Origin of the sequence: Streptomyces sp. NPDC091281, assembly GCF_044757425.1 — a bacterium.
GTDB lineage: Bacteria > Actinomycetota > Actinomycetes > Streptomycetales > Streptomycetaceae > Streptomyces.
Genome location: NZ_JBIVUY010000020.1, coordinates 57,194 through 110,009, shown reverse-complemented (window position 1 = coordinate 110,009; position 52,816 = coordinate 57,194). Strand labels below are relative to the sequence as shown.

The 52,816-nt window shown below is 73.1% G+C and carries 45 protein-coding genes and 1 riboswitch (1 of these 46 only partly in view); of the genes, 13 read left to right on the top strand and 32 right to left on the bottom strand.

The annotated features are described in order from the left end of the window. Window positions 1-219: 219 nt before the first annotated feature. From ACIQPQ_RS36385 to ACIQPQ_RS36335, 11 genes are all read right to left on the bottom strand, one after another. On the bottom strand, window positions 220-1,920 hold the full coding sequence (locus ACIQPQ_RS36385) for a proline--tRNA ligase (RefSeq protein ID WP_401312927.1): 1,701 nt from the start codon (window positions 1,918-1,920) through the stop codon (window positions 220-222). A gap of 120 nt (window positions 1,921-2,040) precedes the next feature. Then, window positions 2,041-2,574: a GNAT family N-acetyltransferase gene (locus ACIQPQ_RS36380; RefSeq protein ID WP_401312925.1), complete on the bottom strand. Its 534-nt coding sequence runs from the start codon at window positions 2,572-2,574 to the stop codon at window positions 2,041-2,043. Window positions 2,575-2,672: 98 nt separating this feature from the next. Beyond that, complete coding sequence (locus tag ACIQPQ_RS36375; protein WP_401312922.1) at window positions 2,673-3,521, bottom strand: GNAT family N-acetyltransferase; 849 nt, start codon at window positions 3,519-3,521, stop codon at window positions 2,673-2,675. A 595-nt stretch (window positions 3,522-4,116) separates the two neighbouring features. Next, on the bottom strand, window positions 4,117-5,274 hold the full coding sequence (ispG, locus tag ACIQPQ_RS36370; RefSeq protein ID WP_401312919.1) for a flavodoxin-dependent (E)-4-hydroxy-3-methylbut-2-enyl-diphosphate synthase: 1,158 nt from the start codon (window positions 5,272-5,274) through the stop codon (window positions 4,117-4,119). A gap of 171 nt (window positions 5,275-5,445) precedes the next feature. Next, the gene (locus ACIQPQ_RS36365; protein ID WP_401312933.1) at window positions 5,446-6,738 is read right to left on the bottom strand and encodes a M50 family metallopeptidase; all 1,293 of its coding nucleotides are present in this window, start codon (window positions 6,736-6,738) and stop codon (window positions 5,446-5,448) included. A gap of 8 nt (window positions 6,739-6,746) precedes the next feature. Next, window positions 6,747-8,003 (bottom strand): 1-deoxy-D-xylulose-5-phosphate reductoisomerase, encoded by a 1,257-nt coding sequence (dxr, locus tag ACIQPQ_RS36360; RefSeq protein ID WP_401312916.1) that lies wholly within the window; start codon window positions 8,001-8,003, stop codon window positions 6,747-6,749. 167 nt (window positions 8,004-8,170) lie between these two features. Further along, entirely contained in the window at window positions 8,171-10,105 is a 1,935-nt protein-coding gene (locus tag ACIQPQ_RS36355) for an acyl-CoA dehydrogenase family protein (RefSeq protein ID WP_401312913.1), read from the bottom strand. A gap of 409 nt (window positions 10,106-10,514) precedes the next feature. Continuing rightward, the gene (locus tag ACIQPQ_RS36350) at window positions 10,515-11,960 is read right to left on the bottom strand and encodes an aldehyde dehydrogenase family protein (protein ID WP_401312910.1); all 1,446 of its coding nucleotides are present in this window, start codon (window positions 11,958-11,960) and stop codon (window positions 10,515-10,517) included. A gap of 222 nt (window positions 11,961-12,182) precedes the next feature. Continuing rightward, entirely contained in the window at window positions 12,183-12,836 is a 654-nt protein-coding gene (locus tag ACIQPQ_RS36345) for a phosphatase PAP2 family protein (RefSeq protein WP_401312907.1), read from the bottom strand. A 559-nt stretch (window positions 12,837-13,395) separates the two neighbouring features. Then, window positions 13,396-14,730 carry a 4-aminobutyrate--2-oxoglutarate transaminase gene (gabT, locus tag ACIQPQ_RS36340; RefSeq protein WP_401312904.1) on the bottom strand — a complete coding sequence of 445 codons (1,335 nt, stop codon included), beginning with the start codon at window positions 14,728-14,730 and terminating at the stop codon, window positions 13,396-13,398. A gap of 321 nt (window positions 14,731-15,051) precedes the next feature. Then, complete coding sequence (locus ACIQPQ_RS36335; protein WP_401312902.1) at window positions 15,052-15,366, bottom strand: hypothetical protein; 315 nt, start codon at window positions 15,364-15,366, stop codon at window positions 15,052-15,054. Window positions 15,367-15,445: 79 nt separating this feature from the next. On the opposite strand from ACIQPQ_RS36335, the gene ACIQPQ_RS36330 reads away from it, so the two are divergent. Together ACIQPQ_RS36330 and ACIQPQ_RS36325 are read left to right on the top strand one after the other, a co-directional pair. Continuing rightward, on the top strand, window positions 15,446-17,563 hold the full coding sequence (locus ACIQPQ_RS36330; protein WP_401312899.1) for an ATP/GTP-binding protein: 2,118 nt from the start codon (window positions 15,446-15,448) through the stop codon (window positions 17,561-17,563). A 223-nt stretch (window positions 17,564-17,786) separates the two neighbouring features. Further along, entirely contained in the window at window positions 17,787-19,409 is a 1,623-nt protein-coding gene (locus tag ACIQPQ_RS36325) for a PucR family transcriptional regulator (RefSeq protein WP_401312896.1), read from the top strand. Between the two features lie 401 nt (window positions 19,410-19,810). Here ACIQPQ_RS36325 and ACIQPQ_RS36320 read toward each other — a convergent pair whose 3' ends face one another. The 7 genes from ACIQPQ_RS36320 to ACIQPQ_RS36290 form a co-directional block, all read right to left on the bottom strand. Then, a complete protein-coding gene (locus ACIQPQ_RS36320) occupies window positions 19,811-20,266 on the bottom strand; it encodes a hypothetical protein (protein WP_383774104.1) in 456 nt (151 codons plus the stop codon). 136 nt (window positions 20,267-20,402) lie between these two features. Next, window positions 20,403-21,836, bottom strand: a complete 1,434-nt coding sequence (locus ACIQPQ_RS36315) for an NAD(P)/FAD-dependent oxidoreductase (protein WP_383774106.1) — start codon at window positions 21,834-21,836, stop codon at window positions 20,403-20,405. 62 nt (window positions 21,837-21,898) lie between these two features. Next, window positions 21,899-22,699 (bottom strand): ABC transporter permease, encoded by an 801-nt coding sequence (locus ACIQPQ_RS36310; RefSeq protein ID WP_401312892.1) that lies wholly within the window; start codon window positions 22,697-22,699, stop codon window positions 21,899-21,901. Next, window positions 22,700-23,629, bottom strand: coding sequence for an ABC transporter permease (locus ACIQPQ_RS36305; RefSeq protein WP_401312889.1), 930 nt, complete (start codon window positions 23,627-23,629; stop codon window positions 22,700-22,702). It lies immediately after the preceding gene. Then, window positions 23,629-24,780, bottom strand: a complete 1,152-nt coding sequence (locus ACIQPQ_RS36300) for an ABC transporter ATP-binding protein (RefSeq protein WP_401312887.1) — start codon at window positions 24,778-24,780, stop codon at window positions 23,629-23,631. The genes ACIQPQ_RS36305 and ACIQPQ_RS36300 overlap by 1 nt, the downstream gene beginning before the upstream one ends. 4 nt (window positions 24,781-24,784) lie before the next feature. After that, window positions 24,785-26,032 carry a spermidine/putrescine ABC transporter substrate-binding protein gene (locus ACIQPQ_RS36295; protein ID WP_401312885.1) on the bottom strand — a complete coding sequence of 416 codons (1,248 nt, stop codon included), beginning with the start codon at window positions 26,030-26,032 and terminating at the stop codon, window positions 24,785-24,787. Window positions 26,033-26,124: 92 nt separating this feature from the next. Continuing rightward, window positions 26,125-27,672, bottom strand: coding sequence for a gamma-aminobutyraldehyde dehydrogenase (locus ACIQPQ_RS36290; RefSeq protein WP_401312882.1), 1,548 nt, complete (start codon window positions 27,670-27,672; stop codon window positions 26,125-26,127). Window positions 27,673-27,883: 211 nt separating this feature from the next. On the opposite strand from ACIQPQ_RS36290, the gene ACIQPQ_RS36285 reads away from it, so the two are divergent. Next, window positions 27,884-28,441 carry an NADAR family protein gene (locus ACIQPQ_RS36285; protein ID WP_401312879.1) on the top strand — a complete coding sequence of 186 codons (558 nt, stop codon included), beginning with the start codon at window positions 27,884-27,886 and terminating at the stop codon, window positions 28,439-28,441. Between the two features lie 148 nt (window positions 28,442-28,589). Here ACIQPQ_RS36285 and ACIQPQ_RS36280 read toward each other — a convergent pair whose 3' ends face one another. Then, window positions 28,590-29,351 carry a DUF4190 domain-containing protein gene (locus tag ACIQPQ_RS36280; protein ID WP_401312876.1) on the bottom strand — a complete coding sequence of 254 codons (762 nt, stop codon included), beginning with the start codon at window positions 29,349-29,351 and terminating at the stop codon, window positions 28,590-28,592. Window positions 29,352-29,580: 229 nt separating this feature from the next. Between ACIQPQ_RS36280 and ACIQPQ_RS36275 the strand changes: the two genes are divergently transcribed. Both ACIQPQ_RS36275 and ACIQPQ_RS36270 read left to right on the top strand, forming a co-directional pair. After that, the gene (locus tag ACIQPQ_RS36275; RefSeq protein ID WP_401312873.1) at window positions 29,581-30,714 is read left to right on the top strand and encodes an adenosine deaminase; all 1,134 of its coding nucleotides are present in this window, start codon (window positions 29,581-29,583) and stop codon (window positions 30,712-30,714) included. Between the two features lie 80 nt (window positions 30,715-30,794). Beyond that, window positions 30,795-31,511: a glycerophosphodiester phosphodiesterase gene (locus ACIQPQ_RS36270; protein WP_401312871.1), complete on the top strand. Its 717-nt coding sequence runs from the start codon at window positions 30,795-30,797 to the stop codon at window positions 31,509-31,511. A 34-nt stretch (window positions 31,512-31,545) separates the two neighbouring features. Here ACIQPQ_RS36270 and ACIQPQ_RS36265 read toward each other — a convergent pair whose 3' ends face one another. Beyond that, on the bottom strand, window positions 31,546-32,070 hold the full coding sequence (locus ACIQPQ_RS36265) for a hypothetical protein (RefSeq protein ID WP_401312868.1): 525 nt from the start codon (window positions 32,068-32,070) through the stop codon (window positions 31,546-31,548). Between the two features lie 174 nt (window positions 32,071-32,244). On the opposite strand from ACIQPQ_RS36265, the gene ACIQPQ_RS36260 reads away from it, so the two are divergent. Further along, on the top strand, window positions 32,245-33,234 hold the full coding sequence (locus ACIQPQ_RS36260; protein ID WP_401312866.1) for a hypothetical protein: 990 nt from the start codon (window positions 32,245-32,247) through the stop codon (window positions 33,232-33,234). Between the two features lie 21 nt (window positions 33,235-33,255). Here ACIQPQ_RS36260 and ACIQPQ_RS36255 read toward each other — a convergent pair whose 3' ends face one another. The 6 genes from ACIQPQ_RS36255 to ACIQPQ_RS36230 all read right to left on the bottom strand — a co-directional run bounded on the left by ACIQPQ_RS36255 (window position 33,256) and on the right by ACIQPQ_RS36230 (window position 38,338). Further along, complete coding sequence (locus ACIQPQ_RS36255) at window positions 33,256-33,783, bottom strand: hypothetical protein (protein ID WP_401312863.1); 528 nt, start codon at window positions 33,781-33,783, stop codon at window positions 33,256-33,258. Next, window positions 33,767-34,258 carry an RNA polymerase sigma factor gene (locus tag ACIQPQ_RS36250; protein WP_383774130.1) on the bottom strand — a complete coding sequence of 164 codons (492 nt, stop codon included), beginning with the start codon at window positions 34,256-34,258 and terminating at the stop codon, window positions 33,767-33,769. Before ACIQPQ_RS36250 ends, ACIQPQ_RS36255 begins: the two co-directional genes overlap by 17 nt. Then, complete coding sequence (locus ACIQPQ_RS36245) at window positions 34,255-34,866, bottom strand: class F sortase (RefSeq protein WP_383774132.1); 612 nt, start codon at window positions 34,864-34,866, stop codon at window positions 34,255-34,257. Before ACIQPQ_RS36245 ends, ACIQPQ_RS36250 begins: the two co-directional genes overlap by 4 nt. Then, window positions 34,863-35,240 (bottom strand): sortase-dependent protein, encoded by a 378-nt coding sequence (locus ACIQPQ_RS36240; protein WP_401312931.1) that lies wholly within the window; start codon window positions 35,238-35,240, stop codon window positions 34,863-34,865. The genes ACIQPQ_RS36245 and ACIQPQ_RS36240 overlap by 4 nt, the downstream gene beginning before the upstream one ends. A gap of 131 nt (window positions 35,241-35,371) precedes the next feature. Then, window positions 35,372-36,568, bottom strand: a complete 1,197-nt coding sequence (locus tag ACIQPQ_RS36235; protein ID WP_401312859.1) for a spermidine/putrescine ABC transporter substrate-binding protein — start codon at window positions 36,566-36,568, stop codon at window positions 35,372-35,374. Between the two features lie 330 nt (window positions 36,569-36,898). Next, window positions 36,899-38,338 carry a gamma-aminobutyraldehyde dehydrogenase gene (locus tag ACIQPQ_RS36230; protein WP_401312856.1) on the bottom strand — a complete coding sequence of 480 codons (1,440 nt, stop codon included), beginning with the start codon at window positions 38,336-38,338 and terminating at the stop codon, window positions 36,899-36,901. Window positions 38,339-38,508: 170 nt separating this feature from the next. Here ACIQPQ_RS36230 and ACIQPQ_RS36225 point away from each other — a divergent pair, with 170 nt between their 5' ends. The 7 genes from ACIQPQ_RS36225 (at window position 38,509) to ACIQPQ_RS36195 (ending at window position 45,638) form a co-directional block, all read left to right on the top strand. Then, window positions 38,509-39,024, top strand: a complete 516-nt coding sequence (locus ACIQPQ_RS36225; RefSeq protein ID WP_383774138.1) for an Lrp/AsnC family transcriptional regulator — start codon at window positions 38,509-38,511, stop codon at window positions 39,022-39,024. 19 nt (window positions 39,025-39,043) lie between these two features. After that, window positions 39,044-40,408: an aspartate aminotransferase family protein gene (locus ACIQPQ_RS36220; RefSeq protein ID WP_401312853.1), complete on the top strand. Its 1,365-nt coding sequence runs from the start codon at window positions 39,044-39,046 to the stop codon at window positions 40,406-40,408. A 344-nt stretch (window positions 40,409-40,752) separates the two neighbouring features. Continuing rightward, the gene (locus tag ACIQPQ_RS36215) at window positions 40,753-41,493 is read left to right on the top strand and encodes an ABC transporter ATP-binding protein (protein WP_401312850.1); all 741 of its coding nucleotides are present in this window, start codon (window positions 40,753-40,755) and stop codon (window positions 41,491-41,493) included. Further along, window positions 41,475-42,944, top strand: a complete 1,470-nt coding sequence (locus tag ACIQPQ_RS36210; protein ID WP_401312848.1) for a hypothetical protein — start codon at window positions 41,475-41,477, stop codon at window positions 42,942-42,944. The genes ACIQPQ_RS36215 and ACIQPQ_RS36210 overlap by 19 nt, the downstream gene beginning before the upstream one ends. A 138-nt stretch (window positions 42,945-43,082) precedes the next feature. Next, a complete protein-coding gene (locus ACIQPQ_RS36205; protein WP_383774147.1) occupies window positions 43,083-43,502 on the top strand; it encodes a VOC family protein in 420 nt (139 codons plus the stop codon). 90 nt (window positions 43,503-43,592) lie between these two features. Beyond that, a complete protein-coding gene (locus ACIQPQ_RS36200) occupies window positions 43,593-44,726 on the top strand; it encodes an LOG family protein (RefSeq protein ID WP_383774149.1) in 1,134 nt (377 codons plus the stop codon). Between the two features lie 162 nt (window positions 44,727-44,888). Continuing rightward, window positions 44,889-45,638, top strand: coding sequence for an LAETG motif-containing sortase-dependent surface protein (locus tag ACIQPQ_RS36195; protein ID WP_401312844.1), 750 nt, complete (start codon window positions 44,889-44,891; stop codon window positions 45,636-45,638). A gap of 86 nt (window positions 45,639-45,724) precedes the next feature. On the opposite strand, the gene ACIQPQ_RS36190 is transcribed toward ACIQPQ_RS36195, so the two are convergent. The 6 genes from ACIQPQ_RS36190 to frr all read right to left on the bottom strand — a co-directional run. Beyond that, the gene (locus ACIQPQ_RS36190) at window positions 45,725-46,777 is read right to left on the bottom strand and encodes an ABC transporter ATP-binding protein (RefSeq protein ID WP_401312841.1); all 1,053 of its coding nucleotides are present in this window, start codon (window positions 46,775-46,777) and stop codon (window positions 45,725-45,727) included. Continuing rightward, window positions 46,777-48,483, bottom strand: coding sequence for an ABC transporter permease (locus ACIQPQ_RS36185; RefSeq protein ID WP_401312839.1), 1,707 nt, complete (start codon window positions 48,481-48,483; stop codon window positions 46,777-46,779). The genes ACIQPQ_RS36190 and ACIQPQ_RS36185 overlap by 1 nt, the downstream gene beginning before the upstream one ends. Then, window positions 48,459-49,559: a thiamine ABC transporter substrate binding subunit gene (locus ACIQPQ_RS36180; RefSeq protein WP_401312837.1), complete on the bottom strand. Its 1,101-nt coding sequence runs from the start codon at window positions 49,557-49,559 to the stop codon at window positions 48,459-48,461. Before ACIQPQ_RS36180 ends, ACIQPQ_RS36185 begins: the two co-directional genes overlap by 25 nt. Before the next feature lie 85 nt (window positions 49,560-49,644). Beyond that, window positions 49,645-49,752: riboswitch (TPP riboswitch) on the bottom strand. Between the two features lie 38 nt (window positions 49,753-49,790). Next, window positions 49,791-50,897: a 23S rRNA (adenine(2503)-C(2))-methyltransferase RlmN gene (gene rlmN, locus ACIQPQ_RS36175; protein ID WP_401312835.1), complete on the bottom strand. Its 1,107-nt coding sequence runs from the start codon at window positions 50,895-50,897 to the stop codon at window positions 49,791-49,793. A gap of 172 nt (window positions 50,898-51,069) precedes the next feature. Continuing rightward, window positions 51,070-52,314 (bottom strand): phosphatidate cytidylyltransferase, encoded by a 1,245-nt coding sequence (locus tag ACIQPQ_RS36170; protein ID WP_401312832.1) that lies wholly within the window; start codon window positions 52,312-52,314, stop codon window positions 51,070-51,072. Continuing rightward, window positions 52,314-52,816, bottom strand: partial view of a ribosome recycling factor gene (frr, locus tag ACIQPQ_RS36165; RefSeq protein WP_401312829.1) — the 3' portion only. Its footprint extends 55 nt past the window's final position; the window shows 503 of its 558 coding nt (coding positions 56-558); its start codon lies beyond the right edge, outside the window — the gene reads right to left on this strand; it ends in the stop codon at window positions 52,314-52,316. The genes ACIQPQ_RS36170 and frr overlap by 1 nt, the downstream gene beginning before the upstream one ends.

Below are 52,816 nucleotides of genomic sequence, written 5' to 3'. Positions count from 1 at the left end.
GCCACCCGCTACGACAAGACCGCCGAGTCCTACCACGCAGCTGTCGCCCTCGCCTCACTCCTGATGTGGGCGTGACATTTGACGACAGAACCTAGGGGCGCGGGGAACCGCGCACGGGCGGGTGACGCCCTCGCGTCGTAGGCGACCTGGCCGGGGCCGGCCTCAAGGGGCGCGGGGAACCGCGCGCGGTGCCCTCACGCCCCCGGTGTTGCGGGAGACCTACGCGCTGAGGGCGGCGACTGCCTCGGCGATGGTCAGTTCCTGGCGGTCGCCCGTGCGGCGGTCCTTCAGTTCGAGGACGCCCTCCGCGGCGCGGCGCCCGGCGACGAGGATCTTCGGGACGCCGATCAGCTCGGAGTCGGTGAACTTGACGCCGGGCGACACCCCGGCCCGGTCGTCCACCAGCACCCGCAGCCCCGCAGCGCGCAACTGCTCGGAGACGTCCAGCGCCAGCTCGGTCTGGAGCGCCTTGCCCGCCGCGACGACGTGCACGTCGGCCGGGGCGACCTCGGCGGGCCAGCACAGCCCCTTGTCGTCGGCGGTCTGCTCGGCGAGCGCCGCGACCGCGCGGGAGACGCCGATGCCGTAGGAGCCCATGGTGACGCGGACCGGCTTGCCGTTCTGGCCGAGGACGTCGAGCTTGAGCGCGTCCGCGTACTTGCGGCCGAGCTGGAAGATGTGGCCGATCTCGATGGCGCGGTCCAGCTTGAGGCCGGTGCCGCACTTCGGGCAGGGGTCGCCCTCCTCGACGACCACGACGTCGACGTACGCGTCGACCTGGAAGTCACGGCCCGCGACGACGTTCTTCGCGTGCGTGTGCTCCTTGTTGGCGCCGGTGATCCAGGCGGTGCCGGGGGCGACGCGCGGGTCGGCGAGGTAGGTCACCTTGTCGAGGCCCTGCGGGCCGACGTAGCCGCGGACGAGGTCGGGGCGGCCGGTGAAGTCCTCGGCGGTGACGAGTTCGACGGCGGCGGGGGCGAAGTGGGCCTCGACCTTGCCGAGGTCGACCTCGCGGTCGCCGGGGACGCCGACGGCGACGATCTCGCCGTCGACCTTCACCAGCAGGTTCTTCAGCGTGGCGGAGGCGGGCACGCCGAGGGAGGCGGCGAGGGTCTCGATGGTCGGGGTGTCCGGGGTGGGGATCTCCTCGGCGGCGGGCACGGCCGAACCGTCGACGGGCTTCAGCTCGTACGTGATCGCCTCGGTGTTCGCGGCGAAGTCGCAGTTGGGGCAGTCCGCGAAGGTGTCCTCGCCGGCCTCGGCGGGGGCGAGGAACTCCTCGGACTTGGAGCCGCCCATGGCGCCCGCGGTGGCGGCGCAGATGCGGTAGTCGAGGCCGAGGCGCTCGAACACCTTCTGGTAGGCCTGCCGGTGCAGGGCGTACGACTGGGCGAGGCCCTCGTCCTCGGTGTCGAAGGAGTAGGAGTCCTTCATCAGGAACTCGCGGCCGCGCAGGATGCCGGCGCGGGGGCGGGCCTCGTCACGGAACTTGGTCTGGATCTGGTAGAGGATGACCGGCAGGTCCTTGTAGGAGGACGCCTGGTCCTTCACGATCAGCGTGAAGATCTCCTCGTGGGTGGGGCCGAGGAGGTAGTCGCCGCCGCGGCGGTCGTGGAGGCGGAACAGTTCGGGGCCGTACTCGTCCCAGCGGCCGGTGGCGTCGTAGGGCTCCTTCGGCAGGAGGGCGGGGAGCAGCACCTCCTGGGCGCCGATGGCGTCCATCTCCTCGCGGACGACGCGCTCGACGTTGGCGAGGACCTTCTTGCCGAGGGGCAGCCAGCTCCAGATGCCGGCGGCGGTGCGGCGGACGTATCCGGCGCGGACGAGGAGCTTGTGGCTGAGGACCTCCGCGTCGGCCGGGTCGTCGCGCAGGGTCTTCGCCATCAACTGGGACATGCGCTGGACCGGTGCGTTCGCCATGGTTCTCGTACTCCTGCCGATGGGGTTCTCACCGGTCCGGTCGCCGCGGGTGCGCGGCCGGGCGGGGAGAGGTGATGGCTAGGAGGTTAGCCGGGAGGCGGGGGTCGCCGGAAATCCGTTTCAGCGGCGGCGCAGCGGCAGCGGGGCGCCCATCACGGCGTACGGGCGGGGCGCGCTGGGGAAGAGGACGCGGCGGGCGAGGTCCTGGTAGCCGAGGGCGTGGTAGAGGGCACGGGCCGGGCTGTCGGTGTCGATGGCGGAAAGGATCGAGCGGGGCTGGTCGGCGGCGTCGGTGAGCGTGGTGATGAGGGCCCGGCCAGCGCCCTGGTTCTGGTGGGCGGGGTGGACGTGGAGTTCGGTGATGACGAAGGAGTCGTCGAGCCAGCCGTCGTTGCCGAGGGCGCGCAGGTAGGGCTCGACGACGGTGGACCACCAGTGGGCGCGGTCGTTGGGCATGCCGTACACGAATCCGGCGAGGCGGCCGTCGGGGGTGGTGGCGCCGAGGGCGCGGGCGCCGGGGCTCGTCATGTGACGCAGGACGATCTGGCGGCGTACGGCGACCTCGTCGGCGCCCAGTCCGAAGGCGAGGGCCTGGACCGCGAGGGCCTCGTCCACGCGGGCGGAGAGGTCCAGGGGGCCGATGACGAGGTCCATGGCCGGAGCCTACAGGGGGTGCGGTGTGTGTCCGGCAGGAAGAGCGCACTTCAGCGGGGGCCTGCCGCGGGCCGTGGCGGGGCGGGCCGGGGAGGGGGTCAGAAGAGGACGCTCATGAAGGCGCCGACCTCCTGGAAGCCGACGCGGCGGTACGTGCGGCGGGCGGCGGTGTTGAAGTCGTTGACGTAGAGGCTCACGACGGGGGCGACGTCGGCGAGGGCGTAGCGCAGGACGGCGGCCATGCCGGGGGCGGCGAAGCCCTGCCCGCGGTACTCGGGGGCGACCCAGACGCCCTGGATCTGGCAGGCCTGGGGGGTGGCGGCGCCGATCTCGGCCTTGAAGACGACCTTGCCGCGCTCGTCGAGGCGGGCGAAGGAGCGGCCGGAGCCGACGAGTTCGGCGACGCGGGCCTGGTAGAGGAGGCCGCCGTCGCCCGCCATCGGGGAGACGCCGACCTCCTCGGTGAACATCGCCACGCACGCGGGCATGATCGTCTCCATCTCGTCCTTGCGGATGCGGCGGACGTACGGATCGGGGGCGATGTCGGCGGGCATGCGGTCGGTGACCATCAGCGGCTGGTGGGCGCGGACGTCCCGGGCGGGGCCCCAGTGCGGTTCCAGCAGGCGCCACAGCTGGGCGGTGGCCTCGGCGGGGCCGACCACGGAGGAGCAGCGGCGGCCTGCCCGGCGGGCGCGGTCGGCGAACGCGCGGACCGCGCGGGGGGTGGCGCAGATGGGGACGAGGTTGGCGCCCGCGTAGCAGAGGGACGTGAGCATGCCGTCCTCGTACCAGCCCCACATCTCGCCGCCGAGGCGCCACGGGTCGAGGCCCGCGACCTGGACGCGCGAGGTCACGAAGGCGTTGGCCACGGGTTCGCGGCCGAGGACGGCGAGGGCGGCGTCCAGGTCGCTCGGGTCGAGGACCCGGGAGGTGGTCTGCGTCAGCACGTACGGGGCCTCACAGTGGGGTCTGCCTGGTCTCCGCACTGTACCTGCCGGGGGCTGGGGGGGGCTGGACGGTGCCGTCCGTCTGGGCTGGAGGTGTGGGGGGCGGTGCCCCCCACCCCCCCGCTGTCGGCCCTGGACGGGCCTTGGGCGCCCGCGCCCGGCGGGGGGGGGGGGGGGGGGGGGGGGGGCCCGGGGGGGGGGGGTGGGGGGTGGGGGGGGGGGGGGGGGGGCCGCGGGCCCGGGGGGGGGGGGGGGGGGGGGGGGGGGGGGGCCGGCCGGGGGGGGGGGGGGGGGGGGGGGGGGGCCCCCCCACGCCCCCGCTGTCGGCCCTGGACGGGCCTTGTCCTCAAGCGCCGGACGGGCTGGGCGGGCTTGTGGGCGGCTGACCGTGGGTCGTGGGTCGGTGGTGCGGGGGCTGCCGCCCCCGCGCCCCCGCTGTCGGCCCTGAAAGGGCCTCGTCCTCAAACGCCGGACGGGCTGGTGGGTCGAGGCCTGGCCTGTCGAAAAGGCTCGGCAAGCCGTACGGGCCGGGCGGACGAGCCGAGAAGCTCGATCTGCGGGGTGGGCTGGGAAGCTCGACCGGCTGGGTGCGGGGTCAGCCCGCGACCGACACCGACGGTTCGCCGGAGGCGATGCCGTCGGCTTCCATCTGTTCGGCGAGCTTCATGGCTTCTTCGATGAGGGTCTCGACGATCTTGGACTCGGGGACGGTCTTGATGACCTCGCCCTTGACGAAGATCTGGCCCTTGCCGTTGCCGGAGGCGACGCCGAGGTCGGCCTCGCGGGCCTCGCCGGGGCCGTTGACGACGCAGCCCATGACGGCGACGCGGAGGGGGACCTCCATGCCGGTGAGACCCGCGGTGACCTCTTCGGCGAGCTTGTAGACGTCGACCTGGGCCCGGCCGCAGGAGGGGCAGGAGACGATCTCCAGGCCGCGCTGCTTGAGGTTGAGGGACTCCAGGATCTGGAGGCCCACCTTGACCTCCTCGGAGGGCGGGGCCGAGAGGGAGACGCGGATGGTGTCGCCGATGCCCTCGGAGAGCAGCGCGCCGAAGGCGACGGCCGACTTGATGGTGCCCTGGAAGGCGGGACCGGCCTCGGTGACGCCGAGGTGCAGGGGGTAGTCGCAGGCCGCGGCGAGCTGGCGGTAGGCGTTGACCATGACGACGGGGTCGTTGTGCTTGACGGAGATCTTGATGTCGCGGAAGCCGTGCTCCTCGAAGAGGGACGCCTCCCACAGCGCCGACTCCACCAGCGCCTCGGGGGTGGCCTTGCCGTACTTCTGGAGCAGGCGGCGGTCGAGGGAGCCCGCGTTGACGCCGATGCGGATCGGGGTGCCGTGGTCGAGGGCCGCCTTCGCGATCTCCTTGACCTTGTCGTCGAACTGCTTGATGTTGCCCGGATTGACGCGGACGGCCGCGCAGCCCGCCTCGATCGCGGCGAACACGTACTTCGGCTGGAAGTGGATGTCCGCGATGACCGGGATCTGCGACTTGCGGGCGATCACGGAGAGCGCGTCGGCGTCGTCCTGCGTGGGGCAGGCGACGCGCACGATCTGGCAGCCGGACGCGGTCAGTTCCGCGATCTGCTGGAGGGTGGCGCCGATGTCCGACGTACGGGTCGTCGTCATCGACTGCACCGACACCGGGGCGTCGCCGCCGACCGCCACGGAACCGACCTGGATCTGCCGGCTCTTGCGGCGTTCGGCCAGCTTGGTCGGAACGGACGGCATGCCGAGAGAAATCGCAGTCATCTGCTGTGCAACCCCAAGTCGTGGATCAAGGTCCGGTCCCGTGAGCAGCGGGCCCCGGCCTTCGAGATTACGGCACCGGCACGGCGGCGGGCACATCCCGCACGTAAACCCACCGCACGAGGGGGCGGCCGGACCCCCGTAGGGTTCCGGCCGCCCGTGAACCCCGTGTGGCTAGGAGATTTTGACGGGGTTGACGACGTCCGCGATCAGGACGAGGACGGTGAAGCAGATGAAGATGCCCGCGACGACGTAGGCGACCGGCATCAGCTTCGCGACGTCGAACGGGCCGGGGTCGGGGCGGCGCAGGACCTTGGCGGTGTTGCGGCGCAGCGCCTCCCAGAGGGCGCCCGCGATGTGGCCGCCGTCGAGGGGCAGCAGCGGGAGCATGTTGAACAGGAACAGGGAGAGGTTGAAACCCGCGAGCAGCATCACGAACATGGCGAGCTGCTGGGAGGCCGGGATGTCGAGGGTGGCGATCTCGCCGCCGACGCGGGCGGCGCCGACGACGCCCATCGGGGAGTCGGGTTCGCGCGGGCCGTCGCCGAAGGCCGCGTCCCACAGGGCGGGGACCTTGGAGGGCAGGGCGGCGAGGGAGTCGACGGCGTCACCGACGCGGTCGGTCATCCAGCTGACGGACTCGCCGAAGTCCTGCTTGACGACGCCGGTGGCGGCGCTGAAGCCGAGGAACCCGGCCTCGACGTACTTGCCCTGGACGTAGCTGCCGTTGCCGTCCTTCTTGGCGACCATGTTGGTGGCGATGGTGGCCTTGAGGGTGACCTCGCGGCCGTCGCGCTCGACGACGATGGGGACGGTCTGCCCGGCGCTGACCCGGATGAGGTCGGAGAGGGTGTCCCAGTCCTCGGTGCGGCGGCCGTCGAAGGAGACGATCCGGTCGCCCTTCTCGATGCCCGCGGCGGCCGCCGGGGAGGCGGGGTCGGACTTGGCGCAGGTGTCGCGGTTCTCGCTCTGCGCGATGACGCAGGGCGAGACGGACGCCACCGAGGTGGTCTGCTGCTGGATGCCGAAGCCCATCAGCACGGTGAGGAAGAGCACGACCGCGAGGATCAGGTTCATGAACGGGCCCGCGAACATCACGATGACCCGTTTCCACGGCTTGCGCGTGTAGAACATCCGCGACTCGTCGCCGGGTTTCAGCTCCTCGAAGGCGGCGGAGCGGGCGTCCTCGATCATGCCGCGCCACGGCGAGGTGGAGCGCACGGTGACCCGTCCGTCGTCGCCGGGCGGGAACATGCCGATCATGCGGATGTAGCCGCCGAACGGGATCGCCTTGACGCCGTACTCGGTCTCGCCCTTGTGGCGGGACCAGAGGGTGGGGCCGAAACCGACCATGTACTGCGGGACCCGGATGCCGAAGAGCTTGGCGGTGGAGAGGTGCCCCAGCTCGTGCCACGCGATCGACACGAGCAGGCCGAAGGCGAAGACCACTATGCCGAGGATGAACATCAGGGTCGTCATGCACGGGCCTCCGCCGTCTGTGCCGCCAGTTCCCGGGCCCGGGCGCGGGCCCAGGTCTCCGCTTCGAGGACGTCCGGCACGGTCAGGGAAGTTCCCGTGTCCGGGGTGCCGTGTTCCTCGACGACCCGGGTGACGGTCTCCATGATCCCGTTGAACGGCAGCGCGCCCGCCCGGAAGGCTTCCACGCACTCCTCGTTGGCGGCATTGAACACCGCCGGGGCGGTGCCCGCGAGCTGACCGACGTGCCGGGCGAGGTTGACCGACGGGAACGCGTCGTTGTCGAGCGGGAGGAACTCCCACGTCGACGCTTTGGTCCAGTCGAAGGCGGGCGCCGCGTCGGGCACGCGCTGCGGCCAGCCGAGGCCGATCGCGATCGGGCCGCGCATGTCCGGGGGCGTCGCCTGGGCGAGCGTCGAACCGTCGGTGAACTCGACCATCGAGTGGACGTACGACTGGGGGTGGACGACGACCTCGATGCGGGAGAACGGGATGTCGTAGAGGAGGTGGGCCTCGATCACCTCCAGGCCCTTGTTGACGAGGGTCGCGGAGTTGATCGTGATGACCGGGCCCATCGCCCAGGTGGGGTGGGCGAGGGCCTCCTCGACGGTGACCCCGGCGAGCTGTTCCCTGGTGCGGCCGCGGAAGGGGCCGCCGGAGGCGGTGACGACCAGCTTGCGGACGTCGGCGCGGGTGCCGGCCGCGAGGGCCTGGAAGAGGGCGGCGTGCTCGGAGTCGACCGGGATGATCTGGCCGGGCTTGGCGAGCGCCTTCACCAGGGGGCCGCCGACGATGAGCGACTCCTTGTTGGCGAGCGCCAGCGTGCGGCCCGCCTCCAGGGCGGCGAGGGTGGGCGCGAGGCCGATCGAGCCGGTGACGCCGTTCAGGACGGTGTGCGCGTCGGAGGCGGCGAGCTGGGTGGCCGCGTCGGGCCCGGCGACGATCTCGGGCAGCGGCTCCCCCGCGCCGTACGCGGCGGCGAGCGCCTCGCGCAGGGCGGGCACGACGTCCTCGCGGGCGACCCCGACGGTCCGGACCCGCAGGCGGTGGGCCTGCTCGGCGAGGAGGGCGACCCGGCCTCCGTGGGCGGACAGGGCGGTCACCCGGAAGCGGTCCGGGTTGCGCAGCACGAGGTCGACGGCCTGGGTGCCGATCGACCCGGTGGACCCGAGGACCACCACGTCCTTGGGGCCGTCGCCCGCCACGGGGTCGTAGACGAGGTGCGGGTCGGCGAGTGGGGCTGGACTGTCGCTCATGGACCCATTCTTGCCTCATCGGGTGCGCGGGCGGGCACGGTGTCCCCTCCCGGTCCCCGGGGAGTCCCCCACGGGCTCCCCCGCGGCTCCCCCGGAACTCCCCCGCGGCCGCCCGCGAGGGGCGGGGCGCGGGGGAACCGGAGGGTCCCGGTGGCGGGGCGGGCGGGTCACCCGATCCGGCGGTGGACGTTCTCGCGGGCGGACGGGCCGGGGGTGGTGTCGGCGATCCACGGGCCGTCGCCCGACGGGTCGATGACGCCGTCCTCCAGCCACGTGTACGTACCGGCCATGACGCCCTGGACGACCTTGCGGTCGAGGTCGTCGGTGTTGGACCACAGGCGGGTGAAGAGGTCCTCCACGCGCAGGCGGGCCTGGTGGCAGTAGGCGTCGGCGAGCTGGTAGGCCGCGCGGCCGTGTTCGCCGCGCGAGCGCAGCAGCTCGGCGCGGACACAGGCGGCGCTCATCGCGAACAGCTCCGCGCCGATGTCGACGATCCGGCCGAGGAAGCCCTGCTTGGTCTCCATCCGGCCCTGCCAGCGGGACATGCCGTAGAAGGTCGAGCGGGCCAGCTTGCGGGCGGTGCGTTCCACGAACCGCAGGTGCGCCGAGAGGTCGACCTCGTGCTTGAACTCGGCGTACGAGGTGGGCAGCTGGCCCGGTCCGGCGACCAGCTTCGGCAGCCACCTGGCGTAGAAGGCACCGGCGTGGGCGCCCGCGCGCGCCTTGTCCTGGAGGGAGGAGTCGGGGTCGATGAGGTCGCCCGCGACGGAGAGGTGGGCGTCGACGGCCTCGCGCGCGATCAGCAGGTGCATGATCTCGGTGGAGCCCTCGAAGATGCGGTTGATGCGCAGGTCGCGCAGCAACCGCTCGGCGGGGACGGCGCGTTCGCCGCGGGCGGCGAGGGAGTCGGCGGTCTCGAAGCCGCGTCCGCCGCGGATCTGGACGAGTTCGTCGGCCATCCGCCAGCCCGCCTCGGAGGCGATGAGCTTGGCGAGGGCGCCCTCGATGCGGATGTCGTTGCGGTCCTCGTCGGCCATCTGCGAGGACAGGTCGAGGACGGCCTCCAGGGCGAACGTGGTGGCCGCGATGTACGAGATCTTCGCGCCGACCGCCTCGTGCCGCGCGAGGGGCTTGCCCCACTGCTCGCGGGCGGCGGACCACTCGCGGGCGATCTTCAGACACCACTTCCCGGCCGCCACGCAGGACGCGGGCAGCGAGAGCCGCCCGGTGTTGAGGGTGGTCAGCGCGATCTTGAGACCCTGGCCCTCGGCGCCGATGCGGTGGGCGGCGGGGACGCGCACCTGGTGGAAGCGGGTGACGCCGTTCTCGATGCCGCGCAGGCCCATGAAGGCGTTGCGGTTCTCGACGGTGACGCCGGGCGTGCCGCTCTCCACGAGGAAAGCGGTGATGCCGCCGGGGTGGCCCTCGCTCCTGGGGACGCGGGCGGTGACGACGAGCAGATCGGCGACGACGCCGTTGGTCGTCCACAGCTTCACGCCGTCGAGGAGGTAGTCGTCGCCGTCGGGGACGGCGGTCGTGGCGAGGCGGGCCGGGTCGGAACCGACGTCCGGTTCGGTGAGGAGGAACGCGCTGATGTCGGTGCGGGCGCAGCGCGGCAGGAACTCCTGCTTCTGCTCGGGCGTGCCGAACAGCTTCAGCGGCTGGGGCGCGCCGATCGACTGGTGCGCGGAGAGCAGGACGCCGACGGCGGGGCTGGCGGAGCCGACGAGGGCCAGCGCCTTGTTGTAGTACACCTGGGTGAGGCCGAGGCCGCCGTACTGCGGGTCGATCTTCATGCCGAGGGCGCCGAGTTCCTTGAGTCCGGTGACGACCTCGTCGGGGACGCGGGCCTCGCGTTCGATGCGGGCGCCGTCGACGTGCGTCTCGCAGAACGCGCGGAGCTTGGTGAGGAACTGCTCGCCGCGCCGCACGGCCTCGTCGGTGGGGACGGGGTGCGGGTGGATGAGGTCGAGGCGGAAGCGGCCGAGGAACAGCTCCTTGGCGAAGCTGGGCTTGCGCCACTCCTGGTCCCGCGCGGCCTCGGCGACCTGGCGGGCCTCGCGTTCGGTGACGACGGGCTTCTTGAGGGGTGGGGCGGACATGAGGCTCACCTCGCCGCGGACCGGCGTCCGCGCATCGGGACCATGTACCTGACGGGGACCCCGTGGGCCCCAGGACGACCGACGGGTCACCGACAGGTCACCAACGGGTCGTACCCGATCGTTCGTACCCGATCCGGGACGGACCCACCACCCCTCACGCGGCCCGCGCACGCCCGCCGGACGGCCCGGCCCGGCGGGCGGACGGCCGGGGCCGGGGGCCGGGGCCCGGGTGCGCGTACCGGAGGCACGTTGCGCCGGTCGGGTGGCGTGGGGCGGTACGGCCAAGGGGCCCTGGCGAGTACAGGGAGCGGACCCGGCGGGTACGGGAAACGGGCCCGCCGGGGTACGGCGAAGGGGCCCGGCACCGAGGTCCAGGTCGGTGGCGGGCCCCTTCGGGGAACCGGGTCGATCAGAGGGCGAGGCCGGTGAGGACCAGCACGCGCTCGTAGGTGTAGTCCTCCATCGCGAACCGGACGCCCTCGCGGCCGACGCCGGACTGCTTGGCGCCGCCGTACGGCATCTGGTCCGCGCGGTAGGAGGGCACGTCGCCGATGACGACGCCGCCGACCTCCAGCGCGCGGTGGGCGCGGAAGGCGGCCTGGAGGTCGTGGGTGAAGACGCCCGCCTGGAGCCCGTACTTGGAGTCGTTGACGGCGGCGAAGGCCTCGGCCTCCCCGTCCACCCGGCGCACGGTCAGGACCGGCCCGAAGACCTCCTCGCAGGAGAGCGTGGCGGTCTCGGGGACGTCGGTGAGGACGGTCGGCGCGTAGGAGGCGCCGTCGCGCTCGCCGCCGGTGAGGAGGGTGGCGCCCGCCGCGACGGCCTCGTCGACCCAGGACGCGACGCGCCGCGCGGCGTCCTCGCTGACCAGCGGGCCGACGTCGGTCTTGTCGTCGGCGGGGTCGCCGGTGACCTGGGCCTCGACGGCGGCGACGATGCGCGGCAGCAGCCGGTCGTACACCGGCGCGTCGACGATGACCCGCTGCACCGAGATGCAGGACTGGCCGCCCTGGTAGTTGGAGAAGGTGGCGATGCGCTGCGCGGCCCAGTCGAGGTCGGCGTCGGAGGCGTAGTCCCCGAGGACCACGGCCGCGCCGTTGCCGCCCAGCTCCAGGGTGCAGTGCTTGCGCGGCACCGAGTCCATGATCGCGTAGCCGACCTTCTCGGACCCGGTGAAGGAGATGACCGGCAGCCGCTCGTCCTGGACCAGGGCGGGCATCCGGTCGTTGGCGACCGGCAGGACGCTCCAGGACCCGGCGGGCAGCTCGGTCTCGGCGAGCAGTTCGCCCAGGATCAGGCCGGAGAGCGGGGTGGCGGGGGCGGGCTTGAGGATGATGGGGGCGCCCGCGGCGATCGCCGGGGCGACCTTGTGCGCGCAGAGGTTCAGCGGGAAGTTGAACGGTGCGATGCCGAGGACGACGCCCTTCGGGAAGCGCCGGGTGAGGGCGAGGCGCCCCTGGCCGCCCGCGTCGGTGTCGAGGCGCTGGGCCTCGCCGCCGTTGAACCGGCGGGCCTCCTCGGCGGCGAACCGGAACACGGACACGGCCCGGCCGACCTCGCCGCGCGCCCACTTGATGGGCTTGCCGTTCTCGGCGGAGATCAGCTGGGCGATCTCCTCGGTGCGCTCGGCGAGCCGCTTGCTGACGTGGTCCAGCGCGGTGGCGCGGACGTGGGCGGGGGTGGCGGCGAACGCGTCCCGTACGGCGTACGCGGCGGCCACGGCCTCCTCGACCTGCGCGTCCGAGGGGACGGAGACCCGGCCGACGAGCCGGCCGTCCCACGGGGAGGTGACGTCGAAACTGTCCTCGCCGGTGACCTGGCGGCCGGCGAGCCAGAAGGCGTGGGTGGAAGTCATAGTCGGGTCCCGGCCCTTCCGCGTGGGAGGTGTGCTGATGGCTGGCTGTTCGGGTCCACGGTAGGCGGGGCACGCCACGGCGGTGTTTGTCCGCGCCGTACGGGTGGGGGGTGGGGGTGCGCCGGATTGGCGCGGTCGGTCGGGAGCGGGGGCGAGGGCGTCCGGCTCCGGGACCGCCGGTCAGCGGTCGGCGGCCGGCGGCACGCAGTCGGTGATCGGCGGTCAGCGGTCGGCGCGGCGGAGGAGGAGCCACAGGGCGGTGAGGAGCAGTCCGCCCAGGCACCAGCTCGCGGCCACGTCGAGCGGCCAGTGGTAGCCGCGGCGCACGAGGCCGTACGACACGGCCGCGACGAGGACGACGGCGGTGATGACGGCGGTGCGGCGGGCGGCCGGGGCGGTGAGCAGGCGCAGGAGCAGGAGGACCGCGGCACCGTAGGCGACCGTCGCGGTGGCGGTGTGGCCGGAGGGGAAGTAGCCGGTGGCGGGCGGGACCGCGGGGGTGCCGGGCCGGTCGGTCCACACCTTGAGGGGGACGACGATCAGCGGTACGAGGGCCATCATGGCGAGCGCGGCGGCCGGGGGCAGCCACCAACGGGCGGTGCCGGTCGCACGGGCGCGCAGGGCGGCGTAGGCGGCGGCCAGGACCAGGACGGGCACGGCGACCTGGACGTTGCCGAGGTCGGAGAGCAGCTCGGAGAGGCGGTCGGGGTGGACCAGGGCCCGGCTGAGGCGGGCGTCGGCGCGCAGGAGGGGGCCGTCCGCGAGGACCTGCCAGGTGGACAGGGCCAGCAGGAGCAGGAGCGGCGGGGCCAGGAGGGGGGCGAGTCGGCCGGGGCGGGCGGTCGGCGGCGCCGGGGTCTCGGAGGTGGTGGACATCGGCTCCAGCTTCTCAGGAGCGGCGCCGGGTCCGGACGGGGGCGAGGGGCGCGATGCGCGCGAGGGGCGGCCGACGGGCCGGCTCGGGAAATGGGCCAGTCCGGGAAATGGGTCGGCCATCCCGGAACAGGGGGGGTGGTTCCGGGATGGCCGTCCGGATCGGAACGCCGCGCGCCCCGGGGGGTTTGGGGCGGGCGACCGTCCGATCGAGGAGATCCGTGACAGAGCTCCGGTGTGTGCGCGAGGCACGACCAGGGCGGAACTGGGGAGGCCCCGACCCGGTCAGCCCGCAGTCGCCTGCGGGCGGGGTGTATCTCTCATCTGGAGAGAACCTACGGCAGTGCGGGGCGGGGCGACAGACGGAATCCCCACCCGCCATCCACCCCGCACACCTTCTTCACACGCTCTGCCCGGCCCGGGAGTCCGTGGCTCCCGGGCCGGACGGCCGCGGCCCGCTCAGATGCGGGAAACGCCTGCTCAGATGGGTACGGCGGGTCTGTTCTGCCGGGTACGGCGGGCCTCTCCGCCGCGTCCGGCGGCCCCCGCCGCGGACCGTCCGTCAGACGCCCGTGAAGGCCTGCTCGATGATGTCCAGGCCCTCGTTGAGAAGGTCCTCGCCGATGACCAGCGGGGGCAGGAAGCGGAGGACGTTGCCGTAGGTGCCACAGGTCAGGACCAGCAGGCCCTCCTGGTGGCAGGCCTTGGCGAGTGCGGCGGTGGCCTCCGGGTTCGGCTCCTTGGTGGCGCGGTCCTTGACCAGCTCGATGGCGATCATCGCGCCGCGGCCCCGGATGTCGCCGATGATGTCGAACTTCTCGGCCATCGCGGAGAGCCGGGCCTTCATGACGGCCTCGATGCTCTTGGCGCGCGCGTTGAGGTCCAGCTCCTTCATCGTCTCGATGGAGCCGAGCGCACCGGCGCAGGCGACCGGGTTGCCGCCGTAGGTGCCGCCGAGGCCGCCCGCGTGGGCGGCGTCCATGATCTCGGCGCGGCCGGTGACGGCGGCGAGCGGCAGCCCGCCCGCGATGCCCTTGGCGGTGGTGATCAGGTCGGGGACGATGCCCTCGTCCTCGCAGGCGAACCACTGGCCGGTGCGGCAGAAACCGGACTGGATCTCGTCGGCGACGAAGACGATGCCGTGGTCGGCGGCGAACTGGCGGATCGCGGGCAGGAAGCCGCGGGCGGGCTCGATGAAGCCGCCCTCGCCGAGCACCGGCTCGATGATGATCGCGGCCACGTTGTCGGCGCCGACCTGCTTGGAGATCTGGTCGATGGCCTGCGCGGCGGCCTCGGGACCGGCGTTCTCGGCGCCGGTCGGCCAGCGGTAGCCGTAGGCGACGGGGACGCGGTACACCTCGGGCGCGAACGGGCCGAAGCCGTTCTTGTACGGCATGTTCTTCGAGGTCAGCGCCATCGTCAGGTTGGTGCGGCCGTGGTAGCCGTGGTCGAAGACGACGACCGCCTGGCGCTTGGTGTACGCGCGGGCGATCTTGACGGCGTTCTCGACGGCCTCGGCGCCGCTGTTGAAGAGCGCGGACTTCTTGGCGTGGTCACCCGGCGTCAGCTCGGCGAGGGCCTCGGCGACCTCGACGTAGCCCTCGTACGGGGTGACCATGAAACAGGTGTGGGTGAAGTCGGCGAGCTGGGCGGAGGCCCGGCGTACGACGGCCTCGGCGGAGGCGCCGACGGAGGTCACCGCGATGCCGGAGCCGAAGTCGATCAGGCGGTTGCCGTCGACGTCCTCGATGATGCCGCCGCCCGCGCGCGCCGTGAAGACCGGCAGCACGGAGCCCACGCCCTGCGCCACCGCGGCGAGGCGGCGGGCCTGCAGCTCCTGCGACTTCGGGCCGGGGATGGCGGTGACGACGCGGCGCTCCTGCGGAAGTGCGGTCATGGGGGCTCCCTGATGATCTTGCGTACCGGGCGTACGGGCGTGCTGGGCCTGGGGGCGGGCCGCGGGGACGGGGTGCTCCGGGATGCGGGGCGGCCCGTCCTGCCGCGCGGGGTCCGTTTTCGGACGCTTACCTCTTTTCCCGCAGGCTAGGGCGGTGAAGCAGGGGCGGGCATGCTCCATGTGGGCGGTGTCGCCGCCGCGCTTTGTCCGCCGTGGACAGGGGCGCGGGTCGCCGGGTCGGCGCGGCGCCGGGCGCGTAAGCGGTGAACTCCCCTTGCGGGGGCGTTAGATTGACCCGGCGATGGTGGACGGAGCGGCTGGTCAGGGGGCAAGGGCGATGGACAGCGACGGGACCCAGGACGCGCGGGGCACACACGCGGACCCCGTGCCGCGCCCGGCGACACCACCGGGGCCGCCCGCGATGCCCCCGCCGGGGTACGGGACCGTGCCGCCGCCCGCCGCCGGGGCCGCGCCGCCGCCGAGGCCCGCGGGCGCTCCCCCGGTGCCGCCACAGCCCTCGGGTCCGCCCGCGTCCGGCCCCGTGGACACGGCGCCCACCTCGGCGGCGCCCACCTCGTCGGGGCCCACCTCGGCCGTGGCCGCCTGGTTGGACGAGGCGCGTCCGGAGGCGCGCACCGGGATCTGGCGGTACGGCTACCGGCCGCCGAAGCCCGCCCGCCCGAGCGAGCGACTCGCGCCCGTGACGATCGTCGGCATGCTGATCCCGCTGGTCGTGGCGCTCGTCCTGTGGTCGCTGTGGCGGCGCGGCGGGGTGCCGTACCAGTTCGCGCCGCTGCGGCTGTTCACGCCGGAGGACTGGTGGTGGGGCGGCACCGTGGCCACACCGAAGACCGGCGAGGGAATCAGGGCACGCATCGTCTATGACGGTGTCTTCTTCGCGCTCCTCGTGTACACCATGGCCCGACTGGGAGGCTGGGCTCAGGCCGTACACCACTTTGTCGGCCGACGTCCGCAGCCTGGACGTGCTCTGATCGCCCTCATCGCCGCCCTGCTGACCCTGAGCTTCGTGTTCCCCGACGCGTTTCCCCTGGTGGGCTGGGACCCCCTGCCAGTTGCGCGCCCGCTGCTGGCGTTGACTGCCCTGGTCTTCGGCGGCATCCCTTCTCAGACGTACGCGGATCTCCTCTACACCGCCATCACCCTCCTCGTCCTCTGGCCCTTCGCCCTCCTCGGTGACTGGTGGCCCTACCTGAAGGAGCGGCTCGCGGCGCGGCGGGCGGTCGCCGTGCCCGGGGTGCCCGCCGCCGTGGTGCGGCCGCGGGCGCAGTGGCCGGAGCTGCGGGACGCGGGGCAGGACGAGGCGGCCGACGTGCTGACCGCCGAGGCCGGGGCCGGGCGGATGAACGACGTGGACTGCGCGCGTGTCACCCGCGCCTGGGCGGCCCGCCGTGCGGACTTCCGGGAGACCGTGCTGCGGGAGGGCGGGGCCGCCTGGACCCACCCGTCCGGCGCGCGCGACCTGCCCCGGCGGGCCGCGCGGCACGACCTGCTGACCCGGCAGGTGCGGGTCGGGCGCTGGGTCGCCGGGGACCGGACCCCGCTCGCCTACCACGACGCGGGGGCCGCGCTCGGGCCGGAGGCGCTGGGCACCTCGCTGCTGGCGGTCGGGCCGTCCGGGTCGGGCAAGACCCGGCTGCTCGCGGAGCCCGTCGCGGAGGCGCTGTCGCTCCAGGCCCTGACGGGCGGATGCGCGCTGGTCGCGGTGTCGGCGCCGGGCGGTCCGCTCGGTCCCGACGCCGCGTACGACGTGATCGTCCGCCTCGGGGACCGGTCGTCCGCGCACGACCTCGACCCCTACGCCGGGTCCGACGATCCCGACGAGGCCGCCGCGATCCTCGCGGAGGCGCTGGCCGGCGATCTCGACACGGTGAACGGGCAGGCCGCCGCCACGGCCCTCGCCCAGCTCCTCGGCCCGTACCGGGCGGCGTACGGCGTGTTCCCGCCGCTGCCGGTGCTGCGTGAGCTGCTGGAGGGCGAGCCGGGTGCGCTGGCGGTGCTGCGGACGGCTGTCGCGGACGACGAGGTGATGCGCCGTGAGCTGGAGGCGCGCACCCGGCAGACCGGCGCCCCCGGGGACCCCGGACGGGCCCTCGCCGACCGGCTCGCCCTGCTGAACCGGCCGGTGTTCGCCGGGTTCCTCGGCAGCGGGGCGACGGGTGCGGGCGGCGGCGCGCACCGGGCGTTCTCCCTGCGCGCGATCGCCCATCACCCGCTGCGGGTGCGGATCGACCTGCCCGAGCGCGGTCACGAGGAGGCCGGGCGGCTGATCACCCGGCTCGTCCTCGCCCAGTTCCACGCCGTGGTGGGCGCGGGCCGCCGCGACCACTTCGCCGGGCTGGTGCTGGACGACGCGACGGGCGCGGTCACCCCCGACTCCGTACGCCGCGTCCAGCGGCTGCGGGCGCGCAACGCGGGCGTGCTGCTGTCGCTGCGGACGGTCGGGGACGTACCGGAGTCGCTGCACGGGCCGCTCTTCGGGGCCGTCGGCTGCCGGATGGCGTTCGCCGGGGTCACCACCTGGGACGGCGGCCGGTTCGCGCAGACCTGGGGCACCGAGTGGGTGGAGACCACCGAGGTCGCCAAGCACACCGTCTTCGCCGACCAGCCGATGACGCGGGCGCTGCACGCGCTGCGCAAGCTGGTCACCGGCAAGGCGGTCACCACGGACGCGGTGACCGTGCGGCAGGTGGAGCGGGAGCGGTGGTCGGCGTCCCGGCTGGCGCACGAAGTGCCGCCCGGCCACGCGGTGCTGTCCCTGACGACCGTCGACGGCGAGCACGCGCCCCCGCTGCTGGTGGACCTGCGCGGCTGACGCGCCCCCGCCCCCGGCCCCGGCCGACCGTCCGGCGGGCGGACTCGGCACGCGCGGCACCCCTCCAGTGAGGCAGAATCGGCACCGGCCCTTCATACGTCGCGGCCAAAAGATCAACGCGTAGATAGACCCATGGAGATAGACCTATGGAGATCAACCCGTAGATCAACCCGTTGATCACCCCCGTAGATCACCCCGCCGATCCCGAAGGTCCGAAGGCCCCATGCCGCCCACCCTCGCCTCGCTCGTCCACCACTCGGCGTTGAAGCTGACCGTGCGGGCGGGCGGCGACCGGCTGGACGTGCCCGTGCGCTGGGCGCACGTCAGCGAGCTGGCCGACCCGGTGCCGTACATGGAGGGCGGGGAGCTGCTGCTGATCACCGCGTTGAAGCTGGACGCGGAGGACCCCGAGGCGATGCGGCGCTACGTGAAGCGCCTGGCCGGGGCCGGGGTGGTGGGGCTCGGTTTCGCGGTCGGCGTCAACTACGAGGAGATCCCGCAGGCCCTGGTGGACGCGGCGGAGGCGGCGGGGCTGCCGCTGCTGGAGGTGCCGCGCCGGACGCCGTTCCTGGCGATCAGCAAGGCCGTGTCGGCGGCGATCGCGGCCGATCAGTACCGGTCGGTGACGGCCGGGTTCGCCGCCCAGCGGGAGCTGACCCGGCAGACCCTGACGGCCGGGCCCGAGGGCCTGCTCGCCTCGCTCGCCTCCCAGGTCGACGGCTGGGCCGCGCTGTACGACGCGTCGGGCGCGGTCGTCGCGGCGGCGCCGGAGTGGGCGGGGCGGCGGGCGGCCCGGTTCACGGCGGACGTGGAGCGGCTGCGGGACCGGGCGGCGCCCGCCTCGGCGGTGGTCGGCGGCCCGGAGGGCGGCGAGCACGACGACCGGGTCGAACTGCACTCCCTCGGCACCGGGCGGCTGCCCCGTGCGGCGCTCGCGGTCGGCACGGCGGCGGCCCTCGGCACGGCCGAGCGGTACGCCGTCCACTCGGCGATCGCCCTGCTGACCCTGACCACCGAGCGGTCCCGTTCGCTGCGGGCGGCCGAGCAGCGGATCGGGGCGGCGGTGCTGCGCATGCTGCTGGCGGGCGAACCGGACCACGCGCGCGCGGTCGCCGGTGACCTGTACGGCGGGCTGCTGGACGCGCCGTTCCGGGTGATCGTCGCCGAGGCGGCGCCCTCCCCAGCCCGCGCGCGTCCGGCCACGGACCCGGCCGGGGAACCGGCGGGCGCGCTCGCCGACCTCGCGGAGGCCGTGGAGTCGGCGGCGGCGCGGTCCGGGGAGGCGGTGCTGGTGGTGCCCGGGGGCGGGCGGCTGGTGGCGCTGGCGGCGGACGACGGCGCGGCGGCTGCGGCCTGCGCGCGGTTCGCGACGGCGCTGGAGGGCGCGCGTGCGGCCGGGGGCGACGGGGAGGGCGGGGACGGTGAGCTGGTCGTCGGGCTGTCCGCCCCGGCGGGGCCGATGGGCGCGGGGGCCGCGTACAAGCAGGCCGAGCAGTCGCTGTCGGTGGCGCGGCGGCGGGGCCGGGTCCTGGTGGAGCACGGGCAGCTGGCGGCGGGCTCGGTGCTGCCGCTGCTGGCGGACGACGCGGTGAAGGCGTTCGCGGACGGTCTGCTGCGGGCGCTGCGCGAGCACGACGCGACGGGCCGCGGGGACCTGGTGGCGTCGCTGCGGGCGTGGCTCTCCCGGCACGGCCAGTGGGACGCGGCGGCGGCCGATCTCGGCGTGCACCGCCACACCCTGCGCTACCGGATGCGCCGCGTGGAGGAGATCCTGGGCCGTTCCCTGGACGATCCGGACGTCCGCATGGAGCTGTGGCTGGCGCTGAAGGCGACGTCGGCGGAGTAGTTGAGCAGCGGCGTGGCACCCGCCCACCCGCACCGGGTGGCGGGAGACGGCGGGCCGTGGGCGACACAGGGTCGTGGGGGCGGCGGCGGGCCGTGGGGGACACGGCGGGCCGGGCGGCCCCCGGGGGTCCGGACGGACCGCGTCGGCCGCACGGGCGGCCGACGTGACGGGTCCGACGGAACAGGGTCCGGTCGGTTCAGGTCGGGTGTGCTCGGGTCCGGTCACCGCTTCGGGCCGAGTCTTCGGGTCAGACCCCTCAGGTCAGACGCCTCAGGCCAGGCCCTTCGGGTCGGGCCCTCTGCCTCGGTTCGGACCCTTCGGCCTCCCCGGTTTCGGGGGACGCGGAGGCGGGTGGGTCCGGTCCGGCCTGGTCGGCGGCCGGGGTGACGTTCCGGGTGGGTTCAGGCGTCGCCTCCCCCGGTCGGCGGACCCGCCGCCGCCTCGTGCATCGCCAGTTCGAGGAGGGCCGGGTCGGTGAGGGTGCCCGAGCCGTCCGGCGGGACCAGCCAGCGGACGCCGCCGGTGGCGCGGCCGGGGTAGGGCACGACGATCCAGGTGCCGGTGCCCGCCGTGCGGATGCCGGTGCCGACCCAGCGGGCGGCCGTGCCGGGCGGCACGAGGAAGCCCATCCGGTTGTCCCCGAAGTCGGCCAGGACGGGTCCGGGCCGGTCGAGGATGCGGGTGAGGACGTCGAGCGTGGGATAGCCCAGCTCGCCCGGCAGGATCAGTACGTCCCAGGACCTGCCCGCGGGCAGGAGCGTCACCCCGTGCGGGTTGCGCTCCCATTCCCAGCGGCAGGCCTCGGGGTCCGGTGCGACGGATGCCAGCCACTCGACGGCCGTCTTCGCCCCAGTCATGAGAAGACCTCCAGTTCACTCTCCGTGCCGTGGTCGACGCGTGCGCGTCACACAGGAGAGGGAGGTCACCCGGGGTGCATTACGCGAATTGCGGCTCCTCGTTGGAGTGAACCGGCTCACACCCCGGGCGGGGCGGTCAGCTGTCGAAGCCCAGGCCGAGGCGGTCCATGGTCCGCAGCCAGAGGTTGCGGTGCCCGTCCCGCTCGTCGGCGCGGGCCAGCGACCACTTGGTGAGGGCGATGCCGGTCCAGGCGAACGGCTCGGGCGGGAACGGCAGCGGCTTCCTGCGCACCATCTCCAGCGAGGTCCGCTCGGTGGTCTCCCCGGCGAGCAGGTCGAGCATCACGTCGGCGCCGAACCGGCTCGCGCCGACCCCGAGCCCGGTGTACCCGGCCGCGTAGGCCACCTTGCCCTGGTGGGCGGTGCCGAAGAACGCGGAGAAACGGGAGCAGGTGTCGATGGCGCCGCCCCAGGCGTGGGTGAAGCGCAGGCCCTCCAGCTGCGGGAAGCAGGTGAAGAAGTGCCCGGCGAGCTTGGCGTACGTCTCGGGCCGGTCGTCGTGCTCGGCGCGCACCCGGCCGCCGTAGGGGTAGATCGCGTCGTAGCCGCCCCACAGGATGCGGTGGTCGGCGGAGAGGCGGAAGTAGTGGAACTGGTTGGCGCTGTCGCCGAGGCCCTGGCGGCCCTTCCAGCCGATGGCGTCGAGCTGGGCGGGGGTCAGCGGCTCCGTCATGAGGGCGTAGTCGTAGACGGGGACGGTGTAGGCGCGGACCCGCTTCACCAGGTTGGGGAAGACGTTGGTGCCGAGGGCGACCCGGCGGGCGCGGACCTGCCCGTAGGGGGTGCGGACGGCCATGCCGGGGCCGTGCGGCTTGAGGGCGAGGGCCGGGGTGTGCTCGTAGACGCGGACGCCGAGGCCGAGGCAGGCCTGCTTGAGGCCCCAGGCGAGTTTCGCGGGGTGGAGCATGGCGACGCCGCGGCGGTCGTACAGGCCCGCCCGGAAGGTGGGTGAGTCGACCTGGGCGCGGACGGCGTCGGCGTCCAGGAACTCGACGCCGTCGGCGAGGCCGCGTCCCTGGATCTCGTCGTACCACTCGCGCAGTTCGCGGGCCTGGTAGTCCTCGGTGGCGACGTCGATCTCGCCGGTGCGTTCGAAGTCGCAGTCGATGCCGTAGCGGGCGACGGCGGCCTCGATGCCGTCGAGGTTGCGGGCGCCGAGTTCCTCCAGGCGGTGGATCTCGTCGGGCCAGCGGGTCAGTCCGTTGGACAGCCCGTGGGTGAGGGAGGCGGCGCAGAAGCCTCCGTTGCGGCCCGAGGCGGCCCAGCCCACCTCGCGGCCCTCCAGCAGCACCACGTCCCGCTGCGGGTCGCGCTCCTTGGCGTTGAGCGCGGTCCACAGTCCGCTGTAGCCGCCGCCGACGACCAGCAGGTCGCAGGTCTCGGCGCCGGTCAGCGCGGGTTCGGGCTGCGGCTTCCCGGGGTCCTCCAGCCAGTACGGGACCGGCTGCGCCTCGGAGAGCGACTTCGTCCACTGTCGGTCTGTGCCACGGCTCATGGCGCTTGGGGCCATGATTTCAACTCCCTACGAGAATGCGTGCCGCGGGCCGTCCGGAATTCCGGCCGGTGCGGCACTCACGCCTTCTGCTTGTTCCGGCGATGGGTGATGACCATGGAGGTCAGGACGAACAGTACGGCGACGAGGAACATGGCCGTACCGATGACATTGATCTGAACGGGCGTTCCGCGCTGGGCCGAGCCCCACACGAACATGGGGAAGGTGACGGTGGAGCCCGCGTTGAAATTGGTGATGATGAAATCGTCGAAGGAGAGCGCGAAGGCGAGCAGCGCGCCCGCGGCGATTCCGGGGGCCGCGATGGGCAGGGTGACCCGGACGAAGGTCTGGAAGGGTCCGGCGTAGAGGTCCTGCGCGGCCTGTTCCAGGCGGGGGTCCATCGACATGACGCGGGCCTTGACGGCGGTCACGACGAAGCTGAGGCAGAACATGATGTGGGCGATGAGGATCGTCCAGAAGCCCAACTGGGCGCCCATGTTGAGGAACAGGGTGAGCAGCGAGGCGGCCATGACGACCTCGGGCATCGCCATCGGCAGGAAGATCAGGGAGTTGACGGTGCCGCGGGCGCGGAAGCGGTAGCGGACGAGCGCGAAGGCGATGGCGGTGCCCAGCGCGGTGGCGCCGAGGGTCGCCCAGAACGCGATCTGGAGGCTGAGGGAGAGCGAGCCGCACATTCCGGCGACACCGCACGGGTCTTTCCAGGCGTCGAGGGAGAACTGCTGCCACTGGTAGTTGAAGCGCCCCTTCGGCTGGTTGAAGGAGAACACCGTGACGATGACGTTCGGCAGGAGGAGATAGGCGAGCGTCAGCAGTCCCGCGATGACGACGAATTTCTTCCTGAGCCAGGTGACGAAAGGCATTTAGACCAGATCCTCCGTCCCGGACCGGCGGATGTAGAGGGTGACCATGAGCAGGATCGCGGCCATCAGGATGAACGAGAGGGCGGCGGCCGTCGGATAGTCCAGGACGCGCAGGAACTGGGTCTGGATGACGTTGCCGATCATGCGGGTGTCGGTGGAGCCGAGGAGTTCGGCGTTGACGTAGTCGCCGGAGGCGGGGATGAAGGTCAGCAGGGTGCCGGAGACGACGCCGGGCATCGACAGCGGGAAGGTGACCTTGCGGAAGGTGGTGACGGGGCGGGCGTAGAGGTCTCCTGCCGCCTCGTGCAGCCGTCCGTCGATGCGCTCCAGCGAGGTGTAGAGCGGCAGGATCATGAACGGCAGGAAGTTGTACGTCAGTCCGCAGACCACGGCGAGCGGGGTGGCGAGCACGCGGTCGCCCGCGGTCCAGCCGAGCCAGCTGGTGACGTCGAGGACGTGCAGGGTGTTGAGGGCTCCGACGACGGGTCCGCTGTCGGCGAGGATCGTCTTCCAGGCGAGGGTGCGGATGAGGAAGCTGGTGAAGAACGGCGCGATCACCAGGATCATGATCAGGTTGCGCCAGCGGCCCGCGCGGAAGGCGATGAGGTAGGCCAGCGGGTAGCCGAGGACCAGGCAGAGCACGGTCGCGGCGCCCGCGTAGAGGACCGAGCGCAGGAACTGCGGCCAGTACTCGCTCAGCGCGTCCCAGTAGGTCGCGAAGTGCCAGGTGACCTTGTAGCCCTCCTCCAGGGAGCCCGTCTGCACGGACGTGGAGGCCTGGTAGATCATCGGCAGCGCGAAGAAGACCACGAGCCAGAGCAGTCCGGGCAGCAGCAGCCAGTACGGCGTCCAGCGCCCGCGCTTCCTGGGCGGCTTCGCCTCGGGGGCGGGTGGGGAGAGCGGCGGGGGCGCCTCGGTGAGTGTCGCCATCAGACCGCCGCCTCCTCGTCGAGGCCGGCGTCGATGTCCTGGTCGGCGTCGAGGCCGAAGGTGTGGGCGGGGCTCCAGTGCAGGACGACCTCGGCGCCGGGCGCGAGCCGCGGGTCGCGGTCGACGTTCTGGACGTAGACCTCGAACTCGGGGCAGACGGCGGTGTCGACGACGTACTGGGTGGAGACGCCGATGAAGGAGGTGGTGGTGATGCGGCCGGTGATCCGGTTGCGGCCGTCCGGTATCTCGCCCGCGTCGTCGGCGGGGGTGAGGGAGATCTTCTCCGGGCGGACACCGACGAGGACCTTGCCGCCGGTGGCGGTGGGGGCCGGACAGCGGGCCTCGGGCAGGACGAGCTTGCCGCCGCCCGCCTTGAGGACGATGTCGCCGCCGTTCTTGGAGTCGACCTCGGCCTCGATGAGGTTGGAGGTGCCGAGGAAGTTCGCGACGAAGGTGGTGCGCGGGTTCTCGTAGAGGTCGGCGGGCGAGCCGAGCTGTTCGACGCGGCCGCCGTTCATCACGGCGACCGTGTCGGCCATCGTCATGGCCTCCTCCTGGTCGTGCGTGACGTGCACGAAGGTGATGCCGACCTCGGTCTGGATGCGCTTCAGCTCCAGCTGCATCTGGCGGCGCAGCTTGAGGTCGAGGGCGCCGAGCGGCTCGTCGAGGAGGAGGACGCCGGGCGTGTTGATCAGGGCGCGGGCCACGGCGACGCGCTGCTGCTGGCCGCCGGAGAGCTGGTGCGGCTTCTTGCGGGCCTGCTCGCCGAGCTGGACCAGGTCGAGCATGTCGCCGACCTGCTTCTTCACCGACTTGATGCCGCGGCGGCGCAGGCCGAAGGCGACGTTCTCGAAGATGTCGAGGTGCGGGAAGAGGGCGTAGGACTGGAAGACCGTGTTGACGGGCCGTTTGTACGGCGGGAGGGCGGTGACGTCCTGGTCGCCGAGGTGGACGGTGCCGGAGGTGGGTTCCTCCAGGCCCGCGATCATGCGCAGGGTGGTGGTCTTGCCGCAGCCGGAGGCGCCGAGCAGGGCGAAGAAGGAGCCCTGCGGGACGGTCAGGTCGAGCGGGTGGACGGCCGTGAAGGAGCCGTAGGTCTTGCTGATGCCGGTGAGGCGGACGTCGCCGCTGGTGTTCGTCGTCGTCTTCATCTCGTCACGCCCCAGTGAGCTTCGCGAACTGTGCTTCGTAGGCGGTCTCTTCCTTCGCGCTCAGCGAGCGGAAGGAACGGGACTTCGCCTGCATGGCCTTGTCGGGGATGATCAGCGGGTTGTCCGCCGCGTCCTCGTCGATCTTCGCCAGCGCGTCCTTCACTCCGTCGACGGGACAGACGTAGTTGATGTAGGCGGCGAGCTGGGCGGCCGGTTCCGGCTCGTAGTAGTAGTCGATGAGCCGTTCGGCGTTGGTCTTGTGCCGGGCCTTGTTGGGGATCAGCAGGTTGTCGGTGGACGTCATGTAGCCGCTGTCGGGGATGACGAAGTCGACGTCGGGGCTGTCGGCCTTGAGCTGGACGACGTCACCGGCCCAGGCGATGCAGGCCGCGAAGTCGCCGCTGGTGATGTCCGAGGTGTAGTCGTTGCCGGTGAAGCGGCGGATCTGGCCGCTGTCGACGGCCTTCTGGAGCCGGGCTATGGCGGCCGAGAAGTCGTCGTCGGTGAACTTCCCGGGGTCCTTGCCCATGTCCAGGAGGGTCATGCCCATGCTGTCGCGCATCTCGGTGAGGAAGCCGACGCGGCCCTTGAGCTTGGGGTTGTCGAGGAGGTCGGAGACCGACTTCACCTCGATGCCGTCGAGGGCCTTCTTGTTGTAGGCGATGACCGTGGAGATGCCCTGCCAGGGGTAGGAGTAGGCGCGGCCGGGGTCCCAGTCGGGGTTGCGGAACTGGGGGGAGAGGTTGGCGTAGGCGTGCGGCAGGTGGGAGGCGTCGAGCTTCTGGACCCAGCCGAGGCGGATGAGGCGGGCGGCGAGCCAGTCGGTGAGGACGATGACGTCGCGGCCGGTGGACTGGCCCGCGGCGAGCTGCGGCTTGATCTTGCCGAAGAACTCGTTGTTGTCGTTGATGTCCTCGGTGTACTTGACCGCGATCCCGGTGCGTTTCGTGAACGCGTCGAGGGTGGGGTGGCGCTTGCCCGCGTCGTCGGTGTCCATGTACTCGGTCCAGTTGGAGAAGCTGACGGTCTTCTCCTTGGCCGAGTGGTCCTCGGCGGACGTGCCGCCCTCGGTCCTGCCCGCGGCCGGGATGCCGCAGGCGCTGAGGGCTCCCAGGCCGCCGAGCGCCAGGGCGCCGCCGGTGGAGGCGCGCAGCAGGGACCGGCGGGTCATGGCCGCCCTGCCGCCCAGCAGACTGCGCCGTAGGGCGGCCGCCTGGGGCGGGGTCAGGCGGTCGGGCTCGTAGTGCTCCATGCGCGTAGTGCCCTTTCAGGACGGTGCTGCCGGGCTGCCGGGCGGGGCCGTGGTCGGCGGTGTGTCCCGCCCGGCGGCAGCCGGAAAGCTGACTACTGACAGTCCCCGAAGACGGTGCGGTGCCAGGGCTTCCGGGCGACCGCGGTGTTGTCGAACATGACGTGCTTGATCTGTGTGTACTCCTCGAACGAGTACGCCGACATGTCCTTGCCGAAGCCGGACGCCTTGTATCCGCCGTGGGGCATCTCGCTGATGATCGGAATGTGGTCGTTCACCCATACGCACCCGGCCTTGATCTCCCGTGTCGCCCGGTTGGCCCGGTAGACGTCCCGGCTCCACGCGGAGGCCGCCAGCCCGTACGGGGTGTCGTTGGCGAGGCGGATGCCCTCGTCGTCGCTGTCGAAGGGCAGCACCACGAGGACCGGGCCGAAGATCTCCGCCTGGACGATCTCGCTGTCCTGGGTGGCGTCCGCGACGAGGGTGGGGCGATAGTACGCGCCGTTCTTGAGATCTTCCTGGGGAGCCTCGCCGCCGGTCACCACGCGCGCGTAGCCGCGCGCCCGGTCGACGAAGGCGGCGACGCGGTCGCGCTGGACGTGCGAGATCAGCGGGCCGAGGTCGGTGTCGGGGGCGAACGGGTCGCCGAGGCGGACGCCGTCCATGAGCTGGGCGACGCGCGCGACGAACGCGTCGTACAGGGGGCGCTGGACGTACGCGCGCGTGGCGGCCGTGCAGTCCTGGCCGGTGTTGATGAGGGAACCGGCGACCGCGCCCTGGGCGGCGGCCTCCAGGTCGGCGTCGTCGAACACGACGAAGGGCGCCTTGCCGCCCAGCTCCAGGTGGAGCCTCTTGACGGTGGCGGTGGCGATCTCGGCGACGCGCTTGCCGACGCCGGTGGACCCGGTGAACGAGGTCATGGCGACGTCGGGGTGGCCTACCAGGTGCTCGCCCGCGACGAGGCCGAGCCCGTTGACGATGTTGACGACCCCGTCGGGGATGCCGGCCTCGGTGGCGGCCTGGGCGAAGAGCAGGGAGGTCAGCGGGGTCAGCTCGGCGGGCTTCAGCACGATGGTGTTGCCCGCGGCGATCGCCGGGAGGATCTTCCACGCCGCCATCTGGAGGGGGTAGTTCCAGGGGGCGATCGAACCGACCACCCCGATGGCCTCCCGCCGTACGTAGGACGTGTGGTCGCCGGAGTACTCCCCCGCCGACTGGCCCTGGAGGTGGCGGGCGGCGCCCGCGAAGAAGGCGGTGTTGTCGATGGTGCCCGGGACGTCGAACTCGCGGGTCAGCTTCAGCGGCTTGCCGCACTGGAGGGACTCGGCGCGCGCGAAGTCCTCGGCGCGCTCCGTGAGGACCGCGGCGAAGCGGTGCAGGGCGTCCGAGCGCTCGCCGGGCGTGGCGCCCGACCAGCCGGGGAACGCGGCGCGCGCGGCGGCCACGGCGGCGTCGACGTCGTCGGCGCCCGCCAGCTCGTACGTGTAGACCTCGTCGCCCGTCGACGGGTCGACCACGGCGTGCGTCCGGCCGGACGTACCGTGCCGGAGGCGGCCCCCGATGTACTGGGCGCCCTCCGCGAAACGCTCCTGCGCGGGGAACCGGTCGGATCGGTCCGGGGTGGCACTGCCCGGGTTCTCCATGTCGCTCTCCTCCGCCTTCGCCCCGTCGTCCACGGGGGCGGGTGGCGTAGCTCCGGCCTGATTTGAGTGCCGATCCTGGCAGAGCAATGGGACGCCAACAAGTGATTCCGTTGTTGCCTTTTGGTTACGCGACGGAATCTGTCGACCAGGTGTCGAGTCGACACGGAAAAGGGCAGACGCAGTGTCAGTGGCGCGTGCCAGGGTGGACGGCATGGCGACGATCGATTCCTTGGAGACCCTCGTCGGGGCGTCCCGCGCGGGGGCCCGGATCAGGTACCTGCTCTTCTGGGGACACACCCCGCGGCCCGACGGGCGGCTCGGCGCGAGCTGCCTGAGCCAGTGGTGGCCGTCGCCGTTCATCGTGTCCGGCGTGGAGTACGCGACGGCCGAGCACTGGATGATGGCCGCGAAGGCGCGCCTGTTCGGCGACGCGGAGGCGGAGCGGCGGGCGCTGGCCGCCGGGCATCCCGCGCAGGCGAAGAAGGCGGGCCGCCTGGTCCGGGGCTTCGACGAGACGGTCTGGGCGCGGGAGCGGTTCGGGATCGTGGTCGAGGGCAGCGTCCACAAGTTCGCCTCGGACCCGGAGCTGCGGCGGTTCCTGCTGGGCACCGGGGACCGGGTGCTGGTGGAGGCGAGCCCCGTGGACCGCGTCTGGGGCATCGGCCTCGCCGCGACCGACGAGGCCGCCGAGGACCCGGAGCGCTGGAAGGGCCCCAACCTGCTCGGCTTCGCCCTGATGGCGGCACGGGAACGGCTGCGGGAGGAGTGAGGGGGCCTCCGGCGGAGGAGCGGGGGCGGTGGGGAGGCGGGGCCCGGTGGGGGAGGTGGAAGTCTCCGGCGTGGAGGTGGAGGTCTCCGGCGGGCGAGGAGTTCGAGAAGAGGCCGCCGTGCGGGGCGGACGCCCGGTGGCTCAGAGGTCAGGGCTCAGGGCTCAGGGCGAAGAGGAGGACCCCGAAGGCGACCGCGAGGGCCATTCCGGTCGAGCCGCAGATGATCCCGGCCAGGGCCTGGCCGGGGTTGGTGGCCTCGCCCCGCCGGGCCTTGGCCCGGCCGATCAGGCCGAACACCAGCGCCAGGACACCGCCGACGATCGCCACCGGCCAGAGGCAGAAGCCCACGGCGGCCACGATCCCCAGGGTCAGGGACGCGATGCCCATGCCGTTGCTCGGCGACTGGGGGACGGGGGGCCAGCCGTAGGCGCCGGGGCCGGCGGGGTGGCCGGGGGCGCCGCCGTAGCCCGGCTGGGCCGCGGGGCCCGGAGCGCCGTAGGGGGCGGCGGGGTGCGCATACGGGGCGGGATGCGCGTAGGGGACGGGATAGCCGTACGGCACCTGCGCCGGGCCGTCGGGGGCGAGCGGCGGCGGGGGTACGGCGCCGTCGGCGGGCGGGGCGAAGGGGTGGCCGTAGGGGGCGGCACCGCCGGAGGCCGGGCCGGGGCCGGGGTGAGCGGCAGGGGTGGGAGGCGCGGCGGGCCCGGGGACGCCGGGCAGCGACGTCACCGTCTGCTGGTCATGAACGGAAGGGGCGGAGGGGGTGGCCGCGGGGCGCTCCTGTGGGTCCTGCTCCGCCGGGGCGTCCGCCGGGCCCGCGTACTGCGGACCCTCGCTGCCCTCGGGGACGGAACCGGGCGCGGCCCACGGGTCGCGGGCCGACTCGGACGCCGACGCGTCACCGGACATGCGGCCCCCTCTGCCAGACGTTCCCCCATGCTACGACCGGGTCCGCCCACCCGGACGCCCGGCCCCGCACCGCCCGTGGCCCCCGAACCCGCCGCCCCCTCCCAGAGCCCCGGCCCCGCCATCCCACCGGCCGGCCCCAGCGGCCCAGCGCGGCACTCCCCCGAGCCCGACCCCGCCTCCCCCACCTCACCCGCCTCCCCACCGGCCCCTCCCCCACCCTCCGCCTACGATGACCTGGTCTCGTCGATCAGCCGATCACCCGCGTCCCGGACGGCCACCGCCACCGGGGCGCCGTCCCGGGGAGGACCCCTTGACCCTGCAAGCGCCGCAGAACGCGCCCCTGAACGCCTTCATCGCCGGTCTGCCCAAGGCCGAACTGCACGTCCACCACGTCGGCTCCGCCTCCCCGCGGATCGTGTCCGAACTGGCGGCCCGCCACCCCGACTCGAAGGTGCCCACCGACCCCGAGGCGCTGGCGGACTACTTCACGTTCACCGACTTCGCGCACTTCATCCAGGTGTACCTCTCGGTCGTCGACCTGATCCGCACCCCGGAGGACGTCCGGCTGCTGACGTACGAGGTGGGGCGCGAGCTGGCCCGCCAGCGGGTGCGGTACGCCGAGCTGACGATCACCCCGTTCTCCTCCACCCGGCGCGGGATCGACGCGCGCGCCTTCATGGACGCGATCGAGGACGCCCGCAAGGCCGCCGAGGCCGAGTTCGGGACGGTCCTGCGCTGGTGCTTCGACATTCCGGGCGAGGCCGGGCTGGAGGCGGCCGAGGAGACGACGGTGCTCGCCACCGACGACCGGCTGCGCCCGGAGGGCCTGGTGTCGTTCGGGCTGGGCGGCCCCGAGATCGGCGTACCGAGGCCGCAGTTCAAGCCGTACTTCGACCGGGCGATCGCCGCCGGGCTGCGCTCGGTGCCGCACGCGGGCGAGACGACCGGCCCCGGCACGGTGTGGGACGCCCTGACCCATCTCGGCGCCGAGCGGATCGGGCACGGCACCAGCTCCGCCCAGGACGAGAAGCTGCTCGCGCACCTCGCCGAGCACCGCATCGCGCTGGAGGTGTGCCCGACGTCGAACATCGCCACGCGCGCGGTGCGGACGCTGGACGAGCACCCGATCGGCCGGTTCGTGGAGGCCGGTGTGGTGGTCACGGTGAACTCGGACGACCCGCCGATGTTCGGCACGGACCTGAACACCGAGTACGCGGTGGCCGCCCGGCTCCTCGGCCTCGACGAGCGCGGGGTCGCCGACCTGGCGAAGAACGCGGTGGACGCGTCCTTCCTGGACGAGCCCGGCAAGGCCCGCATCCGGACCGAGATCGACACCTACACGGCGTCCTGGCTGGCCCCCTGAGCGAGGCACGGAGGGCGGGCCGCGCACCGGGCGGTCCGCCCCGGCGGGAACGGCGCCGCCGCGCCCCCGACAATGGGCGCATGCAGACCGTGACCGCCGTGGCCCATCGCGGCGACCCCTACCGCCACCGTGAGAACACCCTCGACTCCCTGCGGTCCGCGCTCGACCGGGGCGCGGACGCCGTGGAGATCGACGTACGTCTGACCCGGGACGGCGTCCCCGTGCTGCTGCACGACGAGACGCTGAACCGGTTGTGGGAGCACGACCGGCCGCTGCGGTCGCTGTCGGCGGCCGAGCTGCGCGGGCTGACCGGCGGCGGGGTGCCGACGCTCGCGGAGGCGCTGGCCGCGACCGGCGACGGCCGGGTGATGATCGACCTGCCGGGCACGCGCGAGGAGAAGTCGGCCCGCCGGATCGTGGACGCCGTCCGCGAGGCCGGAGCGGCGGACCGGGTCTACTACACCGCCGACGCGCGGGCGATGCTTGCGGTCCGCGCGGCCGACCCGTCCGCCGAGATCGCCCTGACCTGCGCCAGCGTGGCACCTCCGCGTCCCGCGCTGCTGGCGGCGATCGGGCCGCGCTGGCTCAACTACCGCTTCTCGCTGGTCGACCGCGACCTCGCCGCCCGCGTGCACCGTGACGGCCGTCTGCTGTCGGTGTGGACGCCGGACACCCGCCGCTCGATGCGCCGCCTGATCGGCCTGGGCGTCGACTCGATCACCACCAACCGCGTCGACGTCCTGTGCGCCCTGCGCGACCGGGACCACGACGGAGGCGACGCCGGACGGCGCGGCTGATTGCACCTGGTACGTCCCCTCAGCGGGGAGGCGCTCAGGCCGCGGCAACCGCGTGGGCGGGCCACGGGGTGAGCGCCTCCAGCCGCTTGATCTTCCGGCGCACGACGTAGAGCGGTATCGCGCCGAACACGCCGAACGACATGTCGATGACGGTCCACCAGAACGGGATGCCGCGCAGCGGCCCGCAGATCAGGGCCAGCGGGATGATGCCCGCGCAGGCGATCAGCGCGAACTCGACGACCCAGACGTTGCGGACGGGGTCGCGGTAGGGCCCGTGGAAGGCGACGGCGATGACGAGGTGGGCGAAGGCCAGCCAGTCGGTGCCGTAGAGCAGGAACGGGTAGCGGGCGTCGACGGTGTCCAGGCCTTCCCTGACCCGCACGATCCAGTCCATCAGGCCGGGAAGGTGCTCGGGCACCGCCAGGGACCGCAGCAGGTCCTCGGTCCAGCGCAGCTCGTGGACCAGGGGGAAGGCGGTGGCGCCGCTCAGCGCCAGGCACACCACGAAGAAGACAAGCCAGACACGGATGCCCTTCAGCAGGGCGGCTCTGTCGCTCATGGACGCAGCGTACGCCGCGAATTGAACACGTTCAAAACCACCCCCGGCGACCGCCGTACGCTTTCGTCATACCCTCCAGGGGTATAGGGTCGCCCTAGATACCCCCCACGGGTATAAAAACGCACGCAGCGCGGCGGCGCGAGCCCCACGCAGGAGACACGACGGGAGCGCGGGATGAATCCCCTGCTGAAGACCGGGGCGTTCGCGGCGGCACTGGTAGCGGTCTGCGGTACCGGGTACGGCGTCGGCACGGCGATCGGCCCGCTGAACCTCGATCCGGCGCCGGTCGCCGCGGGCCACGATGACCGGCACAGCCCGGACGGAGAGACGGACGCGGCCACGCGCGGCACGGGCGACGCCGTACCGGCCGGACTCCAGGTCGCCCAGGACGGCTACGCGCTCGACCTGGAGACCGGCACCGTCCCGGCGGGCGCGGACCGCACCCTCCGCTTCACCGTCCGGGACGCGGACGGCGACCCCGTGACCCGCTTCACGACCGCCCACGGCAAGCAGCTGCACCTGATCGTCGCCTCGCGCGAACTGACGACGTACCGCCATCTGCATCCCGTGCGCGCGGCCGACGGCACCTGGAGCACGCCGGTGGACCTCCCGGACGCGGGCGGCTACCGCGTCTTCGCGGACTTCGTGCCCGCGGACCGCGAGGAGAAGGACGACGGGAAGAGTCCGGCGGGCCTGACCCTCGGCTCCGACCTGACCGTCACCGGCCCCTACCGGGCGGACCGGCCCTCCGCGCCCGCCGCCACCACGACCGTCGACGGCTACGCGGTCACCCTGCGCGGCACGCTGCGGCCCGGTACCGCGAGCGAGCTGACGTTCACCGTCCGCCGCGACGGACGGCCGGTCACCGGACTCCAGCCCTACCTGGGGGCGTACGGTCATCTGGTCGCGCTGCGCGCGGGCGACCTGGCGTATCTGCACGTCCACCCGCACGAGGAGGCGCACGGCACGGCCCTCTCGGGGCCCGACGTGGCGTTCACCGCGGACGCGCCGAGCGCCGGGACCTACCGGCTGTTCCTGGACTTCAAGGTGGACGGGACGGTCCGGACGGCGGCCTTCACGGTCCGGGTGGGCGCGCAGCCGCCCGCCTCCACGCCGCCCGCGCCCGCCCCGGAGCACGGGACGGGCGCCCCGCACGGCCACTGAGCCGACCGCGTCACGGCCGCCTCACTCGCTCCCGGCGCTCCTGACCTGGCGGTCGGCGCGGAACTCGGGGGTGGCCCCCGTGTCGCGCGCGGAGGGCACCGGTGTGGGGGCGCGGCGCTGGGCGGCCGGGGACGAGCGGGCCTCCGACGGCGGGATCGACCGGACCGGGCCGGGGTAGGAGGCGGACGGGCGGGGCGAGCGCGGCGCCGGGGTCGTCGCGGGGTCCGGCACGGAGGGCGGGCCGGTGACGGGCGGCGGGGCCATGGGCGCGGTGGGGGCGACCGGTTCGGCCGGGGAGCCGCCGCGCAGCGGCAGCGCCACCAGCACGGCGACCGCGCAGGCGGCGCCCGCGCCGAGGGCGGTGCGGACGAGGCGGCGGCGGGCGGCGCCGCGCCGGACGGCCTCGTAGCGGCCGGGGGGCGGGGCGAGGTGTCCGGCCGGGGGCCGCAGGAGGACGGTCAGCGGGTCCGGGTCGTCGTGCGGCGGGCGGGGGCCGAGGCCGGCGCGGGCCTCGTCGGCGCCGTCGGCGTCGTCAGCGTGCGTGATCAAGGCTTCTCCCCAGGTGGGCACGGAGCAGTTCGCGGGCCGCGTGGAGATCGGCCTTGACGGTTCCTTCCTTGCGCCCGGTGAGCACGGACACCTCCCGGATCGGCATGTCAGCGTAGTAGTGCAGCAGGATCGGCACGCGCAGCCGGTCCGGCAGGGACTGCACGAGGAGCCGGACCGAGGGGTCGGTCTGCTCGGCGGGCGGGCGGACCGCGGCCTCGGCGGTGACGCGGCGGACGGCGCGGCGCTCGCGTTCGAGGCGCCGCCAGTGGTCGCGGACCAGGTTGGCGGCGGTGACGTAGAGGAAGCCCTGCGGTTCGGTGACGGCGGTCCAGCGGGCCCAGAGGCGGGTGAAGGCCTCGGAGGCGATCTCGTGGGCGGTCTCGTCGTCGTCGACGAGGCGGCGGCACCACCCGGCGAGGCGGGGGTAGAGGGCGGCGAACAGGTCGGCCGCCGCCCGCTCCCGCGATCGTTTCACCGTGCTCCCGCCGCGCTCAGGGCGGCGAACACGATCACGTTGTCGCGGTATCCCTCGCCGTCGTGGGGACCGCCGCACGTGATGAGACGCAGTTCGGGCCGGTTCACGTTCCCGTAGACGTCCTCGGTGGGGAAGTCCGCCTTGTCCACCGTGCGGACGTCGGTGACGGCGAAGGCGGCGGTGGTGCCGTTCTCCAGGCGCGCCGTGATCCCGTCGCCCCGGCGCAGCCGGTCCAGCCGGCGGAAGACGCCGTCGCCGTACGGGCCGACCGTGACGTGGCCGAGGATCACCGACGGGCCGGTCTGGCCCGGGGTCGGCGAGTACCGGTACCAGCCGGCGCGGTCGTCGGCGGTGATCGGCGGCACCTCGACGGTGCCGTCGGCGGCCACGCCCAGTCGCAGCAGCGGGGTGTCGACCCCGATGGCCGGGATGAGCAGCCCGACCGGCACCGACCGCCCGAGGGGCCGTACGGTGCCGGGCGCCGAGGGTGCTCCGGCGGTGCGGGTGGGCGGGGTGGTCGCCGTCCGGTGGTCCGGGGTGGCGGCGCAGCCGGTGAGGAGGGCGGCGCCGGTGGCGGCGAGGAAGGCGCGCCTGGAGTACGGGCTCATGCGCCGGTCGTCCCCCGGCGGCGTACGACGACGATCCCGGCGCCGCCCAGGGCGAGCACGGCGGCGGCCCCGCCGCCGATCAGGGCGCCCTGGTGGCCGCTGCCGGTGGTCTCACCGGTCTCGGCGGCGCCGCGCGGGACGACCCGGACCTGGCCGGAGTCGCGGAAGCCCTCGGCGGGCGCCGGGACGGCGCTGGCGTCGTCGGAGCGCTCCTGGGCGGAGCTGTACGGCACCGGGGTCGGGGTGCGGCCCTCGGCCTGCGCGGGGGCGGAGGCGACGGGCGACGGCGCCCGCCCGTCGGCGGCGGCGCTGCCCGCGCCCAGGAACAGCGCGGCGCCCGCGACGGCCAGGGCCCCGAGGCCGGTTCGGCGGATGGTTCGCATCAGTGGTTCTCCTTCGTCGGTCCGCACGGCTGCGTGACGGATCGAGCGAAGAGACGAGGCACCCCGGACCCGGGTTGTAAAGAACAGGCAAAGCCGTTCCGGTGTACGGCGGTACGGCGGTGCTACAGGCCCGCGATCGCGTTCCAGCGGCGGGCGAACTCGACGCGTTCGCCGGGGCGGATGTCGCGGGCGATGGCGAGGCGGGCGCGCATCGTGTCGTCGGGGAAGATCAGCGGGTCCTCGGCGAGGGCGGCGGTGTCGGGGTCCTTGGAGCGGGCGAGGACGTCGCGGGCGGCGGGGACGGGGCACACGTAGTTGACCCAGGCGGCGAGCTGTGCGGCGACCTCGGGCTCGTAGTAGTAGTCGATGAGGCGTTCGGCGTTGGCCTTGTGGGCGGCGCGGTTGGGGATCATGAGGGATTCCGACCAGAGTTCGGCGCCCTCCTCGGGGACGACGAAGCGGATGTCGGGGTTGTCGGCCTGGAGCTGGATGACGTCGCCGGAGTAGGCCTGGCAGGCGAGGACGTCGCCCGCGACGAGGTCCTTGGTGTAGTCGTTGCCGGTGAAGCGGCGGATGTGGCCGTCCTTGACGCGGCTCTCGACCTGGTCGCAGACGCGGTGGAAGTCGTCGGCGGTCCAGCGGGTGACGTCGACGCCGTTGCCCTGCATGAGCAGCGCGAACGCCTCGTCGAGGCCGGACAGCAGGGTGACCCGCCCGCGCAGGTCCTTCGCCCACAGGTCGGAGACCTGCCGGATGTCGCGGCCGAGCCTGCGGCGGTCGTAGGCGATGCCGGTGATCCCGGACTGCCAGGGGACGGTACAGGCGCGGCCGGGGTCGAAGGCGGGCGAGCGCAGCAGCGGGTCGAGGTAGGTGGTGACGTGGGGCTGGCGGGCGCGGTCCATCGTCTGGACCCAGCCGAGGCGGACGAACCGGGCGCACATCCAGTCGCTGACGACAATGAGGTCCCGGCCGGTGGCCTGGTGGTTCATCAGGGCGGGGCTGATCTTGCCGAAGAACTCGTCGTTGTCGTTGATCTCCTCGACGTAGTCGACGGAGATGCCGGTGCGGCGCTGGAACTCGGCGAGGGAGGGCCTGCTGGTGGGGTCGTCGTCGTCCGTGTCGATGTAGAGGGGCCAGTTGGCCCAGGTCAGGCTGCGGTCGCGGGCGGAGTCGTCGGCGGCGCCCCGCTCCCCCGGTTCGACGTACGCGGCGGGCACCCCGCAGGCGGCGAGGGCACCGAGCCCCGCCGTACCGCCGAGCGCGCGAAGCAGGGACCGCCGGGAGAACGCACCGGACCGCGGAGCAGGAGCAGCAGACATGCCCGCAGCCTCCTCCTCCCCCTCCCCCCGGACAATGGACGCCCCGTCGAGCGAACCGCAAGAACGATGACACCCTGTCAACCCCCCAGGGGCGCGGGGAACGGCGCGACCGGCCACAACGCACCCGCACCCACAAACCCCACCCCCACCCCCCACCACCCCAGGGGCGCGGGGAACTGCGCGACCAGCCACAACGCACCCGCACCCACACCCCCCGGCCCCGCCGACCCTCGACAGGGGCGCGGGGAACTGCGCAAAACGGCCCCCCACAGACCCGCACGGACATCTCCGCGCAAGCCCACGAGGGACCGCCAAGGCAAAGCGCCGACGTCACGCGTCCAGCGACGTCATCACATGCTTGATCCGCGTGTAGTCCTCGAACCCGTACCCGGACAGGTCCTTGCCGTAGCCGGACTTCTTGAACCCGCCGTGCGGCATCTCCGCGACCAGCGGAATGTGCGTGTTGATCCACACGCACCCGAAGTCGAGCTTCTTGGACATCCGCATGGCCCGCCCGTGGTCCTTGGTCCACACCGAGGAGGCGAGGGCGTAGTCGACGCCGTTGGCCCAGGTGACGGCCTGGTCCTCGTCGGTGAAGGACTGGACGGTGATGACGGGCCCGAAGACCTCGTTCTGGATGATCTCGTCGTCCTGGCGGAGCCCGGAGACGACGGTCGGCGCGTAGAAGTAGCCGCGGTCGCCGACGCGCTGCCCGCCCGCCTCGACCTTGGCGTGCGCGGGGAGCCGCTCGATGAAGCCGGAGACCTGCTTGAGCTGGTTGGGGTTGTTGAGGGGGCCGAAGAGGACGTCCTCGTCGTCGGGCTGTCCGGTCTTCGTCTCGGCGGCGGCCTTGGCGAGCGCGGCGACGAACTCGTCGTGGATGCCTTCCTGGACGAGGACGCGGGTGGCGGCCGTACAGTCCTGGCCGGCGTTGAAGAAGCCCGCGACGGAGATGTCCTCGACGGCCTTGGCGATGTCGGTGTCGTCGAAGACGACGACGGGTGCCTTGCCGCCGAGTTCGAGGTGGACGCGCTTGAGGTCCTTGGAGGCGGACTCGGCGACGGACATGCCGGCGCGTACGGAGCCGGTGATGGAGGCCATCGCCGGGGTGGGGTGCTCGACCATGAGGCGGCCGGTGTCGCGGTCGCCGGTGACGACGTTGAAGACGCCTTGGGGCAGGATGCCGCCGATGATCTCGGCGATGAGGACGGTGGAGGCGGGGGTGGTGTCCGAGGGCTTGAGGACCACGGTGTTGCCCGCGGCGAGCGCCGGGGCGAACTTCCACACGGCCATCATCATGGGGTAGTTCCAGGGTGCGACCTGCGCGCAGACGCCGATGGGCTCGCGGCGCACGATGGAGGTGAGGCCTTCCATGTACTCGCCGGCGGAGCGGCCCTCCAGCATGCGGGCGGCGCCCGCGAAGAAGCGGATCTGGTCGACCATCGGCGGGATCTCCTCGGACCGCGTGAGGCCGATCGGCTTGCCGGTGTTCTCGACCTCGGCGGCGATGAGTTCCTCGGCGCGCTCCTCGAAGGCGTCGGCGATCTTCAGCAGGGCGCGCTGGCGCTCGGCCGGGGTGGTGTCGCGCCAGGCGGGGAAGGCCGCGTCGGCGGCGGCCATGGCGGCGTCGACGTCCGCCTGCCCGGAGAGCGGCGCGGTGGCGTAGGCCTCGCCCGTCGCGGGGTTGACCACCTCGGTGGTCCGTCCGTCGGCGGCGTCCCGGAACTCACCGTTGATGTAGTTGCGCAGACGACGCAGCTCGGTGCTCACTGCCGGCCTCCTGTCAGGGTCGAACGTGTCCAGTCTCTGAGACACCCACCCTAATCGCCGGGCCCACGTTTTCAATACCCTCGATCGGGCCACTGCTGCGAAATCCGCACGTCTCGGTCGCGTAAACAACGAATTTCATCGCACGCGCCTTGCGCAACGGTCGAGACGTCGTGCACAGTGAGCCCGTGGCCAGTCGAAGCGCAGAGCAGCGGGACTCCAGGGAGTCCAAGAGCGGCACCCCGCACCTGGATGCCGTGAGCCTCGCCATCGTCGAGCAGCTCCAGGAGGACGGCCGCCGGCCGTACGCCGCGATCGGCAAGGCCGTCGGCCTGTCGGAGGCGGCCGTGCGCCAGCGCGTCCAGAAGCTGCTGGACCAGGGCGTGATGCAGATCGTCGCCGTCACGGACCCGCTCACCGTGGGTTTCCGGCGGCAGGCGATGGTCGGTGTCAACGTCGAGGGCGACGTGGAGTCCATAGCCGACGCGCTCACCGCCATGCCGGAGGTGGAGTACGTGGTGATGACCGCGGGCTCGTACGACATCCTCGCGGAGATCGTCTGCGAGGACGACGACCACCTGCTGGACGTCATCAACAAGCGCATCCGCGCGCTGTCCGGCGTGCGCTCCACCGAGAGCTTCGTCTACCTGAAGCTGAAGAAGCAGACCTACATGTGGGGAACCCGATAACCGTGAGGACCCGATAACCGTGAGCACCAAGGACCTCAGCCGCACCGCGTACGACCACCTGTGGATGCACTTCACCCGCATGTCCTCGTACGAGAACGCGCCCGTCCCGACCATCGTCCGGGGCGAGGGCACCTACATCTACGACGACAAGGGCAAGCGGTACCTCGACGGCCTCGCGGGCCTGTTCGTCGTCCAGGCGGGTCACGGCCGCACCGAGCTGGCGGAGACCGCGGCCAAGCAGGCGCAGGAACTGGCGTTCTTCCCGGTGTGGTCCTACGCCCACCCCAAGGCCGTGGAGCTGGCGGAGCGTCTCGCCCACCACGCGCCGGGCGACCTCAACAAGGTCTTCTTCACCACCGGCGGCGGCGAGGCGGTCGAGACCGCCTGGAAGCTCGCCAAGCAGTACTTCAAGCTCCAGGGCAAGCCGACCAAGTACAAGGTCATCTCCCGCGCGGTCGCCTACCACGGCACCCCGCAGGGCGCCCTGTCCATCACCGGCCTGCCCGCGCTGAAGGCCCCCTTCGAGCCGCTGGTGCCGGGCGCGCACAAGGTGCCCAACACCAACATCTACCGCGCCCCGATCCACGGCGACGACCCGGAGGCCTTCGGCCGCTGGGCCGCCGACCAGATCGAGCAGCAGATCCTGTTCGAGGGCCCGGAGACCGTCGCCGCCGTCTTCCTGGAGCCGGTGCAGAACGCGGGCGGCTGCTTCCCGCCCCCGCCCGGCTACTTCCAGCGGGTCCGCGAGATCTGCGACCAGTACGACGTGCTGCTCGTGTCGGACGAGGTCATCTGCGCCTTCGGCCGCCTCGGCACGATCTTCGCCTGCGACAAGTTCGGCTACGTCCCGGACATGATCACCTGCGCCAAGGGCATGACCTCGGGCTACTCCCCGATCGGCGCGTGCATCGTCTCCGACCGGATCGCCGAGCCGTTCTACAAGGGCGACAACACCTTCCTGCACGGCTACACCTTCGGCGGCCACCCGGTCTCCGCGGCGGTCGGCCTCGCCAACCTCGACCTGTTCGAGCGCGAGAACCTCACCCAGCACGTCCTCGACAACGAGGGTGCCTTCCTCAGCACCCTCCAGAAGCTGCACGACCTGCCCATCGTCGGCGACGTCCGCGGCAACGGCTTCTTCTACGGCATCGAGCTGGTGAAGGACAAGGCCACCAAGGAGTCCTTCAACGACGAGGAGACCGAGCGCGTCCTGTACGGCTTCCTGTCGAAGGCCCTCTTCGACAACGGCCTGTACTGCCGGGCCGACGACCGCGGCGACCCGGTCGTCCAGCTCGCCCCGCCGCTGATCTCCACCCAGGAGACCTTCGACGAGATCGAGCAGATCCTCCGCGCCACCCTGACGGAGGCGTGGACGAAGCTCTGACCGTGCCGTGCCCGCGGTCGCCCGCTCCGTCCCGGGCCGGACACCCCGGCCCCGCGTCTCCCGCCCCGGCTGGTCGGGCTGAACTCCCTCACAGCCTGATCAGCTGATCAACACCGGCCCCGGCGCCGTCCGTTCGAGTGAGAAACGGCGGCCCGGGGCCGTGTGCTGTCCGGATGCCCGACACCCGCTGCCTAGCGTTCCTGTGACCGATCGGCCCTGCCTCCCGCGCCCCGCGCGGGGCGGCGCTCCCCCGTCCGGCGTGACGTTTCCCCCCTGTCCGGGGCGGCGTTCCCCCGTCCGCGGGGCGGCCCGGGAACTACGGATCTGAACCGAGGTGTACGCGCATGGCGGCTCCGCCGGACAACGACGTGCTGTGGGCCCGCTCCCTGCACTTCACCCACCGCGACGGCTCACCGGCGCTCGGCGGGGTCTCGCTGGGCGTGCGGAGCGGCGAGATCCTCGCCGTCACCGGCCCCCGCGGCAGCGGCAAGACGGCCCTGCTGCGCTGCCTGGCCGGACTGTCGCGCGCCCAGCGCGGCGAGGTCTGGTTCGACGGCGTCTCCGTCCACACCCTGGGCGCGATCGCCCGCGAGCGGCTGCGCCGCGACCGGTTCGGCTGGATCGACCCCGCGCCGGCCCTCGTCCCCGAACTGAACGTGTGGGAGAACACTGCGCTCCCGCTGATGCTGCGCGGCACCGGCCGCGGGCGCGCCAAGGGCGCCGCCCTGGAGTGGCTGGACCGGCTCGACATCGGCTCCACCGCCCGGCGCCGCCCGCACGACCTGACCCAGGCGCAGCGCCAGCGCGTCTGCCTGGCCCGCGCCCTGGCCGCGGCGCCCTCGGTGCTCTTCGCGGACGAGCCGACGGCGCCCCTGCACCGCACGGACCGCGACCAGGTGCTGCGCACCCTGACCTCGGCGGCCCGCTCGCACGGCATCACCGTCGTCCTGGCCACCCACGACCCGCGGACGGCGGCCCTCGCCGACCGTACGGTCTCCCTGCTGGACGGCCGCCGGGTGCGCACCGTGCACCTGCCGCCGGTCACCGAGTCGGAAGGCCGGGCGGCGTGCTCGCTCTCCGCCTGACCCGCGGCGCCGGACCCGCCGTGCAGACGCGCCGCCTGCTGGTGGCGGCGGCGTCGGCGGGCACCGGCTTCCTCCTGCTGTCGATCCTCGGTCACGCCCTCGGCCATCCGGCGGGCGCCGGGACCTCCGCGCTGCGGCTCGCCTGGTGCGCGGTCCCGCTGGCCGCGACGGTCCAGTTCGCGCTCGCGGTGGCCCGCACCGACCCGGGCACCCGGCCCCGGCCCGGTCTGGCGGCGATCGGCCTGGGCCCGGTCCGGCTGATGGCGATCTCCGCGACCACGACCGCCCTGTCCACGCTCTTCGGGTCGATGCTGGCGCTGCTGCTCTTCCTGCATCTGCGCGGCGACCTGACGGGTCTGCCGTTCGACAGCGACGCCGCCGAGTTCCTCGCGGCGGGCGTCCCGCTGCCGCTCCCGGCCGCGCTGACCCTGCTGGCGCTGGTGCCGGTGGCGTCCTCGGTCGCGGTGGCGCTGTCGCTGCGGCCGCGCGAGACCCGCCTGGCCGCGGGGGCCCGCGGCACGGGCATCGCCCTGCGCCGCTTCAGCCCGGCCGCCTCCGTCCGCGAGACGTTCGGCGCGTACGGCCGGTTCGGCGCCCGCGGCCAGGACCGCCCCACGGCGGGCCGTACGGTCACGGCGACGGCCAACGGCAGCCACGCCAACGGCGCGTCGCTCGGGACCGCCGACGGCTCGGGCACGCTCACCGCGACCGTCCGCACGCCGCGGGAACCGGTACGGGCGACGGTGACGGAGGTCCCGGCGCCGGACGCGGCCAACTCCGCCGGGCCCCTCGCGCCGACGGACACCCCCGCCGCCGACCCCGTGCTCGCCCTCGCGCCCGCGCCGCCCGCGCCGAAGGCCACCGCCCTCCCCTGGGGCGCGGCCCTCCTCGCCGCCGGGCTCGCCGTGGAGGCGTACGCGGGCCGCTCCCCCGGGCACGCGCTCGCCCTGCCCGGCGGCCCCACCGGCCCCGCCGTGGTCCTCGCGGGCTGGGTCCTCACCGCGCTCGGCCTGGCCGTGGCCGGTCCGAGCCTCACCCACCTGTGCGGACGGCTCCTCCAGGCGGCGGGCCCCGGCGCGCTGCGCCTCCTCGCCGGGCGCGGCCTGATGGAGGCGGCGTCCCGGATCGGCCGCCCGCTGGGCATCCTGTGCGCGGTGGCCTCCGGCGCCTACGCCCTGTCGACGCTGTACGACGACAGCGACCCCTCGCTCGGCCCGCTCACCGTGCTCGGCGCCTCCTTGGTCGCCGGGTGCGCGCTGGCCACGCTGTGCACGGCGGCCGTGGAGGCCCGCCAGGCCCGCGCCGACACCACGGCGGCCCTGCGCCGCCTCGGCGCGCCGTCGACCGCGCTGCGCGGCGCGGCGGCGCTGCGGGCGGGCGCCCTGGCCGCGCTGTTCGTGCCGCTCACCGTGGCGGTGGCGGTCCTGGCCGCGCTCCCGCTGACCCGCTGACCCGCTGAGGCTGCCCGGCGCGGCCCGGCGCGGGCGGGAAAAAAGATTCCCGGGCCGCGATGAGTTCCGCCGGGACCCGGGGTCTACCCCACCGACACACACCGCAGCACCCCGTACGCACCCGATGGGAGCCCCCCGATGACCAGCAACGCCTATCAGCAGATGGTGTTCATCAACCTGCCCGTGGCGGATCTGGCCGTGTCCAAGAAGTTCTTCACGGACCTCGGCTACGCGCTCAACCCGCAGTTCAGCGACGACAACGCGGCCTCGTTCGTCATCAGCGACACGATCATCGCGATGCTGCTGACGAAGCCGTTCTACGCGACCTTCACCCAGAAGGAGATCGCGGACGCCACCAAGACCAGCCAGGTCATGATCGCGCTGAGCGCCGAGAGCCGCGAGAAGGTCGACGAACTGGTCGACCGCGCGCTGGCGGTGGGCGGTTCGCAGGGCAACCCGACGCAGGACCTCGGCTTCATGTACGGCCGTTCCTTCGACGACCCGGACGGCCACACCTGGGAGGTCGCGTGGATGGACCCGTCGGCGATCGAGGGCTGAGCCTCTCCGGGCCCCGGACGCACGGGGCTCGCACGCAGGAGACTCGAACGCGCGGGCGGACGTCCGGGTGGCCGGATCTAGCATGGGCGGGTGCATCCGACACCCGCCCAGCCGTTCGACGGCTGTCACGACCGTGAGATCGAGTCCCTCGCCGAGTTCGACGCGGTGGTCTCCGCCCGGGGCACCCTGGCCCACTTCCGCGTCCAGGCCGTCGACCTGACGGCCCGTACCCGCGATCTCCTCGACCTCGACACCTCCGGCGCCGTCTTCCTCGGCTGCCCGATGGACCCGGAGGCGGCGGCACGGGTCCGCGCCGCGGGCGCCCTGGTCTTCCCGCCGATACCCGGCCTGCCCTTCGACCCGTACCGCGGATTCGTCTACACGCCCGACGAGTTGTACGCGAAGCTCGACGGCCCCGACGGCTACGCGGCCACCCCGGACGCCCGGACGTACGCGTGGTTCCAGGACACGAAGTCCGACGGCGACATCTTTTCCTCGATGCTCCGCGCCGTGCACGACGACGCCGTCTCCGACGCCCTGGACGAACTCCTCGGCTCCGCCCCGGTGGTGGGCGTGATGGGCGGCCACGCGATGGCCCGCGGTACCGACGCCTACGCGGGCGCCGCCCGCCTCGGCCGTGAACTGGCCCGCGCGGGGCTGACGGTGGCGACCGGCGGCGGACCCGGCGCGATGGAGGCGGCCAACCTCGGCGCCTACGCGGCCCCCTTCGACGACCGTATGCTCGCCTCCGCGCTCGAACTCCTCGCGCGGGCACCCGGGTTCACGCCGTCGATCACCGACTGGGCGGCGGCGGCCTTCGCGGTCCGCGCCCGCTGGCCCGACGGCGGCCCCTCGGTGGGCATCCCCACCTGGTTCTACGGGCACGAGCCGCCGAACCCGTTCGCCGCGCACCTCGCCAAGTACTTCTCCAACGCCACCCGCGAGGACGGCCTGCTGGCCCGCTGCACCGCCGGGGTGGTGTTCCTGCCGGGCGCCGCCGGGACCGTGCAGGAGGTCTTCGACAGCGCGACGCCCAATTACTACCAGTCGCGCGGGGAGCCGGTGCCGATGGTGCTGGTGGACCGCGCGCACTGGACCGAACGGCTGCCCGCGTGGCCGCTGTTGACGGCGCTGGCCGGGGAACGGGCCATGGCGGACCGGATCGCGCTGGTCGACCGGATCGAGGAGGTCCCGGAGACATTGAAGCGTCTGGGCGGTTCCTGAGGCGTCCGGGCCGGATCCCAGGAGGCCCGTGACCACCACACATTGACACTTCTTATGGAACGCTTATAGACCTGTGATTCCCCTGGGGACGTGTGTCACCGCCGTATCGGGGCGCCGTCTCCCCCTCCGCCCCACGCAGTAACGCACCACGTAAGGACAAACGTGTCCCCATCCCGCCGTACCGCCTCGCGCCCGGCCCGCGTGCTCGGCGTCGCCGCCGCGTCAGCCGCCCTCGTCCTCACCGCCTCCGGTGCCGCGCTGGCGGGCGACGACATCAAGGACTTCTCGGCGAGCGCCGCCTGTGACGGCGCGAAGGGGGTCATCACGGTCACCGACAAGGACCGTTCGGCCACTCCCGCCGTCGTCACCGTCTTCCTCCAGAACAACAGCGCCGACCTGCGCCAGGTCGGCAAGCCCACCAAGATCAAGGGCTCCGCCAAGGGCACCGCCGTCACCTTCGCCGAACAGTGGGAGCCGGGCGCCGTCTACCGGGTCCACGTCGAGGCGGCGGGGCTCAGCGCCGACCTGGAGACCAACCTCACCACCCCGGCGAAGGCCTGCGCCGACGAGGAGAAGCCCACAACTCCCTCAAAGCCCACCGGCACCCCGACCGCGTCGGCGTCACCGTCGGAGTCGGAGTCGGGGTCGGGGTCCGGGTCGACGCCGGGCGCGACCGCGTCCCCCACCGACGCCGCCGCCACGCCGTCGGCCGACGAGAGCGACAGCGGTTCCGTCCCCGCCGGGGGCGGCGCCGACAACGCGCCCTCCCCCGCGGCCCAGCAGTCCAACCTCGCCGAGACCGGCGCCGACTCGCACACCGGCCTGATAGCCGGGATCGCGGCGCTCCTGGTCGTCGTCGGCGGCGGCGCCGTCTTCCTCGGCATGCGTCGCAAGGGCACCGGCAACCGCTGACCCCCGCACCACCGGCCCGCCCCCGCACCTCGCCGGGGCGGGCCGCGCTGTGCCGCGCCGTGCCATGCCGTACGGCGGTCACGCGCTCAGTCCAGTACGGCGATGTCGGCCGGGTCGAACTCCACGCCGACGGTGTCCCCGACACCGGGGGCGAGCCGCAGCGGGCAGGCGGCCTCCAGGCGGGGCGCGTCGCGCGGCTGGAGGTGGACGGCGACATGGGTGCCCTTGAAGGTGCGCGCGGCGACCGTGCACGGCAGGCCCGCGTCGGCGGCCACCAGACGGACCCCGCCGGGCCGGACCAGCAGCGTACGGGTGCCCTGCGGGGAACCGGCGGGGACCGGCACCTTGCCCCAGGGGGTGTCCGCGGCCTCCCCCGCGACGCTCGCGGTCACGACGTTGTCGAAGCCGAGGAAGCGGGCGACGAAAGCGTCCGCCGGACGCTGCCACACCTCCAGGGGCGTACCGGACTGGGCGATCCGCCCGTCGCGCATGACCACCACCCGGTCGGCCAGTGCGAACGCCTCGCCCTGGTCGTGGGTGACCGCCAGCACCGTGGTGCCCAACCGGCCGAACAGTTCACGGAGTTCGACCACGAGCCGTTCCCGCAGCGACCGGTCGAGCTGGCCGAGCGGTTCGTCCAGCATGAGCAGCCGGGGGCTCGGGGCGAGGGCGCGGGCCAGGGCGACCCGCTGCTGCTCACCGCCGGAGAGCGCGGCGACGGCCCGCCCGGCGGCACCGGGCAGGCCGACCAGGTCAAGCAACTCGGCGACCCGCTCGCGCTGTTGCCGCCGGTCGGCGCCGCGCATGCGCAGTCCGAAGGCGACGTTGCCGCCGACGTCGCGCTGCGGGAACAGCTGGTGGTCCTGGAACATCAGGCCCAGTTCCCGCCGGTGCGCGGGCACCCCGTCCTGGTCGCGGCCGTCGAGGAACACCCGCCCGGCGTCGAGGGGTTGCAGTCCGGCGACCGCGCGCAGCAGCGTCGACTTGCCGCTGCCGCTGGGCCCGAGCACGCACACCACCTCGTGTGCGGCGACGGCGAGGTCGAGGGCGTCGAGGGCGGCCCGCTCCCCGAACCGCACGGTGGCGCCCTCGGTGCGCAGCAGGACGGCCGCGTCGGGCCGGTCGGTGGTCGGCGGCATCAGAACTCCCCCGTCCGGTCGGTGCGCAGCCGTTCCAGCACCAGCAGGGAGACCGCGCAGACCAGCATCAGAATCGTCGAAAGGGCCATGGCCTGGCCGTAGTTGGTCGCTCCGGCGCGGCCGAGGAGGCGGGCCACGGCGACCGGGAGGGTCGGGTTGTCGGGGCGGGCGATGAACACGGTGGCGCCGAACTCGCCGAGCGACACGGCGAACGCGAACCCGGCGGCGACCAGCAGGGCGCGCCGCACCAGCGGCAGGTCGACCTCCCGCCACACCCGCCAGGGCGAGGCGCCGAGCACGGCGGCGGCCTCCCGGAGGCGGCCGTCGACGGCGCGCAGCACGGGCAGCATGGTCCGCACGACGAACGGCACCCCGACCAGCGCCTGCGCGAGCGGGACGAGGACCCAGGAGCTGCGCAGGTCCAGCGGCGGCTTGTCGAGGGTGATGAGGAAGCCGAAGCCGACGGTCACGGCGGACACGCCGAGGGGCAGCATCAGCAGCGCGTCGAAGCCGCGGACCAGGCGTCCGGCGTCGCGCCGGGTGAGGGCCGCCGCCGCGAGCGACCCGATCACCAGGGCGATCGCGGTGGCCGCCGCCGCGTACTCCAGGGAGTTGGCGACCGCCTCGATCGGCGGGACGAGGAAGACGCCGCCGTCCTCGTGGGTCAGTGCCCGGTACGAGGAGAGGCCGCCGTCGAGGGAGCGCTGGACGAGGACGGCGAGGGGCAGCACGATCAGCGCGGCGACGGTGGCGAGGACGCCGGCCAGCAGCGCCCACTGCCCGGCCCCGCGCGGGCGGCGGGCGGTGACGGAGGCGTCGACCAGCCGCAGCGCGCTCTCCCGCCGCCGGACGGTGACGGCGTGCACGGCGAGGATCGCGGCGACGGCGGCGAACTGCACGAGGGTGAGGACGGCCGCCGTGGAGAGGTCGAAGATCTCGGAGGTCTGCCGGTAGATCTCGACCTCCAGGGTGGAGAAGGTGGGCCCGCCGAGGATCTGCACCACGCCGAAGGAGGTGAAGGTGAAGAGGAACACCATGAGGGCGGCGGCGGCCACCGCGGGGGCGAGCGCGGGCAGGGTGACCTGCCGCCAGGCGCGCAGCGGGGACGCGCCGAGCAGCCGGGCGGCCTCCTCCTGGCGGGGGTCGAGCTGCGCCCAGAGGCCGCCGACGGTGCGGACGACGACGGCGTAGTTGAAGAAGACGTGCGCGAGGAGGATCGCCCACACGGTGGTGTCGAGACGGACGCCCGCGAGGTCGTCGAGGAGTCCGCCGCGGCCGACGAGCGCCAGGAAGGCCGAGCCGACGACGACGGTGGGCAGGACGAACGGCACGGTGACGACGGCGCGGAGCAGGTCCTTGCCGGGGAAGGACAGCCGGGCGAAGACGTAGGCGGCGGGCAGGGCGATCAGCAGGGTGAGCGCGGTGGAGACGAGCGCCTGCCAGGTGGTGAACCACAGCACGTGCCGGATGTCGGAGCGGCCGAGGACGTCGAGGAGGCGCCCGAACTGCCAGCCGTCGCCGGTGTGCAGGCCGCGGCCGACGATCGCGGCGACGGGGTAGGCGAAGAAGACGCCGAAGAACGCGACGGGCAGCGCCATCAGGCCGAGCCGCGCCGCGCCCGCCCGCCGCCCGCCGCGCTTGGTGACGGCGGTGGCGGCGGACGGTCCGGCGGCCGGGTCGGCTACTTCAGTACGAGCGAGGTCCACGTCGAGACCCACTGGTCGCGGTCGGCGGCGATCTTCGCCGGTGCCATCGTCTCGGGGTCCTTGGCGGGGGGACCGTAGGCGCTGAACTCGGCGGGCACGGCCGCGCCGTTCAGCACCGGGTAGACGAACATGTTGAGCGGCATGTCCTCCTGGAACTCCTTGGAGACCATGAAGTCGATGAGGGCCTTGCCGCCCTCGCCGTTCTTCGCGTTGCTGAGGAGTCCGGCGAACTCGACCTGGCGGAAGCAGGTGCCGTTGGCGACGCCGGTGGGGGCGGTGGTGGGCTTGGGGTCGCCGTAGATGACCTCGGCGGGCGGCGAGGAGGCGTAGCTGACGACGAGCGGGCGGTCGGCGCCGGCCTTGCGGCCGCCCGCGGAGCCGGAGAACTCCTCGTTGTAGGCCTGCTCCCAGCCGTCGACGACCTTGACGCCGTTGGCCTTGAGCTTCTTCCAGTAGTCCTGCCAGCCGTCGTCGCCGTAGCGGGCGGCGGTGCCGAGGAGGAAGCCGAGGCCGGGCGAGGAGGTGGACACGTTCTCGGTGACCAGCAGGTTCTTGTAGGCGGGCTTGACGAGGTCGTCGAAGGTCGCGGGCGGGGCGAGCTGGTGGTCGGCGAAGTACTTCTTGTCGTAGTTGACGCAGATGTCGCCGTGGTCGACGGGCGTCACCCGGTGCTTGCCCCGGTCGAGCTGGTAGGCGGCGCCGACCTGGTCGAGTCCGGCGGCCTCGTACGGCTGGAAGAGGCCGTTGTCGAGGGCGCGGGAGAGCAGGGTGTTGTCGACGCCGAAGAAGACGTCGCCCTGCGGGTTGTCCTTGGTGAGGACGGCCTTGTTGACGGCCTGACCGGCGTCGCCGTCCTCCAGGACCTTGACCTTGTAGCCGGAGCGCTTCTCGAAGTCGGCGAGGACGTTCTTGGAGACGGCCCACGAGTTGTGGCTGACGAGCGTGACGGTCTTGGACCCGCCGCCGCTGTCCCCGCCGCCGTTGTCGTCCGAGGACCCGCACGCCGACAGCGTGACGAGCCCGAGGCCGACGGCCGCGGCGACGAGCGTTCTGGTGTGCCGGACGGTGATGTGCACGTGAAATGTCCTCCTGGGGGTGACCAGGAAGAGACGCGGCCCCGCCCGGACCTCCGGCGAGGAGGCCGCGGGCAGGGCGCAACAGCTCGAGTGATGACCGAACTTCCTACCCAGAATGACCTGGGCGAGGTTCAGAGGGTCTGCGGCCCGGTTGCCGCACTCTCAGCGCTGTGGCGCTCCCCTGTCGGAATATGAACTTGTCCGAAAAACGAAGGTCCTGCGTCGGCCAGACTACCGCTCGGTCGCGGCGAGCTGACCACACGCCCCGTCGATCTCCTGACCGCGGGTGTCCCGCACGGTCACGGGTACCCCGTGCGCGGCGATCGCCTCGACGAACGCCTTCTCGTCCTCGGGCCGCGACGCGGTCCACTTCGAGCCGGGGGTCGGGTTCAGCGGGATCAGGTTGACGTGCACCGGCCGACCCTTCAGCAGGCGGCCGAGCCGGTCACCGCGCCAGGCCTGGTCGTTGATGTCGCGGATCAGCGCGTACTCGATGGAGAGGCGGCGGCCGGACTTCTCGGCGTACCCGAAGCCCGCGTCGAGGACCTCGCGCACCTTCCACCGCGTGTTCACGGGGACGAGGGTGTCGCGCAGTTCGTCGTCCGGGGCGTGCAGCGAGATCGCCAGCCGGCACTTGAAGTCCTCGTCGGAGAACCGGTGGATGGCCGGGACGAGACCGACGGTGGAGACGGTGATGCCGCGCTGCGAGAGGCCGACGCCGTCGGGCGCGGGGTCGGTGAGGGCGCGGATCGCGCCGACGACCCGCTTGTAGTTGGCGAGCGGCTCGCCCATCCCCATGAACACGATGTTCGACAGCCGTGCCGGACCGCCCGGCACCTCCCCGTCGCGCAGGGCGCGCATGCCGTCGACGATCTGGTGCACGATCTCCGCGGTGGACAGGTTGCGGTCCAGACCGGCCTGCCCGGTCGCGCAGAACGGGCAGTTCATTCCGCATCCGGCCTGCGAGCTGATGCACATGGTGACCCGGTCCGGGTACCGCATCAGCACCGACTCCACGAGGGTGCCGTCGCCCATCCGCCACAGCGTCTTACGGGTGGTGCCCTGGTCGGTCGAGAGATGCCGTACGACGGTCATCAGCTCGGGCAGCAGCGCCTCGCGCAGCTTCTCGCGGGCACCGGCGGGGATGTCGGTCCACTCGGCGGGGTCGTGCGCGTACCGCGTGAAGTAGTGCTGCGACAGCTGCTTCGCCCGGAACGGCTTCTCACCGATCTCCGCCACCGCCTCCTTCCGCTCGGCGGGCGAGAGGTCGGCGAGGTGCCGCGGCGGCTTCTTGGCTCCGCGGGGGGCGACGAATGTGAGTTCTCCGGGCTTAGGCATGGCCGTACCAGTGTCGCAGATCGGCCGCGGTGCCCCCGCCGGGCTGTGGACGACCCCCGCGCCCGCACCGGAGGGCGGCGGGAAGCCGGGTGCGGGGGCGGACGGCCGCGGGCCCCCGCCCGGAAGGACGGAGGCCCGCGGCTGTGGCTGTGACGGTCGGACGGTCAGCCGGTCAGCCGGAGCCGACGAAGAGGACCAGGAGGAGCCAGACCACCGGCGCGGTGGGCAGGAGGCTGTCCAGGCGGTCCATGATGCCGCCGTGGCCGGGCAGCAGGCTGCCCATGTCCTTGATGCCGAGGTCCCGCTTGATCATGGACTCGCCCAGGTCGCCGAGGGTGGCGGTGGCCGCGACCGCGAGACCCAGCAGCAGGCCCTGCCACCAGGCGCCGTCGTCGATCAGGAACTCCATGCACAGCGCGCCCGCCACCATCGCGAACGCCACCGCGCCCAGCAGGCCCTCGCGGGTCTTGCCGGGGCTGATGCGGGGGGCGAGCTTGTGCTTGCCGAAGCGCCAGCCGACCGCGTACGCGCCGGTGTCGCTGACGACCGTGAGGAGCAGGAACGTCAGGACGCGCTTCGGACCGTCGTCGGCGGTGAGCATGAGCGCGACGAACGTGGCCAGGAACGGGACGTAGAACGCCGCGAAGACGCCCGCCGTGACGTCCTTGAGGTAGCCCTCCGGCGGCTCGGTCATCCGCCAGACCAGGACCGCCAGCGCGGTCAGGGCCATGGCGACCCAGGCACCCTCGGGACCCCGGACGTACCCGGCGACGACCATGGCGGCGCCGCCGACCGCGAGCGGCACCAGAGGCGCCTTGATGCCCTTGCGCTCGTCGAGCCTGCTGGTCAGCTCCCACAGGCCCACGACGACGGCGACCGCTATCACGCCGATGAAGACGGCCTTCACGACGAACAGCGACGCGATGATCACCGCGCCGAGCCCGACACCGACCCCTATGGCCGCGCCCAGGTCACGCCCCGCGCTCTTCTTCTGCGGTGCGGTCGCCGGTGGCGGGGCGTCGGGCATGGGCTCCGGTGGGGTCGCGTGCGCCGCACGGGGCGGCTGCGTCGGGTGGGTCGTGTCTCGGAACAGGGGACCGCCCAGCCGAGCGGCCCCCCGGTCGTCATCCTGGTTTCCGCCGTGTGCGGGTACGTCGGGGACGATGGGCATGGGGCGAGTCTGCTGCGCCTCAGGCGCATCGTACGCGGGACCCGCCGGAGCGGCCCCCTGGGCGGTCCCCGGAAACGGCCCGTGGCCGGTCGGCCGGCCGTGGACCGGCCCGTGGGCGTGCCCGTGCACGGGGTCGGCGCCGTAGCCGGGTCCGTGCGGGGCCGCGTGGGTCCCGCGGTCGTTGGGCTCCCAGTGACCGGCCTGTGACCCGGCTCGTGGCGGAGTGCCCCAGGAAGAGTCGTTCATCAGACCTCGAGCAGCTCCGCTTCCTTGTGCTTCAGGAGCTCGTCCACCTGCGCGACGTACTTCGCGGTGGTGTCGTCGAGTTCCTTCTCCGCACGGCGGCCCTCGTCCTCACCGACCTCGCCGTCCTTGACGAGCTTGTCGATGGCGTCCTTGGCCTTGCGGCGGACGGAGCGGATGGACACCTTGGCGTCCTCGCCCTTGCTCTTGGCGACCTTGATGTAGTCGCGGCGGCGCTCCTCGGTCAGCTCGGGGAACACCACCCGGATGATGTTGCCGTCGTTGCTGGGGTTGACGCCCAGGTCGGAGTCGCGGATCGCCTGCTCGATGTTGCGCAGCGCGCTCTTGTCGAACGGGGTCACGACCGCCATGCGCGGCTCCGGCACGGAGAACGAGGCCAGCTGGTTGATCGGCGTCGGCGCGCCGTAGTAGTCGGCCACGATCTTGTTGAACATCGCCGGGTGCGCACGGCCGGTGCGGATCGCGGCGAAGTCCTCCTTGGCGA

Bases quoted from the DNA above. Each gene is read 5' to 3' on its own strand.
- ACIQPQ_RS36385 (WP_401312927.1), bottom strand. From the start codon at position 1,920: ATGGCGAACGCACCGGTCCAGCGCATGTCCCAGTTGATGGCGAAGACC.
- ACIQPQ_RS36380 (WP_401312925.1), bottom strand. From the start codon at position 2,574: ATGGACCTCGTCATCGGCCCCCTGGACCTCTCCGCCCGCGTGGACGAG.
- ispG (WP_401312919.1), bottom strand. From the start codon at position 5,274: ATGACTGCGATTTCTCTCGGCATGCCGTCCGTTCCGACCAAGCTGGCC.
- ACIQPQ_RS36365 (WP_401312933.1), bottom strand. From the start codon at position 6,738: ATGTTCATCCTCGGCATAGTGGTCTTCGCCTTCGGCCTGCTCGTGTCG.
- dxr (WP_401312916.1), bottom strand. From the start codon at position 8,003: ATGAGCGACAGTCCAGCCCCACTCGCCGACCCGCACCTCGTCTACGAC.
- ACIQPQ_RS36355 (WP_401312913.1), bottom strand. From the start codon at position 10,105: ATGTCCGCCCCACCCCTCAAGAAGCCCGTCGTCACCGAACGCGAGGCC.
- ACIQPQ_RS36350 (WP_401312910.1), bottom strand. From the start codon at position 11,960: ATGACTTCCACCCACGCCTTCTGGCTCGCCGGCCGCCAGGTCACCGGC.
- ACIQPQ_RS36345 (WP_401312907.1), bottom strand. From the start codon at position 12,836: ATGTCCACCACCTCCGAGACCCCGGCGCCGCCGACCGCCCGCCCCGGC.
- gabT (WP_401312904.1), bottom strand. From the start codon at position 14,730: ATGACCGCACTTCCGCAGGAGCGCCGCGTCGTCACCGCCATCCCCGGC.
- ACIQPQ_RS36330 (WP_401312899.1), top strand. From the start codon at position 15,446: ATGCTGATCCCGCTGGTCGTGGCGCTCGTCCTGTGGTCGCTGTGGCGG.
- ACIQPQ_RS36325 (WP_401312896.1), top strand. From the start codon at position 17,787: ATGCCGCCCACCCTCGCCTCGCTCGTCCACCACTCGGCGTTGAAGCTG.
- ACIQPQ_RS36320 (WP_383774104.1), bottom strand. From the start codon at position 20,266: ATGACTGGGGCGAAGACGGCCGTCGAGTGGCTGGCATCCGTCGCACCG.
- ACIQPQ_RS36315 (WP_383774106.1), bottom strand. From the start codon at position 21,836: ATGGCCCCAAGCGCCATGAGCCGTGGCACAGACCGACAGTGGACGAAG.
- ACIQPQ_RS36310 (WP_401312892.1), bottom strand. From the start codon at position 22,699: ATGCCTTTCGTCACCTGGCTCAGGAAGAAATTCGTCGTCATCGCGGGA.
- ACIQPQ_RS36305 (WP_401312889.1), bottom strand. From the start codon at position 23,629: ATGGCGACACTCACCGAGGCGCCCCCGCCGCTCTCCCCACCCGCCCCC.
- ACIQPQ_RS36300 (WP_401312887.1), bottom strand. From the start codon at position 24,780: ATGAAGACGACGACGAACACCAGCGGCGACGTCCGCCTCACCGGCATC.
- ACIQPQ_RS36295 (WP_401312885.1), bottom strand. From the start codon at position 26,032: ATGGAGCACTACGAGCCCGACCGCCTGACCCCGCCCCAGGCGGCCGCC.
- ACIQPQ_RS36290 (WP_401312882.1), bottom strand. From the start codon at position 27,672: ATGGAGAACCCGGGCAGTGCCACCCCGGACCGATCCGACCGGTTCCCC.
- ACIQPQ_RS36285 (WP_401312879.1), top strand. From the start codon at position 27,884: ATGGCGACGATCGATTCCTTGGAGACCCTCGTCGGGGCGTCCCGCGCG.
- ACIQPQ_RS36280 (WP_401312876.1), bottom strand. From the start codon at position 29,351: ATGTCCGGTGACGCGTCGGCGTCCGAGTCGGCCCGCGACCCGTGGGCC.
- ACIQPQ_RS36275 (WP_401312873.1), top strand. From the start codon at position 29,581: ATGACCTGGTCTCGTCGATCAGCCGATCACCCGCGTCCCGGACGGCCA.
- ACIQPQ_RS36270 (WP_401312871.1), top strand. From the start codon at position 30,795: ATGCAGACCGTGACCGCCGTGGCCCATCGCGGCGACCCCTACCGCCAC.
- ACIQPQ_RS36265 (WP_401312868.1), bottom strand. From the start codon at position 32,070: ATGAGCGACAGAGCCGCCCTGCTGAAGGGCATCCGTGTCTGGCTTGTC.
- ACIQPQ_RS36260 (WP_401312866.1), top strand. From the start codon at position 32,245: ATGAATCCCCTGCTGAAGACCGGGGCGTTCGCGGCGGCACTGGTAGCG.
- ACIQPQ_RS36245 (WP_383774132.1), bottom strand. From the start codon at position 34,866: ATGAGCCCGTACTCCAGGCGCGCCTTCCTCGCCGCCACCGGCGCCGCC.
- ACIQPQ_RS36235 (WP_401312859.1), bottom strand. From the start codon at position 36,568: ATGTCTGCTGCTCCTGCTCCGCGGTCCGGTGCGTTCTCCCGGCGGTCC.
- ACIQPQ_RS36215 (WP_401312850.1), top strand. From the start codon at position 40,753: ATGGCGGCTCCGCCGGACAACGACGTGCTGTGGGCCCGCTCCCTGCAC.
- ACIQPQ_RS36205 (WP_383774147.1), top strand. From the start codon at position 43,083: ATGACCAGCAACGCCTATCAGCAGATGGTGTTCATCAACCTGCCCGTG.
- ACIQPQ_RS36190 (WP_401312841.1), bottom strand. From the start codon at position 46,777: ATGCCGCCGACCACCGACCGGCCCGACGCGGCCGTCCTGCTGCGCACC.
- rlmN (WP_401312835.1), bottom strand. From the start codon at position 50,897: ATGCCTAAGCCCGGAGAACTCACATTCGTCGCCCCCCGCGGAGCCAAG.
- ACIQPQ_RS36170 (WP_401312832.1), bottom strand. From the start codon at position 52,314: ATGAACGACTCTTCCTGGGGCACTCCGCCACGAGCCGGGTCACAGGCC.